Annotated in this window: 52 protein-coding genes and 1 tRNA gene; 12 read left to right on the top strand and 41 right to left on the bottom strand. The window is 57.7% G+C overall.

All coding sequences use genetic code 11. The features are described 5' to 3' along the window. The first annotated feature begins 201 nt into the window (after nucleotides 1-201). Both DU506_RS22805 and DU506_RS12000 read left to right on the top strand, forming a co-directional pair. The gene (locus DU506_RS22805; protein WP_415843621.1) at nucleotides 202-480 is read left to right on the top strand and encodes a pilus assembly FimT family protein; all 279 of its coding nucleotides are present in this window, start codon (nucleotides 202-204) and stop codon (nucleotides 478-480) included. Continuing rightward, nucleotides 380-754, top strand: coding sequence for a GspH/FimT family protein (locus DU506_RS12000; RefSeq protein WP_235825560.1), 375 nt, complete (start codon nucleotides 380-382; stop codon nucleotides 752-754). The genes DU506_RS22805 and DU506_RS12000 overlap by 101 nt, the downstream gene beginning before the upstream one ends. 36 nt (nucleotides 755-790) lie before the next feature. Here the strand turns inward: DU506_RS12000 and trxB are convergent, their stop codons facing one another. Continuing rightward, entirely contained in the window at nucleotides 791-1,741 is a 951-nt protein-coding gene (gene trxB, locus DU506_RS11995) for a thioredoxin-disulfide reductase (RefSeq protein WP_114487162.1), read from the bottom strand. Nucleotides 1,742-2,070: 329 nt separating this feature from the next. Between trxB and acnA the strand changes: the two genes are divergently transcribed. Continuing rightward, the gene (acnA, locus tag DU506_RS11990; protein WP_114487161.1) at nucleotides 2,071-4,806 is read left to right on the top strand and encodes an aconitate hydratase AcnA; all 2,736 of its coding nucleotides are present in this window, start codon (nucleotides 2,071-2,073) and stop codon (nucleotides 4,804-4,806) included. Between the two features lie 84 nt (nucleotides 4,807-4,890). Here the strand turns inward: acnA and DU506_RS11985 are convergent, their stop codons facing one another. From DU506_RS11985 to rplU, 18 genes are all read right to left on the bottom strand, one after another. Then, nucleotides 4,891-6,570: an NAD-dependent malic enzyme gene (locus DU506_RS11985; protein WP_114487160.1), complete on the bottom strand. Its 1,680-nt coding sequence runs from the start codon at nucleotides 6,568-6,570 to the stop codon at nucleotides 4,891-4,893. A gap of 180 nt (nucleotides 6,571-6,750) precedes the next feature. Continuing rightward, nucleotides 6,751-7,773, bottom strand: a complete 1,023-nt coding sequence (gene trpS, locus DU506_RS11980) for a tryptophan--tRNA ligase (protein WP_114487159.1) — start codon at nucleotides 7,771-7,773, stop codon at nucleotides 6,751-6,753. A gap of 68 nt (nucleotides 7,774-7,841) precedes the next feature. Further along, nucleotides 7,842-8,936 carry a pilus assembly PilX family protein gene (locus tag DU506_RS11975; RefSeq protein WP_114487158.1) on the bottom strand — a complete coding sequence of 365 codons (1,095 nt, stop codon included), beginning with the start codon at nucleotides 8,934-8,936 and terminating at the stop codon, nucleotides 7,842-7,844. Next, the gene (locus DU506_RS11970; protein ID WP_114487157.1) at nucleotides 8,933-9,541 is read right to left on the bottom strand and encodes a PilW family protein; all 609 of its coding nucleotides are present in this window, start codon (nucleotides 9,539-9,541) and stop codon (nucleotides 8,933-8,935) included. Before DU506_RS11970 ends, DU506_RS11975 begins: the two co-directional genes overlap by 4 nt. A gap of 8 nt (nucleotides 9,542-9,549) precedes the next feature. Continuing rightward, a complete protein-coding gene (gene pilV / locus DU506_RS11965; RefSeq protein WP_114487156.1) occupies nucleotides 9,550-9,996 on the bottom strand; it encodes a type IV pilus modification protein PilV in 447 nt (148 codons plus the stop codon). 14 nt (nucleotides 9,997-10,010) lie between these two features. Then, complete coding sequence (locus tag DU506_RS11960; RefSeq protein WP_114487155.1) at nucleotides 10,011-10,457, bottom strand: GspH/FimT family pseudopilin; 447 nt, start codon at nucleotides 10,455-10,457, stop codon at nucleotides 10,011-10,013. Nucleotides 10,458-10,460: 3 nt separating this feature from the next. After that, entirely contained in the window at nucleotides 10,461-10,943 is a 483-nt protein-coding gene (locus DU506_RS22505) for a type IV pilin protein (RefSeq protein WP_114487154.1), read from the bottom strand. Between the two features lie 36 nt (nucleotides 10,944-10,979). Next, entirely contained in the window at nucleotides 10,980-11,933 is a 954-nt protein-coding gene (gene ispH, locus DU506_RS11950; RefSeq protein ID WP_114487164.1) for a 4-hydroxy-3-methylbut-2-enyl diphosphate reductase, read from the bottom strand. Between the two features lie 106 nt (nucleotides 11,934-12,039). Then, nucleotides 12,040-12,486, bottom strand: coding sequence for an FKBP-type peptidyl-prolyl cis-trans isomerase (gene fkpB / locus DU506_RS11945; protein WP_114487153.1), 447 nt, complete (start codon nucleotides 12,484-12,486; stop codon nucleotides 12,040-12,042). A 26-nt stretch (nucleotides 12,487-12,512) separates the two neighbouring features. Further along, the gene (lspA, locus tag DU506_RS11940) at nucleotides 12,513-13,004 is read right to left on the bottom strand and encodes a signal peptidase II (RefSeq protein WP_114487163.1); all 492 of its coding nucleotides are present in this window, start codon (nucleotides 13,002-13,004) and stop codon (nucleotides 12,513-12,515) included. 58 nt (nucleotides 13,005-13,062) lie between these two features. Beyond that, on the bottom strand, nucleotides 13,063-15,894 hold the full coding sequence (ileS, locus tag DU506_RS11935) for an isoleucine--tRNA ligase (protein WP_181870753.1): 2,832 nt from the start codon (nucleotides 15,892-15,894) through the stop codon (nucleotides 13,063-13,065). Between the two features lie 7 nt (nucleotides 15,895-15,901). After that, complete coding sequence (gene ribF, locus DU506_RS11930) at nucleotides 15,902-16,963, bottom strand: bifunctional riboflavin kinase/FAD synthetase (protein WP_114487151.1); 1,062 nt, start codon at nucleotides 16,961-16,963, stop codon at nucleotides 15,902-15,904. 93 nt (nucleotides 16,964-17,056) lie between these two features. After that, nucleotides 17,057-18,646, bottom strand: a complete 1,590-nt coding sequence (murJ, locus tag DU506_RS11925) for a murein biosynthesis integral membrane protein MurJ (protein WP_235825558.1) — start codon at nucleotides 18,644-18,646, stop codon at nucleotides 17,057-17,059. 530 nt (nucleotides 18,647-19,176) lie between these two features. Continuing rightward, the gene (gene rpsT / locus DU506_RS11920; protein ID WP_114487149.1) at nucleotides 19,177-19,443 is read right to left on the bottom strand and encodes a 30S ribosomal protein S20; all 267 of its coding nucleotides are present in this window, start codon (nucleotides 19,441-19,443) and stop codon (nucleotides 19,177-19,179) included. A 239-nt stretch (nucleotides 19,444-19,682) separates the two neighbouring features. Further along, nucleotides 19,683-20,816, bottom strand: coding sequence for a glutamate 5-kinase (proB, locus tag DU506_RS11915; RefSeq protein WP_114487148.1), 1,134 nt, complete (start codon nucleotides 20,814-20,816; stop codon nucleotides 19,683-19,685). 38 nt (nucleotides 20,817-20,854) lie between these two features. Continuing rightward, nucleotides 20,855-22,048, bottom strand: coding sequence for an Obg family GTPase CgtA (cgtA, locus tag DU506_RS11910; RefSeq protein ID WP_114487147.1), 1,194 nt, complete (start codon nucleotides 22,046-22,048; stop codon nucleotides 20,855-20,857). Nucleotides 22,049-22,231: 183 nt separating this feature from the next. Continuing rightward, nucleotides 22,232-22,489: a 50S ribosomal protein L27 gene (gene rpmA, locus DU506_RS11905; protein ID WP_114487146.1), complete on the bottom strand. Its 258-nt coding sequence runs from the start codon at nucleotides 22,487-22,489 to the stop codon at nucleotides 22,232-22,234. A 43-nt stretch (nucleotides 22,490-22,532) separates the two neighbouring features. Then, nucleotides 22,533-22,844: a 50S ribosomal protein L21 gene (gene rplU, locus DU506_RS11900; RefSeq protein WP_114487145.1), complete on the bottom strand. Its 312-nt coding sequence runs from the start codon at nucleotides 22,842-22,844 to the stop codon at nucleotides 22,533-22,535. Between the two features lie 293 nt (nucleotides 22,845-23,137). Between rplU and ispB the strand changes: the two genes are divergently transcribed. Continuing rightward, nucleotides 23,138-24,142: an octaprenyl diphosphate synthase gene (gene ispB / locus DU506_RS11895; RefSeq protein ID WP_114487144.1), complete on the top strand. Its 1,005-nt coding sequence runs from the start codon at nucleotides 23,138-23,140 to the stop codon at nucleotides 24,140-24,142. A gap of 92 nt (nucleotides 24,143-24,234) precedes the next feature. After that, nucleotides 24,235-24,311 (top strand) — tRNA-Pro (locus DU506_RS11890). A gap of 345 nt (nucleotides 24,312-24,656) precedes the next feature. Here DU506_RS11890 and DU506_RS11885 read toward each other — a convergent pair. The 15 genes from DU506_RS11885 to DU506_RS11835 form a co-directional block, all read right to left on the bottom strand. Continuing rightward, nucleotides 24,657-25,655 (bottom strand): coiled-coil domain-containing protein, encoded by a 999-nt coding sequence (locus tag DU506_RS11885; RefSeq protein WP_114487143.1) that lies wholly within the window; start codon nucleotides 25,653-25,655, stop codon nucleotides 24,657-24,659. Between the two features lie 680 nt (nucleotides 25,656-26,335). Beyond that, entirely contained in the window at nucleotides 26,336-26,488 is a 153-nt protein-coding gene (locus DU506_RS21650; RefSeq protein ID WP_181870752.1) for a hypothetical protein, read from the bottom strand. Next, nucleotides 26,488-26,748: a hypothetical protein gene (locus tag DU506_RS11880; RefSeq protein ID WP_114487142.1), complete on the bottom strand. Its 261-nt coding sequence runs from the start codon at nucleotides 26,746-26,748 to the stop codon at nucleotides 26,488-26,490. Before DU506_RS11880 ends, DU506_RS21650 begins: the two co-directional genes overlap by 1 nt. Nucleotides 26,749-26,920: 172 nt before the next feature. After that, nucleotides 26,921-27,169, bottom strand: coding sequence for a hypothetical protein (locus DU506_RS11875; RefSeq protein WP_147273750.1), 249 nt, complete (start codon nucleotides 27,167-27,169; stop codon nucleotides 26,921-26,923). Continuing rightward, on the bottom strand, nucleotides 27,166-27,366 hold the full coding sequence (locus DU506_RS11870) for a hypothetical protein (protein ID WP_114487140.1): 201 nt from the start codon (nucleotides 27,364-27,366) through the stop codon (nucleotides 27,166-27,168). The genes DU506_RS11875 and DU506_RS11870 overlap by 4 nt, the downstream gene beginning before the upstream one ends. Next, nucleotides 27,366-27,512 carry a hypothetical protein gene (locus DU506_RS21645; protein WP_181870751.1) on the bottom strand — a complete coding sequence of 49 codons (147 nt, stop codon included), beginning with the start codon at nucleotides 27,510-27,512 and terminating at the stop codon, nucleotides 27,366-27,368. The genes DU506_RS11870 and DU506_RS21645 overlap by 1 nt, the downstream gene beginning before the upstream one ends. A 76-nt stretch (nucleotides 27,513-27,588) precedes the next feature. Beyond that, on the bottom strand, nucleotides 27,589-27,753 hold the full coding sequence (locus tag DU506_RS21640; protein ID WP_181870750.1) for a hypothetical protein: 165 nt from the start codon (nucleotides 27,751-27,753) through the stop codon (nucleotides 27,589-27,591). 211 nt (nucleotides 27,754-27,964) lie between these two features. Continuing rightward, nucleotides 27,965-28,267 carry a hypothetical protein gene (locus tag DU506_RS11865; RefSeq protein ID WP_114487139.1) on the bottom strand — a complete coding sequence of 101 codons (303 nt, stop codon included), beginning with the start codon at nucleotides 28,265-28,267 and terminating at the stop codon, nucleotides 27,965-27,967. Then, nucleotides 28,267-30,726 carry a hypothetical protein gene (locus tag DU506_RS11860; RefSeq protein ID WP_114487138.1) on the bottom strand — a complete coding sequence of 820 codons (2,460 nt, stop codon included), beginning with the start codon at nucleotides 30,724-30,726 and terminating at the stop codon, nucleotides 28,267-28,269. The genes DU506_RS11865 and DU506_RS11860 overlap by 1 nt, the downstream gene beginning before the upstream one ends. Then, nucleotides 30,717-31,001 (bottom strand): hypothetical protein, encoded by a 285-nt coding sequence (locus tag DU506_RS11855; protein ID WP_114487137.1) that lies wholly within the window; start codon nucleotides 30,999-31,001, stop codon nucleotides 30,717-30,719. The genes DU506_RS11860 and DU506_RS11855 overlap by 10 nt, the downstream gene beginning before the upstream one ends. After that, nucleotides 30,998-31,132 (bottom strand): hypothetical protein, encoded by a 135-nt coding sequence (locus DU506_RS22500; protein ID WP_268877322.1) that lies wholly within the window; start codon nucleotides 31,130-31,132, stop codon nucleotides 30,998-31,000. The genes DU506_RS11855 and DU506_RS22500 overlap by 4 nt, the downstream gene beginning before the upstream one ends. Then, complete coding sequence (locus DU506_RS22800) at nucleotides 31,129-31,335, bottom strand: helix-turn-helix transcriptional regulator (RefSeq protein ID WP_114487136.1); 207 nt, start codon at nucleotides 31,333-31,335, stop codon at nucleotides 31,129-31,131. The genes DU506_RS22500 and DU506_RS22800 overlap by 4 nt, the downstream gene beginning before the upstream one ends. Nucleotides 31,336-31,835: 500 nt before the next feature. Next, a complete protein-coding gene (locus tag DU506_RS11845) occupies nucleotides 31,836-33,122 on the bottom strand; it encodes a tyrosine-type recombinase/integrase (protein WP_114487135.1) in 1,287 nt (428 codons plus the stop codon). Nucleotides 33,123-33,422: 300 nt separating this feature from the next. Next, complete coding sequence (locus DU506_RS11840) at nucleotides 33,423-36,464, bottom strand: efflux RND transporter permease subunit (RefSeq protein ID WP_114487134.1); 3,042 nt, start codon at nucleotides 36,462-36,464, stop codon at nucleotides 33,423-33,425. Further along, nucleotides 36,465-37,565, bottom strand: a complete 1,101-nt coding sequence (locus DU506_RS11835; RefSeq protein ID WP_235825555.1) for an efflux RND transporter periplasmic adaptor subunit — start codon at nucleotides 37,563-37,565, stop codon at nucleotides 36,465-36,467. A 174-nt stretch (nucleotides 37,566-37,739) separates the two neighbouring features. Here DU506_RS11835 and DU506_RS11830 point away from each other — a divergent pair, with 174 nt between their 5' ends. After that, nucleotides 37,740-38,363, top strand: coding sequence for a TetR family transcriptional regulator (locus DU506_RS11830; RefSeq protein ID WP_114487132.1), 624 nt, complete (start codon nucleotides 37,740-37,742; stop codon nucleotides 38,361-38,363). A gap of 5 nt (nucleotides 38,364-38,368) precedes the next feature. Here DU506_RS11830 and DU506_RS11825 read toward each other — a convergent pair whose 3' ends face one another. After that, a complete protein-coding gene (locus DU506_RS11825) occupies nucleotides 38,369-38,683 on the bottom strand; it encodes a carboxymuconolactone decarboxylase family protein (RefSeq protein WP_114487131.1) in 315 nt (104 codons plus the stop codon). 167 nt (nucleotides 38,684-38,850) lie between these two features. Here DU506_RS11825 and DU506_RS21950 point away from each other — a divergent pair, with 167 nt between their 5' ends. The 4 genes from DU506_RS21950 to DU506_RS11805 all read left to right on the top strand — a co-directional run bounded on the left by DU506_RS21950 (nucleotide 38,851) and on the right by DU506_RS11805 (nucleotide 42,839). Further along, entirely contained in the window at nucleotides 38,851-39,732 is an 882-nt protein-coding gene (locus DU506_RS21950; RefSeq protein ID WP_114487130.1) for a phosphatase PAP2 family protein, read from the top strand. Between the two features lie 82 nt (nucleotides 39,733-39,814). Continuing rightward, nucleotides 39,815-40,699: a putative selenate ABC transporter substrate-binding protein gene (locus DU506_RS11815; RefSeq protein ID WP_114487129.1), complete on the top strand. Its 885-nt coding sequence runs from the start codon at nucleotides 39,815-39,817 to the stop codon at nucleotides 40,697-40,699. Next, a complete protein-coding gene (locus DU506_RS11810; RefSeq protein WP_114487128.1) occupies nucleotides 40,699-41,364 on the top strand; it encodes an ATP-binding cassette domain-containing protein in 666 nt (221 codons plus the stop codon). The genes DU506_RS11815 and DU506_RS11810 overlap by 1 nt, the downstream gene beginning before the upstream one ends. Then, on the top strand, nucleotides 41,364-42,839 hold the full coding sequence (locus DU506_RS11805) for a PhnE/PtxC family ABC transporter permease (RefSeq protein ID WP_114487127.1): 1,476 nt from the start codon (nucleotides 41,364-41,366) through the stop codon (nucleotides 42,837-42,839). Before DU506_RS11810 ends, DU506_RS11805 begins: the two co-directional genes overlap by 1 nt. Nucleotides 42,840-42,889: 50 nt before the next feature. Here DU506_RS11805 and DU506_RS11800 read toward each other — a convergent pair whose 3' ends face one another. Continuing rightward, nucleotides 42,890-43,618 (bottom strand): hypothetical protein, encoded by a 729-nt coding sequence (locus DU506_RS11800; protein WP_114487126.1) that lies wholly within the window; start codon nucleotides 43,616-43,618, stop codon nucleotides 42,890-42,892. Nucleotides 43,619-43,693: 75 nt separating this feature from the next. Then, a complete protein-coding gene (locus DU506_RS11795) occupies nucleotides 43,694-44,236 on the bottom strand; it encodes a hypothetical protein (RefSeq protein ID WP_114487125.1) in 543 nt (180 codons plus the stop codon). 389 nt (nucleotides 44,237-44,625) lie between these two features. On the opposite strand from DU506_RS11795, the gene DU506_RS11790 reads away from it, so the two are divergent. After that, nucleotides 44,626-48,477: an AsmA family protein gene (locus tag DU506_RS11790; RefSeq protein ID WP_114487124.1), complete on the top strand. Its 3,852-nt coding sequence runs from the start codon at nucleotides 44,626-44,628 to the stop codon at nucleotides 48,475-48,477. Continuing rightward, nucleotides 48,477-48,794: a BON domain-containing protein gene (locus DU506_RS11785; RefSeq protein ID WP_114487123.1), complete on the top strand. Its 318-nt coding sequence runs from the start codon at nucleotides 48,477-48,479 to the stop codon at nucleotides 48,792-48,794. The genes DU506_RS11790 and DU506_RS11785 overlap by 1 nt, the downstream gene beginning before the upstream one ends. A gap of 9 nt (nucleotides 48,795-48,803) precedes the next feature. Here the strand turns inward: DU506_RS11785 and moaA are convergent, their stop codons facing one another. The 4 genes from moaA to DU506_RS11770 form a co-directional block, all read right to left on the bottom strand. Then, nucleotides 48,804-49,793 (bottom strand): GTP 3',8-cyclase MoaA, encoded by a 990-nt coding sequence (gene moaA, locus DU506_RS11780; protein WP_114487122.1) that lies wholly within the window; start codon nucleotides 49,791-49,793, stop codon nucleotides 48,804-48,806. Further along, nucleotides 49,790-49,951 carry a hypothetical protein gene (locus DU506_RS21630; RefSeq protein WP_181870749.1) on the bottom strand — a complete coding sequence of 54 codons (162 nt, stop codon included), beginning with the start codon at nucleotides 49,949-49,951 and terminating at the stop codon, nucleotides 49,790-49,792. Before DU506_RS21630 ends, moaA begins: the two co-directional genes overlap by 4 nt. Nucleotides 49,952-49,989: 38 nt before the next feature. After that, entirely contained in the window at nucleotides 49,990-51,255 is a 1,266-nt protein-coding gene (locus tag DU506_RS11775; protein ID WP_114487121.1) for a molybdopterin molybdotransferase MoeA, read from the bottom strand. Continuing rightward, a partial coding sequence (locus DU506_RS11770; RefSeq protein ID WP_114487120.1) for a molybdenum cofactor synthesis domain-containing protein occupies nucleotides 51,252-51,737 on the bottom strand: 486 nt, incomplete at its 5' end. The genes DU506_RS11770 and DU506_RS11775, both read right to left, overlap by 4 nt.

The raw sequence follows: 51,737 nt of genomic DNA, 5'->3' as shown, positions 1-51,737 counted from the left end.
CGCGTCATTCATTAGGGTCAGGGGTTAGCTACCCCACTAAGACCGACTATACGCACGCATCGGCTTACGTTTTTCAGACATCGGCGCTTGCAACCGGGGAAGAGTCCCTATACGCCCTTCGTGCTACGCGACTCAGGAAGAGGTATTACGCGCTTTTAGATAACCCCAGCGAAGGCCAGGTCAAGTTTCCGGGAGTTACGCATGTTCGACAAGCCATACTCAAAGAGCTGCACATACCCAAAGAGCTGCAACCATGCTCAATATGGCCTGACCTTGATCGAGCTTCTGGTCGTTCTGTCGTTGGTCGCCATTATAGCGACCTGGGGCATTCCCAGCTTTCAAGCCTTGGGGGGAGAGAACCGTACTCAGCAGCGAGGTAATGCGAATCAAGAAGGCGCTTTCACTGGTACGCAATACGGCCATTACCCGCCAGAGCAAGATTACCCTCTGCCCGGCGAACGCAAAAGGCGATGCCTGTGAAAACGACTGGAGCGGCCCCTTGGTGATCGTTGACGACCCGAGCGGAAACGATGAGTTCAGTGCTGACACCATCTTGCGCACACTTCCAGCCACACCCAATGTCACCGTCACCTACAACCGCGAATGGAAGCGTATGCGCTATGGCATTCTAGGTCATGCCAGTTGCTACAATGGCCGCTTTACGGTCTGCCCCGCCCAAGGTAACGGCAGCGAGGTGATACTCAGCCAACTTGGCCGTGTGAGGATAAAGGCGGACATTCCCTGCCCGCCTTGAGTCTTGTTTGCTGGGCATTCAGAGTGATTCAGCGACTCACAAATCATCCAAATAGCGTTCGGCGTCCAGCGCTGCCATGCAGCCACTACCGGCGGAGGTAATCGCTTGGCGATAAACGTGATCCATCACGTCGCCACAGGCAAACACTCCCGGCACGCTGGTGGCCGTGGCGTTGCCTTCCAAGCCGGAGTGCACCTTGATGTAGCCTCCCGCCATCGCTAACTGGTCGTTGAAAATGGCGGTATTGGGGCTATGGCCGATCGCGATGAACAAGCCCGGGGCCTTGATTTCCTTGAGGCTGCCATCCCGGGTCGATTTCAGTCGCACCCCGGTCACCCCGGTGTTGTCGCCCAGCACTTCGTCCACCTGCTGGAACCACTCCAAGACAATCTTGCCGGCCTCGACCTTTTCCATCAGCTTGTCTTGCAGGATCTTCTCTGCACGAAGCGTGTCGCGGCGATGCACCAGGGTAACTTTCGAGGCGATATTGGCCAGATATAACGCTTCTTCCACTGCGGTATTGCCACCGCCCACTACCACTACTTCCTGGTTGCGATAGAAAAACCCGTCACAGGTGGCACAAGCCGATACGCCCTGTCCCATGAACTTCTGTTCACTTTCCAGGCCCAGGTAGCGAGCGCTGGCACCGGTGGCAATGATCAAGGCATCACAGGTGTAAGCGCCGCTATCGCCTTTCAGGATAAACGGCCTTTCGCTGAGGTCGACTGCATTGATATGGTCGAACAGCACCTCGGTCTCGAAGCGCTCGGCATGTTGTTTCATGCGCTCCATCAACTCCGGGCCTTGCACGCCTTGGGCATCCCCCGGCCAGTTATCCACATCGGTCGTCGTGGTCAGCTGCCCACCGGCCTGAATGCCGGTAATCAACAGCGGTTTGAGGTTCGCCCGGGCGGCATAAACAGCGGCGGTATAACCGGCCGGACCGGAGCCCAAAATAATCAAACGCTCGTGACGTGCTTCTTGCATGACCTATCCTCGTAACGTTAACGCAGTAAGTGGCAAACCCCTGCGATGGCAAAAAGAAATCTGGGGGCAGTCTGCCTGAAATGGTGCCGAGCGCAACCCAATGCAAGGAGAAACCCCACGCGCTGGGTTTCGCTCTTGAAACCCACACTCAACACTCCCATGTGTTATTGGTAGGTTGAGCCATAATGAAAGCAACCGTGACCCACCAGCAGGTGTCCAGCCAACGACAGGCCTATGGCCGCGTTTTGCAGATAGGCAACCCCCTATTGAACTGGTAAAGCGTCAAACTGGTAAAGCATTGAGCTGGTAAAGCCAAGAAGGAGAACTGCATGAGCAAGATACCCGATACCCTGCATACGCTCGACGCAGGTGGCACTACCTATCATTACTACAGTCTTCCTCAAGCGGCCGAAACACTGGGCAATATCGACCGGCTGCCCAAGACCCTCAAGATACTGCTGGAAAACCAACTGCGTTTCGTCGACGAAGAAAGTGTTTCCCAGGACGACATGCAGGCGTTGGTCGATTGGCAGAAAGACGCCCGCTCGACCCGCGAGATCGGTTACCGCCCGGCACGGGTTTTGATGCAGGACTTCACCGGCGTTCCCGGTGTGGTGGATCTTGCCTCGATGCGTGCAGCGGTGGAAAAGCTCGGCGAAGATCCTTCAAGGATCAACCCCCTCTCCCCGGTGGATCTGGTTATCGACCACTCGGTCATGGTGGATAATTTCGGTGACTCTGACGCCTTTCAGGAAAACGTCGACATCGAAATGCAGCGTAACCGGGAACGCTACGAATTCTTGCGTTGGGGCCAGGATGCTTTCGACAATTTCCGCGTGGTGCCGCCGGGTACCGGCATCTGCCACCAGGTCAACCTGGAATATCTGGGCAGGACGGTGTGGACCAAGCAAGAAGGCGACAAGACCTTTGCCTACCCCGACACCCTGGTAGGTACCGATTCCCACACCACCATGATCAACGGCCTGGGCGTACTCGGCTGGGGTGTGGGCGGCATCGAGGCTGAAGCCGCCATGCTGGGTCAGCCGATTTCCATGTTGATCCCCGAGGTGGTCGGCTTCAAATTGACCGGCAAGCTCAAGGAAGGGATCACCGCCACCGACCTGGTGCTCACCGTAACCCAGATGTTGCGCAGCAAAGGGGTGGTGGGCAAGTTCGTGGAGTTCTATGGTGACGGTCTCGACGACCTGCCGCTCGCCGACCGCGCCACGATCGCCAACATGGCACCGGAATACGGCGCCACCTGTGGGTTTTTCCCGGTCGATGCGGAAACCCTGAATTACCTGCGCCTGACCGGCCGCGAAGATGAACAGGTCGCGCTGGTCGAAGCCTACAGCAAAGCCCAGGGGCTGTGGCGCGAGCCCGGGGATGAGCCGGTTTTCAGCGATAGCCTGCAACTGGACATGAGTGAGGTCGAAGCCAGCCTGGCCGGGCCCAAGCGGCCACAGGATCGTGTCGCGCTGAAAGACATGCAAACGGCGTTCGAAGGCGTCATGTCCGATGACGCCAAGCTTTCCTCCACGGAAAAAGGCAAGCTACTTTCTGAGGGCGGTGGTCAAGCCGCGGTAGGTGCCGAGCGAAGCCTTTCGCATACCGACAGCCAGGAAGTCAATCTCGAGGGCAACACCTTCCATCTCGACCCTGGCGCAGTGGTGATCGCCGCCATTACCTCCTGTACCAATACCTCAAACCCCAGCGTCATGATGGCCGCCGGGCTCGTGGCGCGCAAAGCCCGCGAAAAGGGTCTCTCCACCAAGCCTTGGGTCAAGACCTCCCTGGCCCCGGGTTCCAAGGTGGTCACCGATTACCTCGCCGCCGCCGGGTTTACCGAAGATCTCAACGCCCTGGGCTTCAATCTAGTCGGCTACGGCTGCACCACCTGTATCGGCAACTCCGGTCCGCTCCCGGAAGCCATTGACGAAGCCATTGAAAAAGGCGATCTCACGGTGGCCTCGGTACTTTCGGGCAACCGTAATTTCGAAGGGCGCATCCATCCGATGGTCAAGACCAACTGGCTGGCCTCGCCCCCCTTGGTGGTGGCTTATGCCTTGGCCGGCAACATGCGTCGTGACCTCACTCAGGAGCCGCTGGGCAACGACAGCGACGGCAACCCCGTCTATCTCAAGGATATCTGGCCCAGTCAGGCGGAGATCGCCGAGGCCGTGGAAAAGGTCAACACCGAGATGTTCCGCAAGGAATATGCCGAAGTGTTCGAGGGCGATGCCGTCTGGAAAGCGATCAATGTGCCTGAAAGCAAGGTCTACCAGTGGCCGGAATCCACCTACATTCAGCACCCGCCGTTCTTTGAGGGCATGGGCCGCGAACCCGATGCGATCGAAGACGTCAGCAACGCCCGCGTGCTGGCCATGCTCGGCGACTCCGTGACCACCGACCATATCTCCCCCGCCGGGGCGATCAAACCCGACAGCCCCGCCGGGCGCTATCTTCAAGAGCACGGCGTCAAGCCGGTGGATTTCAACTCCTACGGTTCTCGCCGCGGCAGCCACGAAGTCATGATGCGCGGCACCTTTGCCAATGTGCGTATCAGAAATGAAATGCTCGAAGACGTCGTGGGTGGTGAAACCCGTCACGTGCCCTCAGGCGAACAGATGCCGATCTATGACGCGGCAATGAAGTACGCCGAAGAAGGCACCCCTCTGGTCGTGATCGCGGGCAAGGAATACGGCACCGGTTCCAGCCGTGACTGGGCGGCCAAGGGTACGCGGCTGCTTGGGGTACGTGCCGTGCTGGCTGAATCCTTTGAACGTATCCACCGGTCCAACCTGATCGGCATGGGCGTGGTCCCGCTGCAATTTCCCGAAGGCAAGGACCGCAAAAGCCTGGGCCTGACCGGTGATGAAAAGATTTCCATCGCTGGATTGGCGGATTTAACGCCCGGGGGGACGGTCAATGTGATTATCGAAGGTGCCGATGGGGAAACGACCGTTGAAGCCAAGTGCCGAATTGATACCGCCGACGAGCTGGCTTACTACCGCCATGGTGGTATCCTCCACTACGTGCTGCGCAAGATGATCGGCGCAGCCTGAAGTAAGAACTTGCCAATGCTTGCAACCCCCACCTCGGTGGGGGTTTTTTGTCTACAGTATTTTATCTACAACAGGAAAATCCAATCAGTAAGCGCGACGCCGGTACTCACGGTACTCGGGAGTCCAGCTGGCACGCTCAATGGCATTACGCAGCTCGGTGCCGCCGGTTTTCAAGGCCACCCCGTTTTGCTGCGCCTGCGCGGCCACTTCAAAGGCAATCGACTTGCTGATTTCCTTGATACGCGACAAGGGCGGCAACAAGCTGCCTTTACCCTCCTTGACCAGCGGTGCTTCGCGCGCCAACGCCCTGGATGCACTCATCAACATGTCGTCAGTCACGCGGGATGCCTTGGCCGCCACCACGCCCAGGCCGATACCGGGGAAGATATACGCATTATTGCACTGAGCGATAGGATAGGTACGCCCCTCGTATACCACCGGTGCAAAGGGGCTGCCGGTGGCGACCAATGCCTTGCCCTCGGTCCAACGGATGACGTCTTCCGGCAACGCTTCCGCTTGAGAGGTCGGATTGGAAAGCGGCATGATCACGGGATGTTCGCAACCGGCATGCATGGTACGCACCACCGACTCGGTAAAGACGCCCTTACGGCCGCAAACCCCGATCAACACAGTCGGCTTGAGCTGGGCAATGGTCTCTTCCAGCCCTTGGCCATTCCATTCAGCCACCAGGGCCGAGTCGTGGGCCAGGCGGCGCTGAAAGTCGCGCTGCCACGCCTGGTCGGTGGTCATCAGGCCATCGCGGTCCACCATGCCTATACGCTGGCGAGCGGAGCTTTCCGAGAGCCCTTGCGCCTGCATGGCCACCACTACCTGCTCGGCGATACCGCAGCCCGCCGAGCCGCCGCCCACAAACACCACACGCTGATCGGCAATGGTTTCACCGCGCGCCTGGCACGCCGCCATCAAGGTCCCCACAACCACCGAGGCCGTGCCCTGGACGTCGTCGTTGAAGCAGCAGAGCTCATCGCGGTAGCGTTCCAGAAGCGGCATGGCATTGGCTTGCGCGAAATCTTCGAACTGCAGCAGCACATTCGGCCAGCGCCGCTTCACCGCAGTGATGAATTCCTCCATGAAAGCATCGTAGTCTTCCTGGCCAACACGCTCGCGGCGCCAGCCCATGTACATGGGGTCATCCAGCAGCGTCTGGTTGTTGGTGCCCACATCGAGCATGATCGGCAAGGTGTAGGCTGGGCTGATCCCCCCGCAGGCGGTGTAGAGCGCCAGTTTCCCGATAGGAATGCCCATTCCCCCGATGCCCTGATCGCCTAGGCCCAGGATACGCTCCCCATCGGTTACCACGATCACCTTGACGTTGTCCTTGGTTGCACTGCGCAGGATATCTTCCATGTGCTCGCGATCCTGGTAACTGATGAACAGCCCCCGATGATTACGATAGATATTGGAAAACTCCTGACACGCCCTACCGACCGTCGGCGTATAGATGATCGGCAGCATCTCCTCAAGGTGTTGCGATACCATACGAAAATACAACGTCTCGTTGTCATCCTGAACTGCCCGCAAATGGATATGGCGTTCAAGGTCATCATGACATTGCTGGTATTGGCGATAGACCCGCTCCAGCTGGTCCTCGATGGTTTCCACTTTTTGCGGCAACAGACCAATCAGGTTGAACGCCAGCCGCTCTTCTTGGGTGAAAGCGCTGCCTTTGTTGAGCAGCGGCATTTCCAGCAATGAGGGGCCGGCATAGGGGGTATATAAGGGGCGTTTGTTCTTGGTCGTCATGAAGACACTCTCTATCTGCGGGCAGTTGGGCCGGTTCGATACATATGACGCTCTTTCGTGGCGCCTTTCAATAATGTATCACGCCACCCAACCAATAGAGATGATGCCTGCTTCAGGTTCAGGCATCATTTTCTTGGCTATGATAGGGAGCAAACTTTTGTGACGGGCAACAAACAGTTGTTAGACGAAGCGCCCCAGGCCCACCGTAGCGCGCAGATGCTCCATGGTGGTTGCCGCCTCGGCCCGTGCTCGCTCGGCGCCTTTATGCAGCACGTTTTCGATATGCGCAGGATCTTCCAGCAAGCTGTTGTAGCGCTCGCGTGGCTCACGCAGGTGCTCATTCAAATACTCGAAAACGCGATCCTTGGCTACACCCCAGCCGATGCCGTTTACATAGTCGGTACGCATGGCAGCGGTTTCCTCGGCGGTGGCGAACGCCGAGTAGATCTGGAACAGGGTGCAGCTATCCGGGTCCTTGGGTTCACCGGGCTCAAGGGAGTTGGTCTTGATCTTGCGAACCAGTTTCTGGAGCTTTTTCTCGGGGACGAACAGCGGAATGGTGTTGTTGTAACTCTTGGACATCTTACGCCCGTCCAGCCCGGCCAGCACTTCGACTTTTTCATCGACCACGGCTTCCGGCAAGGTGAAATACTGACCCTTGTAGAGGTGATTGAAGCGCCCGGCGATATCGCGGGCCATCTCGATGTGCTGAATCTGATCGCGTCCCACCGGCACCTTGTTGGCGTTGAACATCAGGATATCCGCCGCCATCAGCACCGGGTAACCGAACAGCCCCATGGTGATGCCCTTATCGGCATCCTGATTTTCCGCCGCTTCGTTTTCCGCCACAGCAGCTTTATAGGCATGGGCGCGGTTCATCAAGCCCTTGGCGCACACACAGGAAAGCATCCAGGTGAGTTCGGGAATTTCCAGAATGTCCGACTGACGATAGAAGATCGCATTGTCGGTATCCAGCCCCAACGCCAGCCAGGTGGCGGCGCTTTCCAGACGGGATTCCTGCACCCGCTTGGGGTTCTGGCATTTGATCAGGGCGTGATAATCGGCCAGAAAGTAGAACGACTGGACGTTGGAATCCTGGCTGGCTTCAATCGCCGGCTTGATCGCCCCGACGTAGTTGCCAAGGTGGGGGGTACCGGTGGTGGTGATGCCGGTAAGAACGCGGGTTTTGGTATGCTCACTCATTTAGAATTTTTAGCTCGCAATATTTGCTGATGGATGGCTTGAAAAACCATGATACTACACAAGAAATTTCACTCCCATTCCCAACGTTGTATACCAAAATCTCCTCCACTACCTCCACCGCCATCGCCTTTTAAACCATCAATTACAGTTTCATCAAACTCAAAATTACCATTGCCGCCACTTACATCTATTTTTGGACTTAAAAATTTCAAGCCTTCTTCATCAGTCTCATACGGAATATGCACAACACTGCCTTTAAAGCTTCCATTTCCACCTCCGTTATAGCTAAATCCTGATTTATTTTTACTGTTTTCATTCCCACTTTCACCCTTCCCTAACAAAATCAAAATGCCTTCAAAACTATTGCTACCATTCCAACTAAAATCTTCCTCTACAACAACAATACTATTATTGTAATTACTCAACTCATTACTACTGAGGCTAGAAAAATAATTAACCTTAGGAGACTGCCTTAATTCTTCAACAAAGCTTAAGAAATCATCATCCTCTGCAAAAAAATCACTTGAATTTACATTAACTATCAATTCTTTCCAATTTTCTGCTTTATCATTATTTGATGATGAAAACACTTCTTTATTAAAAGTGGTTATACCATCACCCAAGCCTAAAATATTATCAATAAATTCATCAATAGCTGGACTATTTTTAATTTCGTTATAATCAAATTTCAAAAAAAAAGGCTCACTTTCGGCAATACTATTTCCTTCTTCATCTTCAACCGCACCCATGGCAACTACGTAATATTCTGATCCATTTATAACAACAGGAAAGTATAAACATCTGCTATAGCTATCTTCGCCGCTATCACAAATAGCTTCATCGACTATCTCTAATGGATAATCCTCTTTTAATTTTTTATAGCTTTTTTCTTTAATCATCTCTTTCCAGGACGATGACGCTAATTCGCTATCATCAGCATTCGCATTGCTAGCCCAGTACGTGGGATTATCGAAGCTTTCATCAGTTGATGCCTCTGATGCCGCTCTCTCTGCATTCATCTGCGCCAACGCCGCCGCTCTATAATTCCCAGCCAGTCGTTCATCAATCAGCGCGGAGTTCATGCCAGAAATACCGATCATTAGTGAGCCGGACAAAAGGGCGAGAACGATAATGAGTGCGGCACCTTGTTGTTTGTTTTTCATGGTGCATTACATCCTTCAAACTTTAGCTTAAAATTATTGCTGCTTCCAGAATAACAGTCATCGTTGTACATTCTTGTGCCGTCTGTGTAAAAACCCTCAGGCGTTTTACCTGTATCGCCTTCTGTGTCGCCATAGTATTCATCTAAAATCTCACCACGGCTAGCAACATTAAACTTGATAATTTTACCATCTACTTCAATTGGAAATTCTACACTATACAAATACTCATTTTTCTCTGACGGCTTGCTTAAATCCTCTTCGTTAGCACACTGATCTAATACAATATCTTTCTTGAAATTTAAAATTGGCTCACCTTGGTCTTTATATATTACACACTTGCAAAAACTTTCATCTTCAGACATTTCACACTTCAATGAATAGCCACTATCACCATAACTTCCAGCGCTGCTACTGCGCACACTATTAACAATAGAACTGGCCGCAAACACCAAAACTTCCTGTTTTTGGCTAATCTCTTTAACTTTCTGAAAGGTCTGAAGTGTGGTAAGAAAAAGCTGACCGGCGCCCAAAATAATAACGGTGCCTACCACCATGGCGACCATCAGTTCAACGAGGGTAAAGCCTGATTGCCGGTGCGAGAACATAATAAACCTCAAGGCTTTTCGGGAAGGCGTAAATTATAGGTAAAGATATCGGTATCTATATCGCCAGGACCGTCACTCAACTCAATCGTAATGGTAAATTCACAATCAATATCTTGGTTATCTTCTGATTGAGCAGGTTCTATTCTACTTTCACCCCACAGAGCATTTCGCAATGGATTCGATGCTTCATCAATACTCCACCAATTTTTCCAAGCTGTTTCGACACTATCAATGTCAATATTTTTACAGTCTTGACCATTTTCCGCTAAATCTGGCAATCTGGCCCATAGCCTTTCTTGGGCATCCACCGCCGCGAGCGTTGCCACCGAGCGCTGGTAGCCTGCAGTCGCGCTTTGCAGTGCTTTGAGTTGCATTGCAGCGACTCCCATCAGGCCCATGGAGAGAATCACCAAGGCGATGAGTGCCTCGATCAAACTGAAGCCTTTCTGACTCATTGAGGATCTCATGCTCATGGCTCACCTCTGCGGGCGCTTCCCATGGGGGTTATCACGATATCTCGGGCATCCAAGTCTTTGTGATCATGCGCAAGCGTGATGGTGCATGCAGGAGAGCAGCTGGAACGACGGCCCAGTCTGTCGAAGGTCACTGTTTCGGACGTCACCTCTATGCGCTGATTGCCACCTTGTCGGCGACGCAATAGATTGCCTGATTCATCCTCTACTTCATACTTCCAGGCTTCACCGTCACCTTGAGTTAAGTCGAAAGAGACATTTTTCCGTAGGGTAATTGCCTTGCTTCGCGCAAAGTTCAGCCCAGAAAGAAGCTCGTTGGTGTCACTGGCAAGCTGCTGACGTGCAAGAAAGGTAGAAAACGCGGGCACGGCCACCGTGGCCAGAATGGCAGCGATGGCCAAGGTAATCAGCAGTTCAATCAGAGTGAAGCCGCGTTGTTTCATACGTTACCAGCAGTCGCTAGGAGTACGATCACCATCACTATGCAGCACCAAAGTCGCGCACTCAGTTTTCACACGCCCTGCTTCGCCTATTGCACTGACTGTATAGCTTCCTGCAGTGGCATCAATACCGGCATTTTCACCAGCAAATGTATATAAGTCATTTGATTGCTTACCTAGATAATCTTTAGCTTCACTATTGTCATTAGTGTTATCTCCATCACAGTCTTCATAGCTGTAATTCTTTGTATAACAGCGTTCTAGAATACTCGCCGTCTCCATCAGCACCGCGTTGGCTTCAGCGCGCTGGCTGCGTTCCACATAGCGGGTATAGCTGGGATAGGCCACGGAGGCGATGATGCCGATGATGACAACAACGATCATCAGCTCGATCAGCGTAAAGCCACGCTGGCGGGCGGTGGGCCGGCCGGCGTGGTGAGAAAGGAAGGTTCTGGTCACGCGGGCGATCTCCTGTACCAGTTTTTTCATACCGTTTCAGTATGTCTCAAACTGGTACTGTTTGCATCAGCTGCTGGCGATCACTGCTTGACGTAGCTCAGTTGGCATGGAAAAAGTGATGGTTTCTTCGCGCCCGGCAAGTTCTTGCGGCACTGTCGCGCCCAGGGACTGCAACCGCTCTATCACACCCTTGACCAATACTTCCGGCGCGCTGGCGCCGGCGGTAATCCCGATATTGCTTACCCCTTCGAGCCAATCCGGCTGAATCTGCTCGGCGTTATCGATCAGATAGGCCGGGGTGCCCATGCGTTCGGAAAGCTCCCGCAAGCGGTTGGAGTTGGAGCTGTTCGGGCTTCCCACCACGAGCAGCAAGTCACTTTCGGCGGCAAGCTCGCGCACGGCATCCTGGCGGTTTTGGGTGGCGTAGCAAATATCGTTCTTGCGCGGCCCCTGGATCTCGGGAAACTTTCCGCGCAGCACATCGATCACCTTGGCGGTGTCGTCCATGGAGAGCGTCGTCTGGGTAACGAACGCCAGGGTGCTCGGGTTGTTGACTTCAAGCCGGGCGGCATCCGCTTCGTCTTCCACCAGATAGATGTGGCCGCCATGCTGAGTATCGTAACGCCCCATGGTGCCTTCCACTTCCGGGTGGCCTTCATGGCCGATCAGCACGCATTCCTGGCCGCGCTTGGCGTAGCGCAGCACTTCCATATGCACCTTGGTGACCAATGGGCAGGTCGCATCGAACACTTTCAGCCCACGCCGTTGGGCATCCTCCTGAACCGCGCGTGAAACCCCGTGGGCGGAGAAGATCACGATGACGTCATCCGGTACTTCATGCAGTTCTTCAACGAAAATCGCGCCACGTTCGCGTAACGTTTCCACCACGAAGCGGTTATGCACGACTTCATGACGCACGTAGATCGGCGGGCCGAACACATCCAGGGCGCGATTGACGATTTCGATGGCACGATCCACACCGGCGCAGAAGCCACGCGGGTTGGCGAGCTTGATTTGCATGGAGGTCTGTTCCACAGGCGGGGTTTGCATAAAGAGGCCTTGCCTTGATGCCGGTGGGCATCGTATCGAGTGATAACGGGAAAGTGCGCTATTAAAGGAGCGACCGTTAATGAGTCGTAACGGGCGTTACCTCCAGCACTTCTACATCAAACGTCAGGGTACGCCCAGCCAGCGGATGGTTAAAGTCCACTTCCACCTGATTGCCCTCGATGCTCTTGATCACCCCCGGCAGTTCACCCCCCGCGGCATCGGCAAACGACATCACCATGCCGATTTCCGGCGTTTCATCAGCAAAATCGTCCAGTTTGAGCAGCTGAATGTTCTGAGGGTTCTGCTGGCCGAAAGCGTGCTCCGGGGTAATCGTGAAACAGCCGCTTTCGCCTTTTTTCAGCCCTTTCAGCGGGTTCTCGAACCCCGGCGGCAGGTTGCCGTCACCGAACTGAAAAGTGGCGGGCGGTTTCTCGAGCGTGGTATCCACCACCGTGCCATCTTCCAGTTTCAGGGTGAAGTGCAGGGTGACTTCCATGTTTTCATCTATCGGATAATCGGTCATAGGGCACTCGTCATCAAAATACAGGGTTAGGATTGGCGCTTGCTACGTCGACGCTTTTCACCGAACAGCGACTCCCAGATCAGGCCCGCAGCACCCAAGGTGATGGCAATATCCGCCACGTTGAATGCCGGGTAGTACCAGCCCGCCACATGGAAGGAGAGAAAATCCACCACATAGCCATGCACAAGGCGGTCATACAGATTGCCCAGCGCCCCGCCGATGATCAATGCCAGTGAGCCTGCCAACAGGGTTTCATCGGCCTTGAGCCGACGCAACCAGATGGTCAAACCCACACTGGCCCCGATAGCCACCAAGGCGAAGAACCATCGCTGCCAGCCGGGGTGGCTTGCCAGGAAGCTGAAGGCGGCGCCGGTGTTATGCAGTAGCGTCAAGTTGAAAAACGGCAGCACTTCCACCGGTTGAGCATAGCCGAGCATGGCGCTGGCGACATATTTGGTGGCCAGATCCAGCACGATCACCATCAGGGACAGCCACAGCCAGCGCAGTGGCTGGCGCATGGGCGGCACGCTTTCAGCCGTCATCGGCTCCTTGCCTTGTCCTTTAGGCTGCTTTTCTTCAAGCATAGTGACGCACTTCACCCGATCCTTCCGGCAGGTTGCTGATACAGCGACCACAGAGGTCGGGATGATCGGCATGGGTGCCTACGTCTTCACGGTGATGCCAGCAACGTTCGCACTTCTGGTGCGGGCTCGCGGCAACCGCGACTTTCAAGCCGTCAAGCTCGGTGGTCTCGGCACTGCCTGCCTCGGCCAAAGGTGCCAGCGTCACGTCGCTGGTCAGCATCACGAAGCGCAGTTCATCGCCCAGCTTCGCCAGGGTGGCGCGCAGAGAATCGTCCACGAACAAGGTCACTTCGGCGGCAAGGCTACCTTTGATCAGCTTGACGTTACGCGCATCTTCCAGGCGTTTGTTGACCGCCTGCTTGACGTCCAGCACCTGCTCCCAGAAATCACGCCCCATGGAGGCGTCTGCGTCCAGCATGCCCAGGCCGGTGTAGTAGGTTTCCAGCAGCACACTGTCGCCACGCTTGCCGGGAATATGCTCGTAAATTTCCTCGGCGGTGAAGGAGAGAATCGGTGCCACCCAGCGGGAAAGCGCTTCGACGACCTGATACAACGCGGTTTGAGCGCTGCGCCGGGCCAGCGAGTCGGCCTGGGTGGTGTACTGACGGTCCTTGATCACATCCAGGTAGAATCCGCCCAGCTCGCGGGCACAGAAACCATGCACTTGTTGATAGACATCCAGGAAGCGGTACTCTTCATAAGCCTTGTCGATGCGTGCCTGGAGTTGCGCGGCGCGATCCACCACCCATTGATCCAGCGCCAGCATGTCCTCGAACGCCACCTGATCGCGTTCCGGCTCGAAGCCATTCAGGTTGGAAAGCAGAAAACGCGAGGTATTGCGAATCCGGCGATACACATCAGCGGTACGCGTGAGGATTTCATCCGAAACCGCCATTTCACCGGAATAATCGGTGGAGGCCACCCACAGGCGCAGGATATCCGCGCCGAGCTTGTCCATGACGGTCTGAGGAGCGACCACGTTGCCGACCGACTTGGACATCTTGCGCCCCTGAGCGTCCACGGTGAAACCATGGGTCAGCAGTTGACGATAAGGCGGATGGCCGTCGATGGCGCACCCCGTCAGCAGCGAGGAGTGGAACCAGCCGCGGTGCTGGTCGGAACCCTCCAGGTACAGATCCGCGATCGGCCCCTGGTCGTGGCCGTGGGGGTGCGAGCCGCGCAGCACGTGGCGATGGGTGGTGCCGGAGTCGAACCACACATCTAGGGTATCGGTGACTTTCTCGTAATTATCCGCTTCTTCGCCGAGAAGCTCGGCGGGCTCGAGACGGAACCAGGCATCGATGCCTTCCTTCTCGACACGCTTGGCGGCTTCTTCCATCAGCTCGACGGTGCGCGGGTGCAGTTCGCCGCTGGCCTTGTCGAGGAAGAACGGAATCGGCACGCCCCAGTTGCGCTGGCGCGAGATGCACCAGTCCGGGCGGTTGGCGATCATCGAGTGCAGACGCGCCTGGCCCCAGGCGGGCGTGAACTCGGTGGCCTCGATACCTTCAAGCGCCCGTTCGCGCAGGGTCTTGCCGTCCTTGCCTGTCACGTCCATGCCCACGAACCACTGGGCGGTGGCGCGATAGATCACCGGCGTCTTGTGGCGCCAGCAGTGCATGTAGCTGTGCTTGATGGGCGTATGCGCCATCAGCGCACCCACTTCGCGCAGCTTTTCGATGATATGCGGGTTGGCCTTCCAGATCATTTGCCCGCCGAAGAACGGCAGTTCATCGGAATAGACGCCGCTGCCCTGTACCGGGCTTTCGATATCGTCGAAGCTCATGCCGTGCTCACGGCAGGTGACGAAATCGTCCATGCCGTAGGCGGGCGCCGAGTGAACGATACCGGTACTGCCGACCTCGGCTTCCACATACTCCGCCAGGTACACCGGCGAGAGACGCTCATAAAACGGGTGGCGGAAATTGATCAGATCGAGGCTGTCACCCTTGGCCGTTGCTATCACCTCGCCTTCCAGGCCGAAGCGTTCCAGGCATGAGGCCACCAGGTCTTCCACCAGCAACAGCAAACGCTCGCCCACGTCCACCAGGGCGTAGGTGAACTCAGGATGGATGTTCAGCGCCTGGTTGGCGGGAATCGTCCAGGGAGTGGTGGTCCAGATGACTACCGCGGCAGGCTTGGGCAGTTCGCTCAAACCAAAGGCGGCGGCCAGCTTGTCGGCATCTTCCACCGGGAAGGCGACATCGATGGCGTCGGATTTCTTGTCGGCGTACTCGACTTCGGCCTCGGCCAGCGCCGAGCCACAATCGAAACACCAGTTGACCGGCTTCAGGCCCTTGAAGACATAGCCGGCCTTGACCATGTCCGCCAGGGCGCGAATTTCACCGGCTTCGTTGACGTAATCCATCGAGCGGTAAGGATTATCCCAGTCGCCCACCACACCCAGGCGCACGAAATCGGTCAACTGGGTTTCGATCTGGGCAGTGGCGTAGTCCCGGCATAGTCCGCGTGCTTTTTCGGGTTCCAAGTGCTTGCCGTGGGTGGTTTCCACCTTGTGTTCGATAGGCAGTCCGTGGCAATCCCAGCCCGGCACGTAAGGCGCATCGAAACCCGCCAAGTTCTTCGACTTGACGATGATATCCTTGAGAATCTTGTTGACGGCGTGACCGATATGAATGCTGCCGTTGGCATAAGGAGGGCCATCGTGCAGCACGAACAGTGGTTTTCCCGCCCGTTCTTCACGCAGGCGCTGGTAGAGCTTCATATCCTGCCACTGGGAAACCCGGCCCGGCTCACGCTTGGGCAGCATGCCGCGCATGGGAAATTCGGTTTCGGGCAGGTTCAGCGTGTGCTTGTAATCCATAGTCCGGTCAGCCGTCGTTATGATCGGCGGAACGTCCCGCCGACGAAGATTCAGAAGAAGTTACTGCATCACGCCCCAACGGCGCGGATGCCAGCGGAAAAGAGCCATCAGCCAGATGAAAGGTGCCATCGGCCAAGCAGGGATGCGCCGCCAGGTAGTCCCGTGCGCGTGCCTGGTCGCGGTTTATCTGCGCTTTAAGGGCCTGGAGACCGTCAAACTTGATTTCACCGCGCAGCCGCGCGCAAGGATAGACCGTAAGCCGTTCGCCATAGAGGTCGCCTTCGAAATCGAACAAATGCACTTCCAGGGTGGGACGGTCCGCCTCGACCGTAGGCCGCCAACCGACATTGGCCACCCCGCCGTAATAGCGCCCGTCGGCAAGTTCGGCGAACACCACGTACACACCGCGCAACGTCAGCGATTGGGGCAACAAGGGGATATTGGCGGTGGGCACGCCGATGGTGCGCCCTAGCTGCTGGTCACGCACCACCCGCCCTGACAGGCTGTAAGGGCGCCCCAACAGACGGGCGGTGGCGGAAAAATTGCCACTCAGGAGCAGTGTGCGTACCCGGCTGCTGGAAACCCGTTCGTCATCCAGGGTGAAGGTACGGGTGTGTTCAACACCGAAGCCATGCTCGCGCCCCACCGCCTCCAGCAAGGTGAAATCGCCCCGGCGATCGCAACCGTAACGAAAGTCATCCCCCACCACCAGGTGGCGTACACCCAGCCCCTCGATCAGCACCTGATCGATGAATTCCCGTGCAGTGAGGCTGCGCAGGGCGTCATTGAACGGCAGGCACAGCACCTGCTCGGCGCCGTGCTCCGCCAGCAAGCGAACCTTTTCCCGCAAGCGCGTCAGGCGTGGTGGCGCCTGGTCACCGGCAAAGAACTCACGTGGCTGAGGCTCAAAGACCACCACGGTAACCTGCACGCCAAGCCGTGCCGCATGTTCGCGGCATTGTTCCAAGATCGCCTGATGACCGCGATGCACGCCATCAAAATTGCCGATGGTCGCCACGCAGCCACGATGCGATTCACGCAGATTGTGCAGTCCTCGAATGACGCGCATGAAATCCGTTCAGCCCTGGTTGACGTGGCCCACAAAAGGCCACCGATTATAACGAAATGCCCGACGGCTGGCAGCCATGGCTTGACGCATTACTCAGCCGGCGATACGAAAATGTCGCCAGCGCATGCCCAATGCCACCAGCCAGGCGAAATAAATGCCCGCCCCCAGTACCACCAACAGGCTGATCCATCTGATGCGTTGCCATAGCCCCCAGTCCAACCATTCATTCCAGGCAGGCGACAGCCACCCAAGCAACGCGCTCATCAGTACGCAGCCGCCCAGCAACTGCACACCATAACGCCCCCAGCCAGGCTGAAACACCAGTACTTTCTGCTTGTGCAACAGATACCCCAGCAGCCCCGCGTTGAGAAACGCCGAAAGCGCGGTGGCCAACGCCAGCCCCGCATGCGCCAACGACCAGATCAACATCAGGTTGAGCACCATATTGGCGACCATCGCCACGATACCCACTTTCACCGGTGTCGCGGTATCCTGGCGCGCGAAAAACCCCGGTGCCAGCACCTTGATCAACATGAAGGCCACTAACCCGAAGGAGTAGGCACGCAGGCTCATCGCCGCCATGGCGATGTCGTGGTCGGTCATCGCCCCATAATGAAACAGCGTTATCAGCAGCGGCTCGGCAAGAATCGCCAACGCCAAGGCGGCAGGCAAGCCGAGCAGCAGCACGGTCCGAATGGCCCAGTCGAGCATGGCGGCAAAATGATCCGCAGACTGCTCGGCATGCCGTCTGGAAAGCGCCGGCAGAATCACCGTACCAATGGCCACCCCGAACACCCCCAGCGGCAACTCCACCAGGCGGTCCGAATAGTAAAGCCAGGAAACACTCCCGGCCGCCAGCAATGAGGCCAGGACGGTATCCAGCAGCAAATTGATCTGGGATACCGACACCCCGAACAGGGCCGGCACCATCAGCTTGAGTATCCGCTTCACCCCTTCATGAGCAAAGTTGGGCCAAGGCGTCGGCATCAAGCCCAGGCGCAACAAGAACGGCACCTGGAATACCAGCTGCGCCGCCCCGGCTATCAGCACCCCCCAGGCCAGCGCCATGGCCGGCTCTTTCATCAATGGCATCAATAACAGTGCCGAACCGATCAAGGAGAGATTGAGCAGCACCGGGGTGAAGGCCGGCACCGCAAAGCGGTTCCAGGTATTGAGCACGCTACCCGAAAATGCCGTGAGCGAGATCAACAGCAGATACGGAAACGTCAGCTGCAGCATGTCCGCAGTGAGCGCCAACTTTTCCGGGTCACGCCCGAAGCCGGGGGCAAACACCCACACCAGCCAAGGAGCCGCAACCATCGCCACGGCGGTAATCAACGCCAGTACGGCGGTGAGACTCCCCGCCACGGCATTGAGCAGCTCACGGATTTCTTGCTGGGTTCGCTGGGTGGAATATTCCGACAGCACCGGCACGAACGCCTGGTTGAACGCCCCTTCGGCAAACAGACGGCGCAGGAAATTGGGAATTTTGAATGCCACAAAGAAGGCATCCGCCCCATTTCCGGCACCCAGGAACGTGGCAACCACGACATCACGCACCAACCCCATCACCCGTGAAAGCATGGTCATGGCGCTGACGATCAGGCCTGAACGCATCAACCCCCGGCGTGGGGGTGGCGAAGCGGACGGCGGAGAGGCATCGGCTTGCTGAGAGGAGCTCATGAGATCATCAGATATTGCGCGGGATACCCGGCACTTTTAGTGCCGGGAGGGATAGCGCGTCGTGCAGCACACGACTCGGTGTTCCCTGTCCGCGCCTCCTTTTTAGTTAAGGATGTGCGTCAAGTGATGGGCGTCGCCATCACCGTGCTGAATTAGGGTGCAGGCTTTCCACCTGCTGGGCCGTTAAGCTCTGCCCGTAAAGGCCTAGTAACGCGGGGCTTACGCCCCTATCTCCCCTCGCCAAGGTGTGCAACCGGCCCCCGCTTGCGCGGCGATCAAAACCTTCGGCGCTTTACCTTGCGCCAGCATGATCGTGACCTTTCAGAGCCCACCGCTGAGGAAGCACGGAGGGGTGAGTCCTAACGACCTGTTGCACACGTAGCCCCTTTCGACTGTCCTTGTCAGGCGGGCTTAGGCTGGTCAACCGGGCTTGTTGTCACAAGCCTCGTCCCTTAAGGGCGAGGTAGTTGACGAGATCATCCAGACACAAAAAAACCGGCCTCAGCCGGTTTTTTATGGCGCTTGCCGGCTTACGCCGCCAGTGCCTTGATACGCTTGTTCAAGCGGCTCTTCAGGCGTGCGGCTTTCTTCTTGGAAAGCACGTCCTTGTCAGCGATACGGTCGATCACTGGCTGAGCGGCTTTGAACTGCTCCATCGCCTGGGCGTGGTCGCCGGTGCTGATCGCCTTGATCACGCGCTTGATATAAGTGCGGACCATGCTGCGCTGGCTGGATTTCAGGACGCGACGGTTCTCGGCCTGGCGGGCGCGCTTGCGTGCTTGCTTGCTGTTCGCCACTGAGTATCTCCTTGGAGAATAAAGGTTGTCGTCTAGGACGACGGATTAACTATTAGCCGACTGCTGACACACAGCCTTTGCGTAATAACCGTTTGATTTGGCTAACCATCGTCTAACGATTGATGAGCCATAAAGTGCAACAGGCATTGTCGTTCAAGCTGCCTGTTCACGGGTCTTGTCTGAGAGGTTGGCGCATTCTATCACGCTGTTTTCAGCCTTGCCAGCGCCATCATCCCGCCTCAAAGCACCACCAGGTTGTCACGATGGATAAGCTCCGGCGCTTCGACGTAGCCCAGAATGGCTTCTATCTGATGGCTCGGCTGGCCCAGGAGCTGCCGGGCATCGTCGGCACCATAATTGACCAGCCCCTTCGCTACCGGTTCACCTCGCTCGTCGACACACACCACCATGTCACCGCGCACGAAACTCCCGGAAACCGCCGTGACGCCCACCGGAAGCAGACTGGCCTGGCCGCGCAAGACGTTTACCGCACCGGCATCCAGCGTCAGCCTGCCACGCACTTGCAGTTGCCCGGCCAGCCAGCGCTTGCGTGCCGCCATGGGGGCCTGCTTGGGGCGCAACAAGGTACCCAGGGTTTCGCCATCCACCAGTCGGGTGATCACATTCGCCTGGCGTCCACTGGCAATTGCAGTCACCGCCCCCGAACGAGCGGCCAAGGTGGCGGCGCGCACCTTGGTGCTCATGCCGCCACGCCCCAGCGCGCCGCCGCCACCGGCCACCGCCGCCAAGGCCGGGTCGTCGGCGTCGCCTTCGCTAATCAACCTTGCGTTGGGGTCGTGGCGCGGGTCGGCATCGAACAAGCCTTCCTGATCGGTGAGAATGATCAAGGCATCGGCTTCCAGCAGATTGGCGACCAGCGCACCCAAGGTATCGTTGTCACCAAAGCGGATTTCATCGGTAACCACGGTATCGTTTTCGTTGATCACCGGCACCACGCGCAAGTCGACCAAGGTGCGCAGTGCGGAAAGCGCATTGAGGTAACGTTTGCGGTTGGAAAGGTCATCGTGGGTCAGCAACACCTGGGCGGTGACCAGGCCGTGCCGGGAAAAATGCTGCTCGTAGCACTGCGTCAAGCCGTTCTGACCTACCGCGGCGGCGGCCTGCAGTTCATGCACCGCGCTCGGCCTTACCTGCCAGCCCAGGCGCACCATGCCCGCCGCCACCGCGCCGGATGACACCAGCACCACATCGATGCCGCGACGATGCAGGGCGGCCACCTGGTCGACCCAGCCACCAATCGCCGCTTCATCCAGCCCACGGCCGTCATTGGTCAGCAAGGCGCTGCCGATCTTGATCACCACACGCCTGGCCTGTACTAACGCTTCGCGCCCGAGGCCTTGCTCATCGCTCACCGCTTATCTCCCGAAAGCCTCATCCCATTACTCTTCTGTCAGGGTGCGTATTCGACCTCGACATCGTAATCATCGTCATCGAAGTCGTCGTCGCTCTCCTCACCTTCGGCGGGCTTGCGTCGACGCCCCAGGCGCGCTTCGGTACGGGCGACGGACTCTTCTTCCATGCGCCGACGCATTTCCTGCTCGCGGGCACGGATCTCTTCATCTTCATGCTCGAGGCGCTGCTGCTCGGTGAGCCAGCGGTGTACCGCCTGCACCAGGGCGTCGGTGCCTTCACTGCTGATTGCCGAGATACGAAATACCGGCCCTTCCCAACCCAGGCGTTGGACGATTTCATCGCCCACCGCCTGGCGATCCTCTTCCGGCAGCAGATCCAGCTTATTGAGCACCAGCCAGCGAGGCAGCTCGGCGAGTGTCCGGGAAAACTGCCCCAACTCATGGATAATCGCCTCGGCGGCCTCGACCGGGTCGGATTCATCAAATGGCGCCACGTCCACCACATGCAACAGCAAGCGGGTACGGGTCAGGTGCTTGAGAAAGCGCAAGCCCAGGCCGGCGCCGTCGGAAGCGCCTTCGATCAAGCCCGGCACATCCGCCATCACGAAGTGTTCGTGCAGGCCGAGCTTCACCACACCCAGATTGGGCACCAGGGTGGTGAAAGGATAATTGGCCACCTTGGGCTTGGCCGCTGAAACCGAGCGAATCAAGGTGGACTTGCCGGCGTTAGGCATGCCCAGCAAGCCGACATCCGCCATCACCTTCATTTCCAGACGCAAGTTACGGCGCTCGCCTTCCGTTCCCGGAGTGATTCTGCGCGGCGCGCGGTTGGTCGAGGATTTGAAATGAATATTGCCCAGACCTCGACGCCCACCTTGCCCCACCAGAACCACCTGGCCGATTTCGGTAACGTCGGCGATCACTTCCAGGGTATCTTCGTCGATGACCGTGGTACCCACCGGCACCTTGACGTGCAGGTCTTCGCCTGCCTTGCCGCTCATCTGACGACCCATGCCGCCCTGGCCGTTCTCGGCTTTGTAAAAGCGCTGAAACTTGAAGTCAATCAAGGTATTGAGCGCATCGTCCCCAATCAGGTAAACGCTTCCGCCATGGCCGCCATCGCCGCCATCCGGACCACCCCTGGGCACGTACTTCTCGCGGCGAAAGCTCAGACAGCCATTCCCGCCTTTCCCCGCCTCAACAATGATCGAGGCTTCATCGACGAATTGCATGGTTCTCTCTCCTGGCCGCTTCCGCCGCCCTGTACCTGAAAGAGTCATTCAGGCACATAAAAACGTGTACTTAAAAAAAACGCGCACTTGAAAAAAATGCACTTGAAAACAAGCACTTGAAAAACAATGAGGGACAAAAAGGCCCCGCCATGGCGGGGCCTTTCTTATCGCAGGTTCAGGCGTTTATGCAGAAACGACGCTGACAAACTTACGATTTTTCGGACCCTTGGTCTCGAACTTGATCACGCCATCGTTCAATGCGAACAGTGTGTGATCGCGACCCAGACCCACACCGGCGCCGGGGTGGAACTTGGTGCCGCGCTGACGCACGATGATGTTGCCGGCAATTGCCGCCTGGCCACCATACAACTTGACGCCAAGGCGTTTGGATTCGGAATCGCGACCGTTACGCGTGGAGCCGGCTGCCTTCTTATGAGCCATTGCAAAATCTCCTATGGCAAGTTGATCTAGAAGAATTGGCCGCTTACGCGGAAATTCCAGTAATCTTGACTTCAGTGAACCACTGACGGTGGCCCTGACGCTTCATGCTGTGCTTACGACGACGGAACTTGATGATGGTGATCTTGTCGCCACGGCCGTGAGACACGATTTCCGCGGCCACTTTGGCACCTTCCAGCATCGGTGCACCGATCTTGACGTCTTCGCCGTCGGCAACCATCAGCACTTCATCAAATTCAATGCTTTCACCGGTAGGAATTTCCAGCTTCTCGAGCTTGAGCGTCTGGCCTTCCTTAACACGGTACTGCTTACCGCCGCTTTTGATAACTGCGTACATGTCTCTCTCCGGGACTGTCGTGAATGCCGGGCGTTCCGGCTCTCATCGGGGAATCGCTCTTGATCGACCTGCGGCGAGTGGCGCCTCTTTTGGCAACCATCTGACAGGGAGCATGATGAGTGGGTCGCGGATTATAACGACAATTGCCACCTACCACAACTATCATCAACACAACGGCCACCCTGTCGTCAACGAGAAACCCTCATCGCCTTGACGCCTCACGGGTAGCCCCATAGCATGACCCGAAATACAGTCGGCCATTGCCGCCTCCACTGCCCGCGATGATGGAACTCATGTCAGCCACAGCCTCGTCCTCCCAGCCTGCCAGCCCTTCCCCTTCTCCGCTGCACGCCGTGGTGGCGGATGACTTCGCGGCAGTCAATCGTACGATTATCGAACAGCTCGCCTCCAAGATCCCGCTGGTGGAAACCATCGGCCAGTACATTATCGAAAGCGGCGGAAAACGTTTGCGTCCCTTGCTGGTGTTGCTGGCCGCCCGTTCGCTGGGCTATGCACAGGACAAGCACATCACCCTGGCCACGCTGATCGAGTTCATGCACACCTCGACGTTGCTGCACGACGACGTGGTCGATGAGTCTCACATGCGCCGTGGCAAGAAAACCGCCAATGAGGCCTGGGGCAACGCACCCTCGGTGCTTGTCGGCGACTTTCTTTATTCGCGCTCCTTCCAGATGATGGTGACCGTCGGCTCGATGCGCATCATGAGCATTCTCTCCAGCGCCACCTGCGTGATCGCCGAGGGCGAAGTTCAGCAACTGACCAACGTGGGCAATCCGAACATCTCGGAAGCCGAGTACTTCGAAACCATTCAGGGCAAGACCGCCATGCTGTTCGAGGCGGCCTCCCACAGTGGCGCCGTGCTCGCCGATGCCACGCCGGAGCAGGAAAGCGCGCTACAGCATTACGGCCGCTACCTGGGCCTGGCCTTCCAATTGATCGACGATCTGCTCGACTACCAGGGCGACGCCACGGCCATGGGCAAGAACGTGGGAGATGATCTGGCCGAAGGCAAACCCACCCTGCCGTTGATCCACGCCATGGCCAATGGTACCCCGGAACAGGCCAAGTTGATTCGCCGAGCCATTCGCCAGGGCGGGCTCGACCAACTTGACGCTGTGCTGGATATCGTCAATGCCACCGGCGCCCTGGAATACACGCGAGCCCGCGCTGAGGAAATGGCGGCCAAAGCCTTGGAACAACTGGTAATTATTCCCCCCAGCCCTTACCGCGACAGCATGGCTGAGCTGGCCCGCCTCGCCGTGGATCGCAAGGCGTAAACGCAACGGATTGTCCCCAAAAGGCTTGAAAAGCCTCAAGAGAATGCGTATTATCCACCACCGTCGAGCCACACAGTGGCTTGGTGCAATATCGGAATATAGCTCAGCTTGGTAGAGCGCTGCCTTCGGGAGGCAGAGGTCGTAGGTTCGAATCCTGCTATTCCGACCAAAGAATTCAAGGGCTTACGTTAACGCGTAGGCCCTTTTCTTTTGCTGAATGGAAACCGTAACCACGTTGGTAATCACACAATGCAAACCGAAACGCAGTGAGCCAGGCGAAAAGCGCGGTGGATTGTTCGCGCCATGCTGCGTACCGCGTCACTCGAATGGCAAGTGGGCATGGAGGTGTTGCTGGATGGCAGAGCGGGATCTGGCGAGGGGTCTTGCAAGGTGCCTACCGCGATCATGGAGGAATGGAACACGATCCGTAGGCGTTCAGGGTTTTGATGACAGCGGCACTCGCTGAATAATCCGCTTTGGCGCTACCTCAGTCGGGCATTGATGCGAATAATGGTCAAAACTCTAGATGGCCTAATTTCATGGTGATTTCGTAGAGAAACGGGAGTTCGATATTCAAGCGGGCGGTGGAGTACGCCGTGCCTTCCGGCGCGTTGGCGTTCAGCTCGCTACGGGCGCGATTGACGGCATCCATCAGCGGTTGCAGTCGATCACCGCTCAAGGCGTCCAGCAGTGCGGCCTCTGCCTGGGCAAGCTCTACCCGACCAAGCTCGAACGCAGCGGCGGTACGGATCTCATCCAGTTCGGCAACCTCTGCCTCGAACGCATCACGCCGGAACTCCAGTCCACGGCGGGCGCTGGCTTGCTTGTCGGCTTGTTGGCGGGCGGTCTCGGCTGCCTTGCGGGCCTTGGCCAGTCGCGTCGATGCCGTGCTCATATCGGCCTTGGATACCTCGCCTAGCAACGCATCAGCTTCCATGGCGTCAACGGCGGCGGCTGCATCAATGGCCTCGACTTCGATCAAGCTGGCATGCCCGCTTTCGTCCTGCATGCCGTCGATAGCGGCGTCGATCTTTTGGATCTGTTTCTGCCGAGACGCGATCTCACTTGCCAGCGCGCTCAGTGCTTTCGGTGTGGCAGCGGGCATGCTGGATTCGATCTTTTCGAGTGCGTCACGGGTCACTGCCTCGCGCTTCTGTGCGTCAACCAGGGCGGCGGCGGCATCCTTTTCTTCGGTGCCTGCCGATTCCAACTTGTCCAGCTCGTGACGGTGCGCAGCCAGGCCGGTCTTACCTCCCGCTCCCAGCTTTTGGTAGTGCTCAACTCGTGCGTTCAGCTTGTTCATTTCCCGCGATACTTCGTCATCAGTGGGCGGCTGACTTACCCACGATCCAGCTGGGGAAAGCTCACGCAGGAGGTGATAGAGCCTCGCCTGGGCAGTCTTGTGCCGATTCTCTGCCTCTGACACGCGAACGGCGCTGTGGGCCTCACGCGCCTTCTGACGTTGCTCAATCCAGCTTTTCCAGGCGGATGCGTTGCTATCAATTCCGAACATTTTCCATACCTCGCTTCGATTTCTGTTGGTTGCGGATCTCTGAAAGCAGCAGCAGCCACCCGGCGGCGTTCACATCACCGGCATCAGCCATTTCGGAAAGCATGCGAGACATTTCCCGGCGGCGCTCTCGTGTTGGACTGGCCTGTAAGCCTCTTTTTGCCATCCTGTCACCACTGTTTGCATATACAGTACATATTACCAGCTATTTAAGGCTAATTCGACTTTATCGCATTGTTTTGCATAAGATTTTGTGATTATCAGCCACGCAGCCAGACGCATAAGGTTCATGCGCTCCAGGTGGTGGTCAGCGGAGGTTGTCGATAGGCGAGGTGGTGAAATGGGGCGGTAGTGCATCCGCAGGCGAGAAGGCACCAACGCGGCTTGTCACGCGGCTTTGAATCAAGCGGTGGTGGTGGCCCTGCAAACTCGAAAACCAGCCTCTATCCGGGCGCTCGGAGCCACCGTGGCTGTGGGTAGTCGCTTAGAGGAACCTAGCGTTTTCCCCAGCGCATAAAGCCAGCGCGATTGCCGAGCAAGCGCTTGTCGTCATGGTGAATTGGGCAGCGACTTGCGAAACGAAACGCGGATAGGCAATGCCGAAAATTAGCCGTAAGCCGGGGTCAGCGTTCTCGTGGCACATTGGAGTGCTCGGCATCGGTGCGCGGAAACTGTGACGCTAATCACACTTTGAGCGGAGGTTGTACTTCATCGCTCAGTTGGCGTTGTTGAGGCTTGACTGGCTTAGCGTCGTCACCTTCATCGGCGGCGCTGCGAACCAGGGCGTAGTATCCGGCGATTGCTCGCTGAGTTGGCTTTGCTCGCTGTCGCTTCATCACATACCCCCCTGGGGTCGAAAACTTGGGTATCGGGACTTGTGGCCGCTGCATCGTTCGCCATTCAGGAAACGGGTAATTCTATCCACGCGGTCGGTCACATAAGCCCCCACCCGGCGTGCTTCATCAGCGTCATAACCTTCTGCCACCCGGTATCTGTGAACGTCATCACGCAGCCGAGCAAGCTCCCGGCGAGTCGCGGCATCTTCTTGCCAGCTTGGCGGGGTCATTTCCAGCAATGCGATAGCGGCGTCGATCATGGCGGATTTCCCTTTTGAATCAGCGATTAACCCTGCCCATTATACTGTATATAACCCCATGGTTTCACACTGAAACAGCCGCTTGTCTTCAACGCCATGGCAGACGTTCAGGCACAAAAAACCCGGCGCTGAATGGCCGGGTCATTGGTGGAGCGGTGCTGTCGCTAGGTCGTTACTTGATGACTTCAAACTCAGCATCTAACGCAGGTTCCAGGCTTGCATCAGGCATATAGCTAAAATCTCCATTAAGGCGAGCGGCATAATCTCTCACGACTTCTACCAAGCCAAGGGCTTCAGCCAGTGCTTCATCTCGGCTAACTGTATCATCCATTTCAATGTAATCACGCAGGTCGATTAGCTGGCTCCATGCGTTATTACTTGAGAATTGGATCATGGCTGCCAAATCGCTCTCGTTCATCATGCGACTTCCTCCACTGGCTTACGGTGAAGCTCGGCGCCGATGGCGTCCAGGCGTTCCCATATTTCCGCTACAGCGCCGCTCATCACTTCCCGGCTAGGCTCATCAGTGCCTTGGCTCAGGTACGTTTGCAGCATTGACGCGAGCGCCCATGCACGTTGGGAATGAAGCTCGATGTTGTCGATCTGTTGTGCGGTCATTATTTAGCTTCCTTGCGAATAAGGGCGGCGGCGAGCGCCACGATAGCGGGCGTGATTGGTTCAGCCCTGAATGGTTCGAGAACGTCCAGTAGACGGCCTAGCTGGGCGCTGTTCATCGACGGCAGTGTGGTAGTATTGCCTTGCATCGCGGGTTCTCTCCAAAGGTTCGCGGTGTCATGCCCTCGGGATCTGTTACAGCAGATTGCCGGGGGCGCTTTCGTTCTACGCCTTGTGACGCTTCACGTATTCGTCCAGTGCAGCCCGAACCATGTCAGCAAGGCGAACATCCTCCCCGCTTTCCATGCGGCGCTTGCGGGCTAGCTCGTCCAGTGCATCGCGTGTTGATTGCGGCACTCTTACGCTTAAATGGCTCATGTTATCGGGCATTGCTATATTCCTGTGTTCGCGTATTACGCGTACTACGTTATCCCAGCTTTTAGGGTTAATCAATGAATAAAGCAATAAAAAAGCATTAGTAAGCATGGCTCCCGAAAATTAATCAAAGCAGCGCTAGGTGTGCATGCCGTTCCTAGCAACGCCATGGCGGACGCTAAGCACAAAAAGCCCACGCATTGGTGGGCTTCGATGGGCAGCGGGTCTAGTAGTTATGCTCGACGCGGATATCGTCACGTGGCCAGCGGCCCTGGGCAGACTCTAACGCCTCTTCATACGTCATCACCTTGCCGAGCATGGTCATAGGTTTGCCGTTTCGCACGACGCGCCAAGCTATGCGCGTATTGTCATTGGCGGCCAATAGTTCACGCAGCAAGTCGGGTTTATGCTCACGGATCCAGACACGAACGTCTGAGGTTATGTTATCGACTGGCCAGACTGATATGCGGTTGCCGGGAAGCGGCTCAACGTGAAGACCTAGCCGGTTGAGGTAATCTATAGCAGCCATTAAAAGACCTCCGCATCTTCAGCACCTAAAGAAACTCTTTGATATGAAGTCCTAGAAGTCCTAATGTCCTGCTCCCCATGCTCATCTGCCAGGACTTCAGGACTTGCAGGACTTGGATCCCATGAGTTTCTTTTGCTGGCCATTCCTACGCGCCATTTCACAGCGCCGCCAATCTTCCCGAGACACTGGCACTCAATCCCAAGTTGGCGCAGCGCCGGGGCGGCACGTCGCATGGCATCCCCCAGCCCTTTAGCTGAGCGCGGCCACGACTCACAGCCTCTCGGCTTATAGTCTTCGAGTAAGGTGAGCCAATATTTTGCGGGGTGGTCTCTCACTTCGCCCGGATGAATTTCTGCCCAGTCCCTAACAGCCGTTGCCACCGGGCTAGCATCCAGGGTGCGCTCCAGGCCGTCTTGACGAGCGACGTTGAATTGCTCCATGAACTTGGCCGGATCCTCCCCCATCGCCTTAGCAACGGCCATGCCCAGATAGGCGAACTCCACCAGGCGCGGACGCTCGGCAGCGGGAAGTGACATTTCCGGCAGGTACTCCAACGCCTTGGCGGTAATGTCGAGCAATGCGCCAATAATGCCGGGGCGGTTAGACTCGAACGCCTCTTCGAGACTGTCCTTTGTCTGAGCGCTTTGAATTACCGGCAACTCCACTGTGATAGTGCGGCTCACTAGGTCTTGCTGAGTCACAGCGGCGGCAATGCCATTTAGGATCACTGGACGCTTGAGCGTGATTACCGTCTCTTCACTGTCGCTATACAGCTTTCTACGGGCAAAGCCTCCACCAGTCGCCACCACGCATAAGGCATCCTGTAGTTGTGCCGGAAGATGACTGACGTTTTCCATGCTGATGGTGTGGTTAACTCCCCCACTGACAAACAAGTCTTCCGCTGATTTCGGCACGCCTCGCAGGTCGGCTGCGTTGGGATCAACTAGCTGACGCAACGCGGACTGCGTGCCACTCTTCCCGCTCCCTTGCTCGCCAAGTAATTCCACCACCGGATAAGGCGTGTCAATTCTCAGGCACTCTACGAGCCAGGCCACCACCAGCAGGCGCGATTGCGGAGGGATATTGGCGATATTCCACAGCCCGTCGATACTTCCGCCATGGGTTGGTTCAGGTAGTGGTTGGGCGCTTTCCGAACGGCAAAACATAATGTCGCCGGGATGCTCGACAACTTCCCAATGCCCTGGGCGGATCTTGACGGCCTTACTATTGCCAGCCATGCCGAGGTCGAGCCAATACTCTTTATTGGCCTTGGCGACGCGCACAAAAACAGTGCGCTGTTCCTGCATCGCCAGCCCTTCCAGCGTCATGCGGGCCTCGCGTAAAGACTGGTCTCGAACCGCCTTTTCTTCCTGCTTATAAAAAGCTGCCGTGAGCCAGTGCCGGAACGCCTTGCTCGATAATGGCCGAACCTCGCCGGTATCGCGGCTGCGAGCATAGGCCACGTCATTCACATCATGGAATAGCTCATGGTATGCCTGAACAAAACCGACGATCTTGTCAGATTGCGCTTGTTTCTCGCCATCCTCATCACCTGCCGGGGCTAATGCGGGCGCGGTAGCAACATCCCCTGCCGGTACTGGCAAGTCGTAATCGCGGCTTTTGAGGAGTTCGAGCAATGCCTCTTTACTACCATCGCTGTCTAGCCAGTCAGAAACATCACCCTTTTCAGGCAGCCCAGCCAACGCCACGACACGCACTTGAGCGCCGACGGCTTCCAGGGAGGCGCGCACTTTTTCGGCATGGTCACGGCCCGCTACATCGCTATCGGGTAGCACTATCACGCGACGATTGGCTAGCGGCTCGCTGTGTGCATTTGTCCACTTACCGGCACCGCCTGCATTACAGGTGGCGAGCAATCCCAGCTTGGCGAGGCGGTCAGCATCTTTCTCGCCTTCCACAACAAAAACCGGCGCGTCTTGGTTCGCCAATAGGTCGGGCAATCGGTACGGCACCTGCCGAACGCCTTTGACGCTCCACTTCCAGCCGTTGCCATCCGGGCGGCGCTGACGGAAGCTCTTAGGCTCCATGCGTACCGCCTGAAAAAGCAGCGTGCCGTCTTCATCAGCGTAATCGTAAGTCTCGACTATGCGGGATTTGGCTTTGGCGTCAGTGCGCTCCTTGAACCCGTTACTCTCTAGCCAGCGCAATTGCTCGGCACGGGTACTGAGGTTTAGCTCATGCGCTAACAAGTCGAGAACGCCTCCGCCGACGTCCTCTTCATGTGAGAACCAGCGGCCCGCTTCAATATCCACAGCCATGCTGCCGTGCGTACCAAAACGCAGATTGTCGCCTTTGGTAAGCTCTGCGTTTGGATCGCCCAACAATTCCCGCGCTACCGGCTCCATCAGTGCAGTAAAATCGCAGGGCGTGCTATCATGCGCTTGGATTTGATTCTTTTGCGCTCGGCTTCGGTCGGGCGTTTTTGTTTTTAGCTGCATAGACCACCCCCGGCTCGACCTACTTCCAGGCGGAGTTTCTGGCGGGCGCGGTAGAATCGGCGCTTGAGACGCTGGAGTTCCTGATAGCGTGGTTCGGTAGCTCGCCGGGCGCTTTCAAAACGCGGGTCATCAGCGGTCATTCGACCATCAGGGCGACCGTGTTTAGAGAAGTAATTCGTTAGGGTGAAAGAATACTCTTCCTTAGCTTCATCAACGGCACGCTCGGCCTGAACAAGCGCCACCGCAGCAGCGGCGATACGGATCTGATTCTTCATAGCTCACCCCCGAAGTCTTTATCAAACTGCTCCGGGGCGGAGTAGGCGCGGGTGGCGTGGGTGGATCCCTCGATATAGTCGGCAGCACCTTTGAGGGCGGCGCGGCGGAGCTGGGCAGCATTAAGAATCATGCTGACACCTCCGTACTTTTCAGCCAGGTATCAAGATCTGACGCGTAATATCTGACGCTCCGACCCAGTTTAATGTGCTTTGGGGCGCAGACGCCTGCGAGCTTGCCGGTGTGGCGGCTCTGGCGAAGGGTTGCGGGTGCAAAGCCTAGGTATTCAGCGGCTTGGCGCTCTGCTAGGCACTTTCTTGCAGGGTTGGCGGACATGTCCGACCTCCACTTTCAGAGGCCAGCAGGTAGGAAAGGAATCACAGAATAGCAGCGTAGCTATTGCTTAAATTTAAGCATGGAAGCTACACTAGAAAGTAAGCCAATGCCTTTACGCACTGGCCCATGCTCTCTAGCATAAATTACGCAGATTACCTGCCGACGTTGGCGCGTCGGGCTTAAGGTTTTTTGCGTCTCGCTGTTGAGCATCTGCAAAACCTTTCCGCTTGCTGGCGGTTCGTGATGACTAGGGCTTTTCCTTCTTGGCGGTTGGAGGCCCTAGCCTCATTTCACTGGATTGTTCCCCAGCGTTATTACTGATCTGCATTGACTAGTATATGGAATGCACGGACGAAGTATAGACTTGACTTTCCACCATATAGATCTCTTTTCGGGCTTTACATACCACATATAGACATTGCCATCAGTTAGCAGCGAATTAGCTCCTTTGCGTGTCGCATGGTTCTGTAGGCACCCTACCCGGCGCTTTTCTGAAAAAGTCACTTTACCGCCCTTTTCATCGGAACGACGTTTTCCGCATCTCTGGCCACTTGGCTGGCGATTAGATCCCCCCATGCCTGCCAGGCAAGCCGCTGTTCTTCGGCATACCCGGCTCGCTGATACGTGGCGACCAAACTATCTTCGGGAACGTGATTCAACATGCGCTCGACAATGTGCGGCTGAACGGCGCAATACTCGCCAAGGCCGGTGGCAAAGCTCCGACGCAAGTCGTGTACCGAGAACGGCACAACGTCGCTTAGGGGAGCGCTCTCGTCTCTCTCGCGGCCTTTCCTGCCTTGCAGCCTCATCATTGCGGTGGTGATAGAGCTTGCGCCTATTGGCTGGCCTTCCACGCGCCCATGGAAAACATACTCCCCGTGCCGGTGAAGGGATCGTAAAAGATCCTTGGCGGCATCGGACAGGTAGACGGTATGAGCCTTGCGGTTTTTGGTATCGGCGGCGGGCATGATCCAGACACCTTCATCCAGGTCGATGAACTGCCACTTGGCTAACAGCAGCTCGCCACGGCGCTGGCCAGTCAGGATCAAGAACTTCAATGCAGCGGCGGTAGACTCGGCAAGATGCGTTTCATCAATGGCGATCCATAGGCGGCGCAATTCTTTTAAGTCGAGCTTGCGCTCCCGAGGTGCGGCCTTGGAGGCTCCGATCTTCGACGGCTGGATACCCTGGGCCGGATTGATCTCCACTTGCCCCCGAGTCTCTGCGAAGTCGAACATGCCACGCAGCATGGTTAGGCACTTGCGAGCCTGCTCCCGGCTCTGATCCTCTGCCACTTCGGCTATCACGCCTTTAACGTGCTGGCTGTCCACTCGCTTAACCAGGAAGTCCCCAAGCCGAGCATCAAGGTAGTATCCCCACCGCCACCGCGTTTGCTCCACCACAGTTTCAGACGGCGGGCGCTTGGTGCGATTGGATGGGGCCTTGGCATAACTGACGATCCATTTCTCGAACAGCTCTCGCACTGTCCATGCCGCTTGGTTCTTTGTCTTGCGCTCCCTCTTCACGCGCTTAGGGTTGATCCCATCAGCTAGCAGCTTGGCGGCCTCGCTGTGAGCCTCCCGAGCATCCTGAAGCGTCACGCTGGGATAGCGGCCAAGTGAAAAGGAGTCTTGCTTACCATTGTGGCGAAAACGATAGTAAAAGCTCTTGGATCCAGTCGGCTGAACGCGAATAGCCAGGCCGCCGCCATGGGGAGACTTGATGGCCTCCCAATAAACGGCTTCTTCTGGCTTCAATGCTTGGATCTGGCGATCAGTGGTTATCATGCTCGGCCCCTATTCGTCACCACTTTGGTAACTGCAATTGGAGTCTATAACCACTAACAACGATATACAAGGAGGAATAAGATAAAGGTGTAACCTGCCTGATAATAAGGACTTTTCTTGTCTGTCGTTATCACTGGCAATCTATGAGTTTTGCCTTCGGGAGGCAGAGGTCGTAGGTTCGAATCCTGCTATTCCGACCAAAAAATTCAATAAAAACGGCCACTTAGCTCATCGAGCAAGTGGCCGTTTTTTGTTGTGCTCTGCTCCAGGTTCCAATGGCTTAACGCTCAAGCCAAGCCATTATGCCTGTATCCGAATGCGATACAGCACGCAATACACCACCGGCAGCACCACCAGCGTCAATAGCGTTGCCACCCCCAGGCCGCCGATCAGGGCCACGGCCATGCTGGAGAAAAACGCATCGTTGATCAGCGGAATCATGCCCAGCATGGTGGTCAGCGCCGCCATGGCTACCGGGCGCACGCGGCTTACCGCTGCACGCACCACGGCATGGTAACGATGCTCGTGTAGTGGCAACTGCACGTTGATTTCCTCGACCAGCACAATGGCGTTCTTGAGCACCATGCCGATCAGGCTCAGGGTTCCCAGCAGCGCCATGAACGAGAAAGGCAAGCCGGTCAGCAACAGAGCCCCCACCACGCCGATTATCGTCAGCGGTACCAGCGACCAGATCGCCAGTGCCTGGCGCAGGTTGTTGAACAGCACCACCGTGATGATGAACATGACCACCAGCCCCAGCGGCAGGGAGGCGAACAAACCACTCTGCGCTTCGCCCGCGGTTTCGTACTCGCCGCCCCATTCCAGCCGGTAGCCCGGGGGCAATTCAAGCGCCTCGACCTCGGGTCGAATCCGCTCCAGAACGCTCGCTGCGGTAACGCCGCTCAGCGGATGCGGCTCGGCATACACCGCCAGCATGCGCTGACGATTGCGGCGCAATATCAGCGGGTCGGCGACCTGGGTGGTGACCTGCTCGATGACCTGGTCGGCCGCAATATAGCGACCGCGCTCCTCGCTCCAGACATTCAATGAACCGAAGTTATCGACGTCGTGACGCTGCCCGGGCGCCGCCCGGGCGATAATCGGAATCAGGTCACTGCCATCGCGGTAGATACCCACCTGGGCGCCACTGGTATTGAGCGCCAGGGTATCGGCCAGGCCGGCGCGAGTGACACCGAGGCGACGTGCGGCATCTTCGAGAAATACCGGTTTGATGACTTGCACCCGGTTGCGCCAACTTTGTCGCACACTGGTCGCCAAGGGCTCTTCATGGAACAGCGCCTCGACGTCGGCACCAAGTTGGCGCAGCACCTCAGGGTCGCTGCCGTAGAGCCGCGCTTCAAGCTTGGCCTTGGGCGCGGGGCCGACTTCCAGCGGCATGATTTTGTAGTCGACGTCAGGGTGGTAACGTTCAAGTGCCGCCTCCACCTCGCCCATGCGCTGATGCTGAGTCTGCTTGTCCGGCGTTTCCACAATCAGTTGCGCGTAGCTGGCATACCGTTCTTCAGGTGAATAAGTCAGGGTAAAGCGCTGTGCACCACCGCCCACCACGGTGGTCAGATGCTCGATGCCTTCCATCGCCATTACCGTCTCTTCGAGTTCACTTATCCGCCGTTGGGTCTCGAGGATATCGGTACCCTCCGGCATCCAGTAATCGACGAAGAAGATCGGCGTATTGGAGGCCGGAAAAAAGGCATCCTTGACGAAGGTGAAACCATAGCCGGCGCTCATCAGCACCAGCCCCACCATGACCAACGTTACCCAGCGCAGGCGGATACCGAGGGTAATCAGGCGGCGAAACAGCTGGTACACCGCGCCACGATAGGGGTCCTGCTGCGCGTCTCCCCCGCTGACATTGCGAAAGAACATTGCAAAGAAGAACGGGGTCAAGGTCAGCGCCGTCACCCAACTCAACAGCAGCGAATAAAGCAGCACGAAAAACAGCGAGCCGATGAATTCACCGGTGGTGTCCGGTGAAAGCCCGATAGGCGCGAATGCCGCCACGGCAATCAAGGTCGCCGCGAGCAGCGGCCAGGCATTCTGGCGGACTACCTGATGGGCGGCCTCACGCACCGTCAAGCCGCGTTTGAGCCCCACCAGCATGCCTTCGGTCACCACAATGGCATTGTCGACCAGCATTCCCAGGGCGATGATCAGCGCCCCCAGAGAGATTTTTTCGAGCTGCAGGCCGTGAATGCGCATCATCATGAAAGTGCCGATGATGGTAATCAGCAGAATCGACCCCATCAGGATACCGCTGCGCCAGCCCATGAACAGCATCAGCACCACGATAACGATGGCCACCGCCTGGATCAGGCTGATCAAGAAACCGGAGACGGCATCGTCGACGACCTGCGGCTGGTCGTAGACCACGTTGAGTTCCATGCCCACCGGGGTACGGGCCTCGAGCTCGGTCAGGCGCCGGTCAAGTCGCTCCCCGACATCGACGACATTAACACCGCTCTTGAACGACACCCCCAGCGACAGCGACGGTCGCCCCATGTCGCGATACAGCTGTTGCGGTTGATCGGCCAGGTCACGGTAAACCTCAGCAATATCACTCAGCCGAACCAGCTCGCCATTGCCTTCACTGACGATCAAGGCCCGCAAGTCTTCGATATCGGCAGCACTTCCCGTGGGAGAAACCAGAAAGCGGCGTCCATTCTGTTTCAGGTGGCCGGCATCAGCGACGGCATTCTGGGTATCGAGCAATTGTTGCAGGCGCGCAAGGGGAATGTTCAAGGCGCTCAGGCGCTCACGATCGACCTCAACGTAGATACGTTCCGGATGCTCCCCTCCCAGCGAGACCTTTTCCACCCCATCGACCAGCGCCAACTCACGCTTGAGAAAATCGGCATGATCCGCCAGGTCGGCCATCGCATAGCCTTCGCCGGTGAGATTGACCATCAAGCCGAAGACATCGCCGAAGTCATCGTTTATGTGCGATTGACGCGCTCCTGGCGGCAAACGTGGCTGGGCGTCTTCCACCTTGCGCCGCAATGAATCCCATAACTGCTGGAGCTCACCCTCCTGCACGGTGCTTTGCAGTTCTATGGTGATCTGCGACAAACCATCGGAACTGATCGAGCTGATGCGCTTGATGCTGGGCATTTCCTGGATCGATTCTTCAAGCGTGGAAGTGACCTCCTGCTCCACTTCCCTGGGGGTGGCGCCGGGATACGCCGTCGTCACCAAGGCGTTGCGAATAGTGAACTCGGGAAACTCGAGCTGGCCCATGTCAAGAAAGGACAGCGTCCCGCCGACGAGCAGCACCACGGTCATCAACCAGCTAACCGCTTTATGGCGTAGAAAATAATCGACCATCTAGAGACCCTGTTCCTTTTTCCAGGGGATGACCGACATGTCGGCGCGCAAGCGACTCGCTCCCGCCGCCACCAAGCGATCCTCAGGCGCCAGTTCACCCCTGACTTCGAGACCGGCCGAGGTCAGCGAGCCGACTTCCACCGGAACCGACTCGATGCTGTCGGGACTCTGAAAACGCCACACGCGGGCCTGATCGGGGTTTTCGCCCGCATAGCTCACCGCCTCGGGGGGAACCCGCCACACCGGCGTCACGTCTTGGGGCATCCAGGCACTCAAATCCAACCGGACGGTGGCACTCATTCCATCGAGCAAGGTGATGTTGTCTGGCTGGGGCAGCGTGAGCGTGATTTCATAGGCCAGGCTTTGGGCGTCGGCCTGGGTGGTGTAAGACTTGAGTTGCGCCAGGTAGACAGAGCCATCCTTCGAAAAATACACCTCATGAGCCAGCATGTTGCCAAAGGGAAGCGCGCTGTCGTCGGCGGGGACCATTCGCCGCACGATCTGCTCCGGCAAGTGAAACACCACATCCAATTGGCCGGGCTGCTGGATCACCGCCACCGTTTCCTTGATCTGCACCATTTGGCGATTATCGACGGGAACGCGAGCGATCACACCGTCATAGGGAGCACGCAAACGGGTATGTTCAAGCTGCTCATCGGCCTGCTCAAAGGCTGAACGTGCCGCACGCAATTCACTTTTGGCCTCATCGAAACGCACCTGGCTGATAGCCCCCCGCTCCAGGGTGTAGCGCATGCGCTCAAACGTCGCCTCGGCCAGCTCCAGGCTGGAACGAGCGCTTTCAAGCTGGCTCCGCGCGTTGCTATCGTCGATACGGGCAATAATCTCACCGGCTGAGATTCGCTGGCCCGCCGCGACATTGAGCTCCAGCAGCTCACCAGCCGTGCGAAACGACAGATCGCTGCGGGTGGAGGCTTCAACACGAGCCGGGAAGTGGCGCATCAATGCAGCGCCGGCATCGTCCAGGGTGAGCAGCTTGACCGGCCGGGCTGAAGCGGGCTCCAGCGTCTGCGACTTTTCACAGCCGGCCAACGTCAGCAAAGCCAGAACCCCCAACAGCAGGCGTATACGGATGACAGGCACGGTGACAGCTCCTCGGGATATGAACGCTCGGGACTCGAAAACAGCAAGCGCATTTAGGGTGAGTGCATATTCACTGACATTCATGAATGTCAGTGAATATGGGTATACTAATCACCACGAGGCGACTTTGCCATGCGTCGATGACAAGATAGGAATAATTTACCGGGAGCCGTCATGACTCGAAGAAAGGAAGAAGCCGAACGTACACGTGAGACAATTCTCGATGCTGCCGAAGCCACCTTTCTGGCTCAAGGCGTATCGCGCACTACCTTGGCGCACATTGCCAAGGCCGCCGGGGTAACGCGCGGGGCTATTTACTGGCATTTCGAAGACAAGGCGGCACTCTTCGACGCCCTTTTGGAGCGCGTGCGTATACCCATCGATGAAATCGTCGACCTGGCCGAGCAGGGCGCACCGACTTTTCCTGCCGATAGGTTACGGCAAATTGCCCTGGGCGCCTTGAAAAGGATGCACGACGATCGACAACTGCAGCGCGTCTCCACCATCGTCTTTCACCGCTGCGAAAAGCTTGAAGACTACCACCCCCGGATCAGCGTCATCACGCGACTCTCCCAGCATGCCCAAACCCGGGTGGAGCAACTTTTCGAAGCGGCCAAGCAGCAAGGCACGCTGCGCGCCGGCCTAACCCCGACCAGCGCCCGACGTCAGTTTCATATGCTCCTGATCGGCGCCTGTTTCGACTGGCTGCAAGACATTGAGCAATATTCGCTTGCCGAAGAACGTGACGCCATCGTCGAGACATTGATGCGCGGACTGTTTGTCATCGAGCCTGACTAGCATTTCTAGTCAGTGATATCCTCGATCCAGGTCAGAGCGGCAACGCCACTAGGCAGCCCCAAGGTGGGAATGGCCAATATGGCTACCTGCTTCAGCGCTTCCGGTGACTCGCCTTCTTCCAGGCCGCGCCTTACATGAGAGTGTACCGCGCCTTCAGAGCCTGCGCCCACAGACAATGCCAGTTTTACCAGGCGGCGGGTGCGTTCATCCAACGGGCCAATATCGGCACATGCCTTGCCCAACGCTGCATAGGCATTCCAGACATCAGGGTACTGCTCGGCCACCTGGCCGGCACCAGAGGGAAGTTCCTGTTTTGACATGTAATTGCCCTTCTATAGAAGAATATTGAAACCAAGAGATGAATAAGCTGACTCGTTTAGCTTAGCCACTTGAACGCTTCAAGCAAACACTCCACCGGAAAGCCGCTTTCGATAATGGCTATAATCGCAAGCACAAGATAACCAGTGGTCCAATTCAAGGATGACTCATGCCCTCATTAGCCGAATACATTGCCGACTATGCCTTGCCGATAGTGGTGGGTTTAGTGCTTGGCTTATCCGCTGTCATCGGTCTGATACTGTATGGGTTTGTACGCTACAAAGTAAGCCTGTATCACACACTGTATGGGCTTTGGCAAAGAGCGGGCGGTGAGAAATTGGCCGAGAAATTTTTTAGGCGTTACCCTCGCCTTGATGATTTTGTAAAGCAGCGCATCTTCCCCCTCGCTTATCTGGGGGTGCATATCGCCGTTTTTTTCGCCTTGCTGGTTATCGCCCTTTTAACCTTCAGTGAATTGATCGAAGCGCTTTGGGAAAGTGACGAGGTGGTCACGTTCGATCTCGCACTGGTGGATGCGTTACAGCGGCGTATCTCGGCCACGACGCTGCAAATCTTCGCGGCGGTGACCCGTCTGGGAGATGTCACCACCATCGTCGTATTGGGTTTGCTGATGGGCGCAGTGCTGTTAGTGAAGCGGCAATGGGTAACCTTCATCGCCTGGACGCTGACCCTGCTAGGCGGGGCGCTGTTCAACCAGGTGCTTAAAGAGCTAATTCAGCGTGAGCGCCCCGAGGTAATGGAACCCTTGATCGCCGCCCACGGCTGGGCCTTCCCCAGCGGCCATGCCATGGGGGCTACCTTCGGTTACGGCATGTTTGCCTACCTTTTACTTCGCAAGCGAAAAACACCCTGGCGGATTCCGGCCATCCTGTTCTTCGTCGCGGTGGTATTGCTGATCGGCGCCAGCAGGATTGCCCTGCAGGTGCACTACTTCAGTGATGTGATCGCCGGATTCTCCGCGGGCCTTATCTGGCTGGTGATCTGTATTACCGGCACGGAACTCGCGCTGCTTCGGCAGGAAAAGGAGTAACGCAAAGTACAGCCATGCACCAAGCCAAGCGGTGCGGTATGCTTCTTCCGAAAAATCCCCTGACTTCTCTCAAGGACACTTCATGTCTCGTCGCCCCGCACTGGCGCTTGTCACCCTCTTCGTCACTCTCTTTGTCACGCTGGCGGCCGCCCCCTTGGCTGTCGCCAATACCTTGGTGTTCACCGCCATTCCCGATGAAGACGAGACCCGTTTGCAGGAACGCTTTCAGAGCGTCGCCGGCTATCTTTCCGAGGCGCTCGACGTGGATGTACGCTTTATCCCGGTCACCTCCTACGCCGCGTCCGTCACCGCCTTTCGCAACAATCAGGTACAGCTCGCCTGGTTCGGCGGCTTCACCGGAGTTCAGGCGCGCCAGATGGTCCCCGGCTCCATTGCTATCGCCCAGGGCGTTGAAGACCCCGAATACAAGAGCTACTTCATCGCCAACCATGCCACCGGTATCAAGACCCATGAAGAAGACACCGCCCCGCAAGCGCTGCGCGACGTGACCTTCAGCTTCGGCTCGCAAAGCTCGACGTCCGGCCGCCTGATGCCCGAATACTTCCTGCGTGAGCACCTGGGCGCCTCGCCCGAGGCACTTTTCGAGCGTGTCGGCTTCAGCGGCAACCACAGCCGCACTATTTCCCTGGTGCAATCGGGTGCCTATCAGGCCGGCGTGGTCAGCTACAAGGCGTGGGAAAATGAAGTGGCAAGCGGCGCTGTCAATCTCGATCAGGTCCAGGTGATCTGGGAAACGCCCACTTATCCCGACTATCAATGGACGGTACGTGGCGACGTCGATGCGCGCTTTGGCGAAGGTTTCACTCAGCGCCTGCAACGGGCGCTGATCGACATGGACGACCCCGAACTCCTGGCAAGCTTCCCGCGCAGCGGCTTCATTCCTGCGGAAAACGCCGACTACCAGGAGCTTGTCGAGGTCGCTCGCCAGCTCGACCTGCTCGACTGATGGCCACTGCCTTGCCCACCTTTGCCTTGAAAAATGCTGTCGCCGACTACGGCGAGGAGCGCGTGCTCGGCCCCCTGAACCTGCGCCTTGCGCCCGGCGAACATCTGGCGCTGGTGGGCAAGAGCGGCGCCGGCAAGTCGAGCCTGCTCGCGGTAATGTACGATCACTGGCATGCGCAAGGCGCAGCGCTGATGCCCCAGGACCTGGGGCTGGTCGCCAATCTTTCGGTGTTTCACAACGTCTATATGGGACGCCTGGACCGCCATCCCTGGTGGCGTAATCTGCTTACCCTGGCCCGCCCCTTGAAAGGTGATATCGCCGAGATCGACGCTCTGCTCACTCAGCTCGGTATTCAAGAAAAGCGCTGGACGCCCTGCGGTGAACTCTCAGGCGGGCAGCGCCAGCGCGTCGCCGCTGCCCGGGTGCTCTATCAACAGGGCCGGATACTGCTGGCCGACGAACCCGTCTCGGCGCTGGACGGCCCTCAGGCAGAAAGCGTCATCCGGGCGTTGCTCGCCACTTATTCGATGTCGGTGCTGGCCATGCACGATCTCGACCTGGCGCTGCATTTTTGCACCCGGGTCATCGGTATACAGGATGGCGCCATCGCCGTGGATGCTCCCAGTCGGACGCTGACCACCGCCGATCTCATGCCGCTCTACTGATGCCCTTGACCCCGACCGCACGTGTCAGCCTGAGCCTGATAGCGCTCGCGCTGGCATGCTTGTTACTCGGCGATTTCGAAATCAGCACGCACGCTCCCTGGCAGGCGCTCGGGCGTCTCTTCATGGGTCTGGTTCAGCCGGACCTGTCACGCGTCGACTTTCTCGGCGAGGCGATCCTGCGTACCTTGGCCTTCGCCTTTGTCGGGGTGGGGCTGGGCGCCGGTGCCGGCTTTCTGCTGGCGCTTGCCTTTCAACATCTCTGGGTGCGCACCTTCTGCGCATTCATCCGGGCGATTCACGAGCTGTTCTGGGCATTGATCTTTCTGCAGAGCTTCGGCCTGCACCCCATTACCGGGGTGCTGGCCATCGCCATTCCCTATGCGGGTATTTTCGCCAAGGTGTACGCGGAAATTCTCGACGAGACCGACCCCGAACCCACCCGCACCTTGCCCCATCGAGTCGGGCGGTTCTCGGCGCTGATTTACAGCCGAATCAGCCAGGCCTGGCCACATCTGGTCAGCTACACGTCCTACCGGCTGGAATGCGGCTTGCGTTCGAGCGCGGTGATCGGCTTCGTCGGCATGCCCACTCTCGGCTTTCACCTGGCGGGCGCTTTTGCCCAAGGCCACTACAACACCGTCGGCGCCTTGTTGATTCTGTTCTACCTCCTGATCGGCACCTTGCGGTTCTGGGTTCGCCCTCGGTTGCTGCCCTTATACCTGATCGTAGCGCCCTTCTGTCTGGGCACCGGCCTTCCCATCATGTGGAGCAACGTCTCGCGTTTCTTCACTCAGGACATCGTTCCCGCCCCGCTTCGCCAGGGTGAAGGCATCGAGGGGCTGTTGCCCTGGCTCGGTGAGCTTATGCTCAACCAGGCGCTGCCAGGCATCTGGAATACCCTGCTGCTCACCCAGATAGCCTTGGCGCTGACCGGAATACTCGCCATGGCGTTGTTTCCATTGATTTCACGCCACTTCACCGGAAAGCTCAGCGTAACTTGCGGCCATGTAATTCTGGTGGTGATGCGCGCCACCCCGGAATATCTATTGGCCTTCATCCTGTTGCAGCTATGGGGGCCTTCCATGCTGCCCGCCGTGGTGGCGCTGGCGCTGCATAACGGCGGCATCATCGGCCATCTGGTGGGCAGGCGCAGCAACGCAATTCAACTGCGCCAGGATGCTCCAAAGGGCTTCAACCGCTACGCCTATGAGATCACCCCCCGGGTCTACGGCCCCTTCATGGGGTTACTTTTCTATCGCTGGGAAATCATCATGCGCGAGACGGCGATTCTCGGCATCCTGGGCATTGCCACCCTGGGCTTTTACGTCGACAGCGCCATTCAGGAAATTCGCTTCGACCGCGCCATACTGCTGATCCTGATCACCGCCTTGCTCAACATCGGGGTAGATATCCTCGCTCGTCGCCTGCGGGCGCACCTGCGCCTCAGGCATAGCATTAACCGCAAGCACTGCTGAAAAAGGTGCATGGATAGCATGCACCTTTGGTTTCACCCACCAGAGCTTCGTCAGTCTTGCTCAGTGTCCGTATCCTCTGTTTCCGTATCCTCCGTTTCCGTATCGTTTTGGTCTTCCGAACTCGAATTCAGCATCGCGGCCGGACCTTCGGTGTCTTCTGTCCCCACGGGGGTTGGCGGAGTCTGGCTGTCGGGGTCCCGCATGTTGCGTTGGTTGGTGGCACCTTGCTGATTGCCGCTTGCGCTCCGACTGCGGGCGGCATCTTGCAACCCCTGTACATAGCCCTGGCGGTAGCCTCTCATTAGGCCCTGCTCAAGCCCTTCTTCCTTACCCTCGAGGTAACCTTGCAAGAATGTGTGGGCATCTTCCGGGTTGCGACCTTGCGATTGGTCATACCGGCGGCTCTGTTGATCTCTCTTATCCTGGCCATACCTGTCGCTATCGCGCCGATATTGCTGACGGTCTTGCTCATCCCAGGGCCGGCTACGCTGCGGGTCTCTTCGACCGTAATCATCATAGCCATTGCTATCGCTTCGGTATTGACGGCGCTGATCCTCCCACGGCTGGTTGCGCTGCCTATCCCTTTGATCGTAATCACCGCCGTAGCGGTCGTCGCGATATTGCTGACGATCCTGGTTATCCCTTGATTGATAGCTTTGCTGGCTTCTTTGGTTATTATCGTAACCGTAGCCATCGCTGTGGCTACCTTGTTGTGCAACCGCCATGTTTGCAGAAAGTGCGGCCGATACGGCAGTCGCGATGATCAATTTTTTAAACATAGCTCCTCCGGGAAATCGAATAACCACTTAAGTTGAAGCAGCCTGTGATTAAGCACTGGCTACCTTTAAACTGGCTTAGTTGCGATTCTGGTTATAGCGGTTACGGTCCTGATCTCGCCAGCGGTTGTCCTGGCGATCCTGCTGGTAACGGTCGCGATCCTGATCACGCCACTGGTTATCCTGACGGTCCTGCTGGTAGCGGCCTCGGTCCTGGTCCCGCCAGCGGTTGTCCTGGCGGTCCTGCTGGTAGCGATCACGCTGATCGCGCCACTGATTGCGTTCCTCGTCGCGCCAGCGGTTGTCCTGGCGGTGCTGATCGCGCCATTGATTGCGATCCTCGTCGCGCCAACGGTTGTCCTGGCGGTGCTGATCGCGCCATTGATCGCGATCCTCGTCGCGCCAGCGATTGTCCTGGCGATGCTGATCGCGCCAACGGTTATCCTGACGATCCTGCTGGTAGCGGTCACGGTCTTGCTCGCGCCACTGGTTGTCCTGGCTGTAGCGGTTACGGTCTTGATTTTGCCATTGATCATCCTGCTCCCACTGCTGCGCCATGGCAGGCCCAGTAGTCGCCAATGCAGTCGAAATTGCTGCTGTAATGAGTAGTTTCTTGAACATGACCATCTCCTTTAGTCATTAGACGAAACTCAAGCGTAGCTTTCAGGTTGTCATAACCAAGCCATACAGCAATCAAGCTAGCTGCCATCTTTGTAAATTAAAAACAGTCGCGCTTTATTTTTTTCAAACAAATTTTCACTTATTAAATAAACGTTAGATCTAAAAATTCAATGACTTGAAAATTCAAACTGCTTGTTAAAAATCTCATAAAATATAGATAAGACAAAAAAATGGCTTTCTTGCCACCGTAACTTCGCCAAGTGTTCAAATGCAGTTCCGGGGTTCAGCGACTACATTGACTATTGGAAAGGTGAACTTGAGAAAAATGTCGCAACAGACTCCACGCGTATCGACACGCGTAATTTTTACGCTGCAGAGTAACCGACCCAATGAAACATCCAGCTAAAAAATTCCTGCGTTGGTGGTGGCTTGTCCCGGTCATCCTGGTGGCGCTTATCGTCGCTGCTGTGGAACTGATGTCCTGGAATTTTTTAAAGCCCGTGATCACCGAACATATCGAGGAGGCAACCGGACGCTCGACAGCCATTCACGGCGATGTGGGAATCAGCCTGTTTCCTCGTCCGCAGCTGTCGCTTCACGAAATCGAGCTCGACAACCCCGAATGGGCCGTTTCACCGCAGATGCTCAAGGCACAGCGTGTCAGTGTCTCACCATCACTCAGCGACCTGATCCAAGGTGAGGTAGTGCTGGATAACATTGAAATTGCCGGCTCGACCCTGAATCTGGAGCGACGTGCTGAGGCTCCCGCCAACTGGATGTTTGATGACGCACAAGCCAATCGGCAAGCAACCGACGAAGGTACCCCTTCGTCTTTGGATATCCGCAACCTCTCGCTATCCGACTCAGAGGTGCGTTACTGGACTGCCGAGGCCGACACTCCGCTCGAACTCTCCGTTTCATCGCTGCAGATGCAAGCGGATGACGAAACCTTGCACACCCAGGCGACACTGACATTTCAGCAACGACGCTTTGAACTGCAAGCACAAACTGACCCCATCGAGGCCTTCATCGACGATGCCCAGGCATTCGGTGGCGAGTTTACGCTCAGCTCCGGCGAGAGCCAGTTCACCAGCACATTCGAGGTTCCCCAAGCGCCGGTATTAGATCGATTAGAGGCGAATGGAGAGCTCAGCCTGCACAATCTCGCCGACTGGGCACAGTGGCTGGAACTACCTCAGTTCGAGCTGGATAGCCTCGAGATAGCGGCACGTCTGGAGCGTCAAGACAGCGAATGGCGATTACACGACATCGACACAGCAATCGCCGAGAGCCAGATAACCGGTGAACTGACGATGGATACCGCCGGTAAAGTGCCAAGTATTGACGGCCAACTACAGTCGTCACAGCTCGATGTCGCGGCTTTACGCGCGGTCTTGCCGGAACCCGAGGTGCAAACGGGCCTCTCCGTGCCCGTGCTACCCGATTTACGCGGAGAAACCGCTCTGTCCATAGACCGCTTGATATTGGAACAGACACAGCTTGAGAACATTCAAACTCAGGTGCAGCTTGCTGAGCACTCCGTTGCGCTTGAACCCCTGACCTTCGACATTGCAGCCGGCAATGTCGAGGCCGAGGCAAGCCTGACCAGCAGCCCTGAAAAAGTTGCCGCAGCGGCGCAGATCAACCTGCAAAACCTGGACATGACGGAGCTGAATAGTGCCCTGCCCGCTGGCGACACTCTGGACGCCGAACTCTCTCTTGAGCTTCGGCCACTCGAGCAACGCCCGACGTTCGAGCTCGATACGCTGCTTGCCCAGTTGCGTATCGACAATGCCCACCTGGCTTATCGCAACGCCGAGGCCGGCAGCGACCTCGAGGCGACACTCGAGACCACCGGCGAGCAAGAGCCGCCACGGCTGCGGTTGAATGTGAATGGCACCTTCCGCGACAAGCCGCTGGACATGCAGGTCAGGGGCGCTGCGCTACCCAGTCTGGTCGACCTGGAAGATGGCTCGCTGCAACAGGATTACCCGCTTGAAGCTGAAGCCACCTCAAACGACTTGTTCGCTCAGGCGGACACTACCCTGGCTTCGATTTTGGCGCCTCAGACGCTTGAAGCGGATGTGGTCCTCGACGCGGAAAGCGGCCAGGCGCTGGAAAACTGGACCGGCCCGGTTTTGCCCCCTTTGCCCGAGTTTCGTCTCGCGGGCCGCTTGAGCCGTGATCATGAACAATGGAGCGCCACCAGAATTGACGGTGAGATAGGCTCGACCAATGTCAGCGGAAACGTTGAAGTTCTCACTACCGAACGCCCGGCAGTGAACGTCGAGCTGGATGCCGGGCGCATCGATATTGCCCAGTTGATTTCCGCTACTACTCAAGCGTCGGACGATGAAGCCCAGGCTGATGAAGAACAGGACGACTCCCCATTGGCCGCGTTACGCAGCTTCGATGGACAGCTGGAGCTAAACACCAATACGTTGGTGTTACCCAACGGGCTCGAGCTGAACGAGCTTGCGCTGGACGCTGAACTGGAAGAAGGCAGGCTACAGGCAGAGCCTCTCCAGTTTCGCCTGGGTGGAGGATCAGTTGCCGCTAGCCTTGCACTGGACATGACGCAGCCAGCCGCTTCCGGGCGCCTGGACGTCGATCTAGACGACATTTCTCTGGCCAGACTGGGCGACACTTTCACGCCCATCGAAGACCGGCTTGGCAGAGTATCCGGGGAACTGCACATGGCAATGAATGAAACGCTCCCCGACGACAGACGCGATGATCTGCTGTTGCCGTTCATCGGCCGTCTGAGCTTCGAGCCTTCGGAGCTGCGTTTCAGTGACCCACAGGCCGACACCCGACTGACCCTGAGCCTTGAAACCCAAGGTCCTGCCACCGGGGCGCAAACGTTCCAAATGCAAGGTAACGGTCGCTACGATGGCGCACCGGCCTCGCTCAGTCTACGAGGCGACCCCCTGCTCAATGCCCGTGACCCGGACCGCCCCTATGCGGTGGATCTCGAGGCGGATATCGTCGACACACAAATCAGCCTGGAAGGCACACTTCTACGTCCCCTTGCGCTGGAAGGGCTGAATCTCGAACTCGCTCTGGAAGGACCGAATCCACAACGCCTGAGCCGCCTGCTAGGCTTCGCGCTGCCGCAGCTCCCACCCTATTCGGTATCGGGAGGCCTGGACTTGGAAAACCAGCGTTGGACCTTTACCGATATGCAGGGATTGATCGGCGACAGTGATCTCAATGGGCGCCTGGCACTCGACACCGACACCACGCCGCCTCACCTGCGCGGAGAGCTGAGCTCCGAGCATCTCGATATCGCGGACCTGGGCTTTCTCGCCGGAGTAACGCCGGAGGAAATCCAAGCCGATGATCGTTTCGTCCTGCCCGATGCACCCATCATCACCGATGCATGGCAAGGGGTATCCGCGGATGTAAGCTACCGGGGGCAATCCGTGCGTGCCGGGGATATTCCATTAAGCAACGTGGTCATCGACTTTGCTCTTCAGGACGGGCGCGGACAGTTCGATCCTGTGGGTTTCGGCGTGGGTGAGGGAAGTGTCGATCTCACCCTCGATCTGGATGCCGGCACCCAACCCCCCAGCGGTACGATGCAGGTGGAAGTCCAGGGAGTGGATCTCAGCGATGCGCTACGCAACTGGGACCTGGCTGACGACAGTGTCGGCATCATCGGAGGCCGCGGCAAGCTCTGGATTGAAGGTGCATCGATTGCGGAACTACTGGCCTCCGCCGATGGTGGCGTGGTCTTGCTGATGACCGGAGGAAGACTCGAAGCCTTGCTTGTGGAGATCGCCGGGCTTGATGCCGGCCAAACGTTTCTGAGTTGGCTACGGGGACGCGACCCCATCCCCATCGATTGCGCTTACGCCGACCTCCAGGCGAGAGACGGCGTTACCCAACTGGATACTTTCGTAGTGGACACCGACGACACCACGTTCACTGTCGGCGGCCAGGTGGACCTGAACACGGAGCGCCTGGATATTAGCATCATCGCCCACCCCAAGGACCCCAGCGTCTTCGTCGGACGTTCACCGCTTCATCTGGGCGGTACCTTCGATAGCATCGAAACGGGTGTGCACCGTGAAAACCTTGTGATGCGCGCCGGTGCCAGCGCGGCGCTTGGCGCCCTTGCCGGTCCCATTACCGCCCTCTTGCCGCTGGTGGACGTTGGCGCAGGCCCCAACATGGAATATTGCCAAGGATTGATCAGTCGTGCTCGCGAAGCCATGGACGAGGGGGGCATCGAATAATGCGTCAACGCCACTGGTTCGACACCCTGATGATGGGGAGCGTTCTCATAACCGGGCTTCTGGTCGGCTGCGCCGACACGCCGGTCAAGGAATCCGCCAGGCTCGAGCAGCAGGATTCGGCTGAAGCGGTGCAGATCAAGGCCCGACTTCTTGAAGCATCGGATCTGGCCGGTTCGGCCATCGACGTCGATCTGGAGGGCGACCGAGCCATCCTGAGCGGTTTCGTCGAGACCTCGCAGCAACGCGAACGGGCTGAGGCCATTGCACGAGACCATGAACAGGTGAATGCGGTGGAAAACAACATCACCGTTAAATAACCCGGGCTCTCAGCCGCCCGTCATGTTCATGAAGCGCACCACCTGCACATCGCCGTCGGTGGTGAAATGATGGCGTTCGGGCTTGAAGCGCATGGCATCGACAATCGCGGCCTTGAGGCGTTCCAGGTCACCGGGATGGCGGCGTATCACGCTGCGCAAATCGACCGAATGCTCGTTCCCCAGGCACAGCAGCAAGCGCCCCTCGGCGGTCACCCGTACCCGGTTGCAGGCCTCGCAGAAATTGTGGCTGTGCGGTGAGATAAAACCGATGCGCGATTCACTGTCGGCCATCCGGTAGTAGCGTGACGGCCCCAGGGTGGTTTCGGTGGTGGGTAACAGCGCGTGCTCAGCTTCGATGATGCTGCGCACCTCGTCACTGGAACAGAATGTCTCGGCACGATCGTGCTCACTCACCTGCCCCAGCGGCATTTCCTCGATAAAGCTGATGTCCACGTTTTCGTTGCGGGCGAAGTCGACCAGATCGAGAATTTCGTCGTCATTGCGCCCCTTGAGAATCACGGCGTTGAGCTTGATGCGGGTAAAGCCCGCCTCGCGGGCGGCACGGATGCCGTCAATGACCCGCTTGAGGTCGCCGGTGCGCGTGAGTGCCCGGAAGCGCTCGGGCACCAGGGAATCGAGGCTGATGTTGAGCCGGGCAAGGCCACCCTGGTGCAGTGCCTTGGCATGCTTGACCAGACCGCTGCCATTGGTGGTCATTGCAAAATCACGCAGCCCTTCAAGGCGACCAATCGACTCGACCAGCGTTTCGATCCCCTGGCGCACCAGCGGCTCGCCGCCGGTGAGACGGATCTTCTCCACGCCCAGCTCGACGAAGGCTTGCGATACCGTGGCGATTTCCTCAAGGGTCAGCACTTGAGCGCGTGGCAGGAAGGTCATCTCCTCGGCCATGCAATAAACACAGCGAAAATCACAACGGTCGGTCACCGATAACCGAACATAACGAATCGTGCGGCCGAAGCCGTCAACCAGGACACTCATTGGGTATTCTCCGTATGCACCTGCAGCCGGGCGATCAGCTCACCGACTTCAGCTGAAACTTCAGTCTCTTCGCCCTCACCATAGAGCATTCCGTACCGCTTGCGAAAGCCATGCTCATAGAGCTTGACGTGTTCGCCAGGTTCAACGATGCCTCTCATGGATCAGCTCCCGCAGGTCGGTTGCCGTCGGCGGCCCCTCAGGTGAGGAATTGGCTGCTGGGACAATAGGTAACGTCATCGCCTTTTTTCACCTCACTGCGTGGATCTATGATCAGGTAACCGTGGGCCACCGCCGCGGCGCTCAACATGTGCGACCCCTGGCCACCTGCCAGCAACGCCACCGGTCCATGCTCGGCATCCTCCAGCACCACTCGCAGGCATTCGTAGCGTTGGCGATTGGCGCGATGCGCAAAACCGGCCTTGACGGTAAAACGTTCCAGCCGATGCGGTGTTCGCCCCTGCAGGCCCTGCACGAACGGTAAGGTGAGCAACTGCCAGCCCACCAGCGAGGCCACGGGATTGCCCGGCAGGCCGATCAACGGCACATCGGCGGCGCTAGCATCGTGCAGGGTGCCGAAGGTGAAAGGCTTGCCGGGCTTGAGCGCTATGCCATGGAAATGCAGGCTGCCCAAGGCATCCAGCACTGGCCGCACATGGTCTTCCTCGCCGACCGAGACGCCGCCGGTGCAGATCACCATGTCGGCGCTGTCACGTGCCTGGCTCAACGCCGTCCTCAAGGCTTCGGCGGTATCGGCAATGATGCCTTTATCCACCACCTCACAGCCCTGCTCCGCCAGCAAGGCTTTCAGCATGGCCGCATTACTGTTGTACACCTGGCCGGGGGCGCGTGGCGTGCCCGGCTCGATCAGCTCATCACCCGTGGATAGCAGCGCCACCCGTAACCGCCGCTTCACGACGACCTCGGCAATGCCATGGCTGGCAAGCAAGCCGATGGCCGCCGGACTCAACCGCTCACCCGCCGCCAGCACCAGGTCGCCATGACGGGCTTCCTCCCCACGGCGGCGAATATTGGCACCGAGCGTGACTTCCTGAGTGACATGTATCCGCCCCTGCTCATCGCAGTGAACACGTTCCTGGGGAACCACGACATCGGCTCCCTGGGGCACGGGAGCCCCGGTGAAGATGCGCGCACAACCGTCACTTGGCAGGCTCATCACTCCGGCACCGGCGGGAACGCGTATCAGCACCGGCAGGCCGTCTCCCTGGCGCTGGCTCTGTTCAAGGTCGGCCAGGCGCATGGCATAGCCATCCATGGCGCTGTTATCTTCGCCGGGCAGGTCCAGGGCCGCCAGGGCGGGTGTCGCCAACACGCGCCCCACTGCTCGAGAAAGCGGCAACGTCTCGCTGTCCATGAGCGGCATGGCGGCGTCGATCAGCCGGGCGCGAGCGTCCCATAGATCGAGCAGACCGGTGGTGGGATTGTCCGCACAACCACAGTTCATACGCTGACCTCCTGCGCTATTTCGGTGGAGCGGCTGGCACAGTGCTGGCTATCCGGCAGCACCATGGCCACGAAGTTGCAGGGCCGGGTGCGCGCATCCAGTTGTGCCGCGATAATATCATCCCAGGCGGTGGCGCAGGCCCTGGGCGATCCGGGCATGGCGAACACCAGGCTGCGGTTGGCCACGCCGGCCACCGCACGGGACTGCATCGTTGAGCCACCGATCGTCGCGTAAGAGCGCTGACGGAACAACTCGCCATAGCCATCGATGGTCTTGTCGAACAGCGGCGCCAACGCTTCCGGCGTGGTGTCACGCACCGTGAACCCCGTGCCACCGTTGACCAGCACCGCCTGGATATCCTCGCGGGCGATCCAGTCGCTGACCACCGCCCGGATACGATAGATATCGTCGGCGACGATGCGGCGCTCGACCAGCACATGGCCGGCCGTGAGCAGGCGCTCGCTGAGCAGGTCGCCGCTGCC

Origin of the sequence: Vreelandella rituensis, assembly GCF_003336665.1 — a bacterium.
Lineage (GTDB): Bacteria > Pseudomonadota > Gammaproteobacteria > Pseudomonadales > Halomonadaceae > Vreelandella > Vreelandella rituensis.
This window is presented reverse-complemented; position numbering and strand designations above follow the sequence as displayed.

Coding starts and splice junctions, on each gene's coding strand:
- DU506_RS11790 (WP_114487124.1), top strand. CDS start 44,626: ATGAAACATCCAGCTAAAAAATTCCTGCGTTGGTGGTGGCTTGTCCCG.
- DU506_RS21630 (WP_181870749.1), bottom strand. CDS start 49,951: ATGAGAGGCATCGTTGAACCTGGCGAACACGTCAAGCTCTATGAGCAT.
- DU506_RS11775 (WP_114487121.1), bottom strand. CDS start 51,255: ATGAACTGTGGTTGTGCGGACAATCCCACCACCGGTCTGCTCGATCTA.
- DU506_RS11795 (WP_114487125.1), bottom strand. CDS start 44,236: ATGTTCAAGAAACTACTCATTACAGCAGCAATTTCGACTGCATTGGCG.
- DU506_RS21640 (WP_181870750.1), bottom strand. CDS start 27,753: ATGCCCGATAACATGAGCCATTTAAGCGTAAGAGTGCCGCAATCAACA.
- DU506_RS22505 (WP_114487154.1), bottom strand. CDS start 10,943: ATGAAAAAACTGGTACAGGAGATCGCCCGCGTGACCAGAACCTTCCTT.
- DU506_RS21645 (WP_181870751.1), bottom strand. CDS start 27,512: ATGCAAGGCAATACTACCACACTGCCGTCGATGAACAGCGCCCAGCTA.
- trxB (WP_114487162.1), bottom strand. CDS start 1,741: ATGCAAGAAGCACGTCACGAGCGTTTGATTATTTTGGGCTCCGGTCCG.
- acnA (WP_114487161.1), top strand. CDS start 2,071: ATGAGCAAGATACCCGATACCCTGCATACGCTCGACGCAGGTGGCACT.
- DU506_RS11800 (WP_114487126.1), bottom strand. CDS start 43,618: ATGTTTAAAAAATTGATCATCGCGACTGCCGTATCGGCCGCACTTTCT.
- DU506_RS21650 (WP_181870752.1), bottom strand. CDS start 26,488: ATGAAGCGACAGCGAGCAAAGCCAACTCAGCGAGCAATCGCCGGATAC.
- fkpB (WP_114487153.1), bottom strand. CDS start 12,486: ATGACCGATTATCCGATAGATGAAAACATGGAAGTCACCCTGCACTTC.
- DU506_RS11960 (WP_114487155.1), bottom strand. CDS start 10,457: ATGAAACAACGCGGCTTCACTCTGATTGAACTGCTGATTACCTTGGCC.
- rpmA (WP_114487146.1), bottom strand. CDS start 22,489: ATGGCTCATAAGAAGGCAGCCGGCTCCACGCGTAACGGTCGCGATTCC.
- DU506_RS11840 (WP_114487134.1), bottom strand. CDS start 36,464: ATGGTCGATTATTTTCTACGCCATAAAGCGGTTAGCTGGTTGATGACC.
- DU506_RS22800 (WP_114487136.1), bottom strand. CDS start 31,335: ATGTCCGCCAACCCTGCAAGAAAGTGCCTAGCAGAGCGCCAAGCCGCT.
- ileS (WP_181870753.1), bottom strand. CDS start 15,894: ATGGATTACAAGCACACGCTGAACCTGCCCGAAACCGAATTTCCCATG.
- DU506_RS11975 (WP_114487158.1), bottom strand. CDS start 8,936: ATGAAAAACAAACAACAAGGTGCCGCACTCATTATCGTTCTCGCCCTT.
- DU506_RS11880 (WP_114487142.1), bottom strand. CDS start 26,748: ATGATCGACGCCGCTATCGCATTGCTGGAAATGACCCCGCCAAGCTGG.
- pilV (WP_114487156.1), bottom strand. CDS start 9,996: ATGAGTCAGAAAGGCTTCAGTTTGATCGAGGCACTCATCGCCTTGGTG.
- DU506_RS22805 (WP_415843621.1), top strand. CDS start 202: ATGTTCGACAAGCCATACTCAAAGAGCTGCACATACCCAAAGAGCTGC.
- DU506_RS11885 (WP_114487143.1), bottom strand. CDS start 25,655: ATGTTCGGAATTGATAGCAACGCATCCGCCTGGAAAAGCTGGATTGAG.
- DU506_RS11855 (WP_114487137.1), bottom strand. CDS start 31,001: ATGAAGAATCAGATCCGTATCGCCGCTGCTGCGGTGGCGCTTGTTCAG.
- rplU (WP_114487145.1), bottom strand. CDS start 22,844: ATGTACGCAGTTATCAAAAGCGGCGGTAAGCAGTACCGTGTTAAGGAA.
- DU506_RS11830 (WP_114487132.1), top strand. CDS start 37,740: ATGACTCGAAGAAAGGAAGAAGCCGAACGTACACGTGAGACAATTCTC.
- DU506_RS11985 (WP_114487160.1), bottom strand. CDS start 6,570: ATGACGACCAAGAACAAACGCCCCTTATATACCCCCTATGCCGGCCCC.
- ispB (WP_114487144.1), top strand. CDS start 23,138: ATGTCAGCCACAGCCTCGTCCTCCCAGCCTGCCAGCCCTTCCCCTTCT.
- DU506_RS11810 (WP_114487128.1), top strand. CDS start 40,699: ATGGCCACTGCCTTGCCCACCTTTGCCTTGAAAAATGCTGTCGCCGAC.
- DU506_RS21950 (WP_114487130.1), top strand. CDS start 38,851: ATGCCCTCATTAGCCGAATACATTGCCGACTATGCCTTGCCGATAGTG.
- DU506_RS11970 (WP_114487157.1), bottom strand. CDS start 9,541: ATGTTCTCGCACCGGCAATCAGGCTTTACCCTCGTTGAACTGATGGTC.
- murJ (WP_235825558.1), bottom strand. CDS start 18,646: ATGAGCTCCTCTCAGCAAGCCGATGCCTCTCCGCCGTCCGCTTCGCCA.
- DU506_RS11785 (WP_114487123.1), top strand. CDS start 48,477: ATGCGTCAACGCCACTGGTTCGACACCCTGATGATGGGGAGCGTTCTC.
- DU506_RS11845 (WP_114487135.1), bottom strand. CDS start 33,122: ATGATAACCACTGATCGCCAGATCCAAGCATTGAAGCCAGAAGAAGCC.
- DU506_RS11865 (WP_114487139.1), bottom strand. CDS start 28,267: ATGGCTGCTATAGATTACCTCAACCGGCTAGGTCTTCACGTTGAGCCG.
- ispH (WP_114487164.1), bottom strand. CDS start 11,933: ATGCAAATCAAGCTCGCCAACCCGCGTGGCTTCTGCGCCGGTGTGGAT.
- trpS (WP_114487159.1), bottom strand. CDS start 7,773: ATGAGTGAGCATACCAAAACCCGCGTTCTTACCGGCATCACCACCACC.
- lspA (WP_114487163.1), bottom strand. CDS start 13,004: ATGCGCCAGCCACTGCGCTGGCTGTGGCTGTCCCTGATGGTGATCGTG.
- DU506_RS11875 (WP_147273750.1), bottom strand. CDS start 27,169: ATGATGAACGAGAGCGATTTGGCAGCCATGATCCAATTCTCAAGTAAT.
- DU506_RS11805 (WP_114487127.1), top strand. CDS start 41,364: ATGCCCTTGACCCCGACCGCACGTGTCAGCCTGAGCCTGATAGCGCTC.
- DU506_RS11860 (WP_114487138.1), bottom strand. CDS start 30,726: ATGCAGCTAAAAACAAAAACGCCCGACCGAAGCCGAGCGCAAAAGAAT.
- ribF (WP_114487151.1), bottom strand. CDS start 16,963: ATGCGCGTCATTCGAGGACTGCACAATCTGCGTGAATCGCATCGTGGC.
- DU506_RS12000 (WP_235825560.1), top strand. CDS start 380: ATGCGAATCAAGAAGGCGCTTTCACTGGTACGCAATACGGCCATTACC.
- moaA (WP_114487122.1), bottom strand. CDS start 49,793: ATGAGTGTCCTGGTTGACGGCTTCGGCCGCACGATTCGTTATGTTCGG.
- DU506_RS11825 (WP_114487131.1), bottom strand. CDS start 38,683: ATGTCAAAACAGGAACTTCCCTCTGGTGCCGGCCAGGTGGCCGAGCAG.
- DU506_RS11870 (WP_114487140.1), bottom strand. CDS start 27,366: ATGACCGCACAACAGATCGACAACATCGAGCTTCATTCCCAACGTGCA.
- cgtA (WP_114487147.1), bottom strand. CDS start 22,048: ATGCAATTCGTCGATGAAGCCTCGATCATTGTTGAGGCGGGGAAAGGC.
- DU506_RS11815 (WP_114487129.1), top strand. CDS start 39,815: ATGTCTCGTCGCCCCGCACTGGCGCTTGTCACCCTCTTCGTCACTCTC.
- DU506_RS22500 (WP_268877322.1), bottom strand. CDS start 31,132: ATGATTCTTAATGCTGCCCAGCTCCGCCGCGCCGCCCTCAAAGGTGCT.